This is a genomic window from Oceanicoccus sp. KOV_DT_Chl, assembly GCF_900120175.1.
Classification (GTDB): Bacteria; Pseudomonadota; Gammaproteobacteria; order Pseudomonadales; family Dasaniaceae; genus Oceanicoccus.
In genome coordinates this window covers 2501-60171 of the sequence record NZ_FQLF01000005.1, presented here as the reverse complement: position 1 = coordinate 60171, position 57671 = coordinate 2501, and the positions used below count along the sequence as shown (strand labels likewise).

Annotated in this window: 54 protein-coding genes (1 of these 54 cut by a window edge); 33 read left to right on the top strand and 21 right to left on the bottom strand. The window is 46.2% G+C overall.

Features of this window, described 5'->3' with window-relative positions; genetic code table 11:
- Positions 1 to 790, bottom strand: partial view of a hybrid sensor histidine kinase/response regulator gene (locus UNITIG_RS17610; protein ID WP_101759685.1) — the beginning only. The gene continues 2003 nt to the left of window position 1, outside the view; only the first 790 of its 2793 coding nucleotides appear in the window; its start codon is at positions 788 to 790; its stop codon lies off the left edge, out of view.
- Between the two features lie 132 nt (positions 791 to 922).
- Here UNITIG_RS17610 and UNITIG_RS17605 point away from each other — a divergent pair, with 132 nt between their 5' ends.
- Both UNITIG_RS17605 and UNITIG_RS17600 read left to right on the top strand, forming a co-directional pair.
- A complete protein-coding gene (locus UNITIG_RS17605) occupies positions 923 to 1351 on the top strand; it encodes a hypothetical protein (RefSeq protein WP_145999215.1) in 429 nt (142 codons plus the stop codon).
- Between the two features lie 90 nt (positions 1352 to 1441).
- On the top strand, positions 1442 to 2167 hold the full coding sequence (locus UNITIG_RS17600; protein ID WP_101760319.1) for a TSUP family transporter: 726 nt from the start codon (positions 1442 to 1444) through the stop codon (positions 2165 to 2167).
- A gap of 18 nt (positions 2168 to 2185) precedes the next feature.
- Here UNITIG_RS17600 and UNITIG_RS17595 read toward each other — a convergent pair whose 3' ends face one another.
- Both UNITIG_RS17595 and UNITIG_RS17590 read right to left on the bottom strand, forming a co-directional pair.
- The gene (locus UNITIG_RS17595) at positions 2186 to 2515 is read right to left on the bottom strand and encodes an MGMT family protein (protein ID WP_235015476.1); all 330 of its coding nucleotides are present in this window, start codon (positions 2513 to 2515) and stop codon (positions 2186 to 2188) included.
- 34 nt (positions 2516 to 2549) lie between these two features.
- Positions 2550 to 3311, bottom strand: a complete 762-nt coding sequence (locus UNITIG_RS17590) for an SDR family oxidoreductase (RefSeq protein WP_101759682.1) — start codon at positions 3309 to 3311, stop codon at positions 2550 to 2552.
- Between the two features lie 166 nt (positions 3312 to 3477).
- On the opposite strand from UNITIG_RS17590, the gene UNITIG_RS17585 reads away from it, so the two are divergent.
- The 6 genes from UNITIG_RS17585 (at position 3478) to UNITIG_RS17560 (ending at position 8342) form a co-directional block, all read left to right on the top strand.
- Positions 3478 to 3978, top strand: a complete 501-nt coding sequence (locus tag UNITIG_RS17585; RefSeq protein ID WP_101759681.1) for an FxsA family protein — start codon at positions 3478 to 3480, stop codon at positions 3976 to 3978.
- 183 nt (positions 3979 to 4161) lie between these two features.
- A complete protein-coding gene (locus UNITIG_RS17580) occupies positions 4162 to 4455 on the top strand; it encodes a co-chaperone GroES (RefSeq protein WP_101759680.1) in 294 nt (97 codons plus the stop codon).
- A 55-nt stretch (positions 4456 to 4510) separates the two neighbouring features.
- The gene (gene groL / locus UNITIG_RS17575) at positions 4511 to 6163 is read left to right on the top strand and encodes a chaperonin GroEL (protein WP_101759679.1); all 1653 of its coding nucleotides are present in this window, start codon (positions 4511 to 4513) and stop codon (positions 6161 to 6163) included.
- A gap of 440 nt (positions 6164 to 6603) precedes the next feature.
- Positions 6604 to 7245 carry an SDR family NAD(P)-dependent oxidoreductase gene (locus tag UNITIG_RS17570; RefSeq protein WP_101759678.1) on the top strand — a complete coding sequence of 214 codons (642 nt, stop codon included), beginning with the start codon at positions 6604 to 6606 and terminating at the stop codon, positions 7243 to 7245.
- Positions 7242 to 7487, top strand: coding sequence for an SDR family NAD(P)-dependent oxidoreductase (locus UNITIG_RS25190; protein ID WP_101759677.1), 246 nt, complete (start codon positions 7242 to 7244; stop codon positions 7485 to 7487). The genes UNITIG_RS17570 and UNITIG_RS25190 overlap by 4 nt, the downstream gene beginning before the upstream one ends.
- Before the next feature lie 33 nt (positions 7488 to 7520).
- Positions 7521 to 8342 carry a hypothetical protein gene (locus tag UNITIG_RS17560; RefSeq protein ID WP_101759676.1) on the top strand — a complete coding sequence of 274 codons (822 nt, stop codon included), beginning with the start codon at positions 7521 to 7523 and terminating at the stop codon, positions 8340 to 8342.
- Between the two features lie 81 nt (positions 8343 to 8423).
- Here the strand turns inward: UNITIG_RS17560 and UNITIG_RS17555 are convergent, their stop codons facing one another.
- Together UNITIG_RS17555 and UNITIG_RS17550 are read right to left on the bottom strand one after the other, a co-directional pair.
- Complete coding sequence (locus UNITIG_RS17555) at positions 8424 to 9998, bottom strand: UbiD family decarboxylase (RefSeq protein WP_101759675.1); 1575 nt, start codon at positions 9996 to 9998, stop codon at positions 8424 to 8426.
- A gap of 479 nt (positions 9999 to 10477) precedes the next feature.
- Complete coding sequence (locus UNITIG_RS17550; RefSeq protein ID WP_101759674.1) at positions 10478 to 11140, bottom strand: urate hydroxylase PuuD; 663 nt, start codon at positions 11138 to 11140, stop codon at positions 10478 to 10480.
- A gap of 351 nt (positions 11141 to 11491) precedes the next feature.
- On the opposite strand from UNITIG_RS17550, the gene UNITIG_RS17545 reads away from it, so the two are divergent.
- Both UNITIG_RS17545 and UNITIG_RS17540 read left to right on the top strand, forming a co-directional pair.
- Positions 11492 to 12283: a hypothetical protein gene (locus UNITIG_RS17545; protein WP_145999214.1), complete on the top strand. Its 792-nt coding sequence runs from the start codon at positions 11492 to 11494 to the stop codon at positions 12281 to 12283.
- A gap of 169 nt (positions 12284 to 12452) precedes the next feature.
- Positions 12453 to 13970 carry a fumarate hydratase gene (locus UNITIG_RS17540; protein WP_101759672.1) on the top strand — a complete coding sequence of 506 codons (1518 nt, stop codon included), beginning with the start codon at positions 12453 to 12455 and terminating at the stop codon, positions 13968 to 13970.
- 78 nt (positions 13971 to 14048) lie between these two features.
- On the opposite strand, the gene UNITIG_RS24550 is transcribed toward UNITIG_RS17540, so the two are convergent.
- From UNITIG_RS24550 to UNITIG_RS17505, 7 genes are all read right to left on the bottom strand, one after another.
- A complete protein-coding gene (locus tag UNITIG_RS24550) occupies positions 14049 to 14474 on the bottom strand; it encodes a type IV pilin protein (protein ID WP_101760318.1) in 426 nt (141 codons plus the stop codon).
- A gap of 31 nt (positions 14475 to 14505) precedes the next feature.
- The gene (locus UNITIG_RS17530; protein ID WP_159931199.1) at positions 14506 to 17925 is read right to left on the bottom strand and encodes a pilus assembly protein; all 3420 of its coding nucleotides are present in this window, start codon (positions 17923 to 17925) and stop codon (positions 14506 to 14508) included.
- A gap of 102 nt (positions 17926 to 18027) precedes the next feature.
- A complete protein-coding gene (locus tag UNITIG_RS17525; protein WP_101759670.1) occupies positions 18028 to 18525 on the bottom strand; it encodes a PilX N-terminal domain-containing pilus assembly protein in 498 nt (165 codons plus the stop codon).
- Positions 18526 to 18534: 9 nt separating this feature from the next.
- Positions 18535 to 19437, bottom strand: a complete 903-nt coding sequence (locus UNITIG_RS17520) for a PilW family protein (RefSeq protein WP_101760317.1) — start codon at positions 19435 to 19437, stop codon at positions 18535 to 18537.
- Complete coding sequence (gene pilV, locus UNITIG_RS17515) at positions 19437 to 20015, bottom strand: type IV pilus modification protein PilV (protein ID WP_159931198.1); 579 nt, start codon at positions 20013 to 20015, stop codon at positions 19437 to 19439. Before pilV ends, UNITIG_RS17520 begins: the two co-directional genes overlap by 1 nt.
- A 5-nt stretch (positions 20016 to 20020) precedes the next feature.
- Entirely contained in the window at positions 20021 to 20575 is a 555-nt protein-coding gene (locus UNITIG_RS17510; protein WP_101760316.1) for a GspH/FimT family pseudopilin, read from the bottom strand.
- Between the two features lie 152 nt (positions 20576 to 20727).
- Positions 20728 to 21243 (bottom strand): GspH/FimT family pseudopilin, encoded by a 516-nt coding sequence (locus tag UNITIG_RS17505; RefSeq protein WP_101759668.1) that lies wholly within the window; start codon positions 21241 to 21243, stop codon positions 20728 to 20730.
- Between the two features lie 181 nt (positions 21244 to 21424).
- Here UNITIG_RS17505 and UNITIG_RS25740 point away from each other — a divergent pair, with 181 nt between their 5' ends.
- Genes UNITIG_RS25740 through UNITIG_RS17485 form a run of 4 tightly spaced genes read left to right on the top strand, consistent with a single transcriptional unit; the run spans position 21425 to position 24285 of the window.
- Positions 21425 to 22147, top strand: a complete 723-nt coding sequence (locus tag UNITIG_RS25740) for a DUF1513 domain-containing protein (protein ID WP_159931197.1) — start codon at positions 21425 to 21427, stop codon at positions 22145 to 22147.
- 30 nt (positions 22148 to 22177) lie between these two features.
- Complete coding sequence (locus UNITIG_RS25735; protein ID WP_101759666.1) at positions 22178 to 22534, top strand: DUF1513 domain-containing protein; 357 nt, start codon at positions 22178 to 22180, stop codon at positions 22532 to 22534.
- 18 nt (positions 22535 to 22552) lie between these two features.
- Positions 22553 to 23989 carry an exodeoxyribonuclease I gene (gene sbcB, locus UNITIG_RS17490; protein ID WP_101759665.1) on the top strand — a complete coding sequence of 479 codons (1437 nt, stop codon included), beginning with the start codon at positions 22553 to 22555 and terminating at the stop codon, positions 23987 to 23989.
- Positions 23990 to 24000: 11 nt separating this feature from the next.
- Complete coding sequence (locus UNITIG_RS17485) at positions 24001 to 24285, top strand: GIY-YIG nuclease family protein (protein ID WP_101759664.1); 285 nt, start codon at positions 24001 to 24003, stop codon at positions 24283 to 24285.
- Here UNITIG_RS17485 and UNITIG_RS17480 read toward each other — a convergent pair.
- Both UNITIG_RS17480 and UNITIG_RS17475 read right to left on the bottom strand, forming a co-directional pair.
- Positions 24282 to 24623 carry a hypothetical protein gene (locus tag UNITIG_RS17480; protein ID WP_101759663.1) on the bottom strand — a complete coding sequence of 114 codons (342 nt, stop codon included), beginning with the start codon at positions 24621 to 24623 and terminating at the stop codon, positions 24282 to 24284. The two genes, UNITIG_RS17485 and UNITIG_RS17480, sit on opposite strands and share 4 nt — an antisense overlap.
- A gap of 8 nt (positions 24624 to 24631) precedes the next feature.
- On the bottom strand, positions 24632 to 25177 hold the full coding sequence (locus UNITIG_RS17475) for a DUF2971 domain-containing protein (protein ID WP_101759662.1): 546 nt from the start codon (positions 25175 to 25177) through the stop codon (positions 24632 to 24634).
- A gap of 272 nt (positions 25178 to 25449) precedes the next feature.
- Here UNITIG_RS17475 and UNITIG_RS17470 point away from each other — a divergent pair, with 272 nt between their 5' ends.
- The 9 genes from UNITIG_RS17470 to ispH all read left to right on the top strand — a co-directional run bounded on the left by UNITIG_RS17470 (position 25450) and on the right by ispH (position 36588).
- Positions 25450 to 27258: an ABC transporter transmembrane domain-containing protein gene (locus UNITIG_RS17470; protein ID WP_255399630.1), complete on the top strand. Its 1809-nt coding sequence runs from the start codon at positions 25450 to 25452 to the stop codon at positions 27256 to 27258.
- A gap of 74 nt (positions 27259 to 27332) precedes the next feature.
- Complete coding sequence (locus UNITIG_RS17465) at positions 27333 to 28346, top strand: aspartate carbamoyltransferase (RefSeq protein WP_101759660.1); 1014 nt, start codon at positions 27333 to 27335, stop codon at positions 28344 to 28346.
- Between the two features lie 8 nt (positions 28347 to 28354).
- Entirely contained in the window at positions 28355 to 28993 is a 639-nt protein-coding gene (locus tag UNITIG_RS17460; protein WP_101759659.1) for an NUDIX domain-containing protein, read from the top strand.
- A 118-nt stretch (positions 28994 to 29111) separates the two neighbouring features.
- Complete coding sequence (gene murJ / locus UNITIG_RS17455) at positions 29112 to 30794, top strand: murein biosynthesis integral membrane protein MurJ (protein WP_369809220.1); 1683 nt, start codon at positions 29112 to 29114, stop codon at positions 30792 to 30794.
- A 19-nt stretch (positions 30795 to 30813) separates the two neighbouring features.
- The gene (ribF, locus tag UNITIG_RS17450) at positions 30814 to 31743 is read left to right on the top strand and encodes a bifunctional riboflavin kinase/FAD synthetase (RefSeq protein WP_101759658.1); all 930 of its coding nucleotides are present in this window, start codon (positions 30814 to 30816) and stop codon (positions 31741 to 31743) included.
- Between the two features lie 43 nt (positions 31744 to 31786).
- Complete coding sequence (ileS, locus tag UNITIG_RS17445) at positions 31787 to 34606, top strand: isoleucine--tRNA ligase (RefSeq protein ID WP_101759657.1); 2820 nt, start codon at positions 31787 to 31789, stop codon at positions 34604 to 34606.
- A gap of 17 nt (positions 34607 to 34623) precedes the next feature.
- Positions 34624 to 35139 carry a signal peptidase II gene (gene lspA, locus UNITIG_RS17440; protein WP_101759656.1) on the top strand — a complete coding sequence of 172 codons (516 nt, stop codon included), beginning with the start codon at positions 34624 to 34626 and terminating at the stop codon, positions 35137 to 35139.
- A 37-nt stretch (positions 35140 to 35176) separates the two neighbouring features.
- Positions 35177 to 35620: an FKBP-type peptidyl-prolyl cis-trans isomerase gene (fkpB, locus tag UNITIG_RS17435; RefSeq protein WP_101759655.1), complete on the top strand. Its 444-nt coding sequence runs from the start codon at positions 35177 to 35179 to the stop codon at positions 35618 to 35620.
- An 8-nt stretch (positions 35621 to 35628) separates the two neighbouring features.
- Positions 35629 to 36588: a 4-hydroxy-3-methylbut-2-enyl diphosphate reductase gene (gene ispH / locus UNITIG_RS17430; RefSeq protein ID WP_101759654.1), complete on the top strand. Its 960-nt coding sequence runs from the start codon at positions 35629 to 35631 to the stop codon at positions 36586 to 36588.
- Positions 36589 to 36617: 29 nt separating this feature from the next.
- Here ispH and UNITIG_RS17425 read toward each other — a convergent pair whose 3' ends face one another.
- The 5 genes from UNITIG_RS17425 to UNITIG_RS17405 all read right to left on the bottom strand — a co-directional run bounded on the left by UNITIG_RS17425 (position 36618) and on the right by UNITIG_RS17405 (position 42499).
- Positions 36618 to 37991, bottom strand: a complete 1374-nt coding sequence (locus UNITIG_RS17425; RefSeq protein WP_101759653.1) for a sigma-54 dependent transcriptional regulator — start codon at positions 37989 to 37991, stop codon at positions 36618 to 36620.
- Positions 37992 to 38006: 15 nt separating this feature from the next.
- On the bottom strand, positions 38007 to 39632 hold the full coding sequence (locus UNITIG_RS17420) for a PAS domain-containing sensor histidine kinase (protein WP_101759652.1): 1626 nt from the start codon (positions 39630 to 39632) through the stop codon (positions 38007 to 38009).
- 132 nt (positions 39633 to 39764) lie between these two features.
- Positions 39765 to 40595, bottom strand: a complete 831-nt coding sequence (gene nadE, locus UNITIG_RS17415) for an ammonia-dependent NAD(+) synthetase (protein WP_101759651.1) — start codon at positions 40593 to 40595, stop codon at positions 39765 to 39767.
- A 95-nt stretch (positions 40596 to 40690) separates the two neighbouring features.
- Positions 40691 to 41533, bottom strand: coding sequence for a DNA ligase (locus tag UNITIG_RS17410; protein ID WP_101759650.1), 843 nt, complete (start codon positions 41531 to 41533; stop codon positions 40691 to 40693).
- An 81-nt stretch (positions 41534 to 41614) separates the two neighbouring features.
- Entirely contained in the window at positions 41615 to 42499 is an 885-nt protein-coding gene (locus UNITIG_RS17405) for an outer membrane protein assembly factor BamD (RefSeq protein ID WP_101759649.1), read from the bottom strand.
- Positions 42500 to 42647: 148 nt separating this feature from the next.
- Between UNITIG_RS17405 and rluD the strand changes: the two genes are divergently transcribed.
- The 3 genes from rluD to clpB all read left to right on the top strand — a co-directional run bounded on the left by rluD (position 42648) and on the right by clpB (position 47064).
- A complete protein-coding gene (rluD, locus tag UNITIG_RS17400; RefSeq protein ID WP_101759648.1) occupies positions 42648 to 43604 on the top strand; it encodes a 23S rRNA pseudouridine(1911/1915/1917) synthase RluD in 957 nt (318 codons plus the stop codon).
- 91 nt (positions 43605 to 43695) lie between these two features.
- Entirely contained in the window at positions 43696 to 44376 is a 681-nt protein-coding gene (gene pgeF / locus UNITIG_RS17395; protein ID WP_235015475.1) for a peptidoglycan editing factor PgeF, read from the top strand.
- 114 nt (positions 44377 to 44490) lie between these two features.
- Complete coding sequence (clpB, locus tag UNITIG_RS17390) at positions 44491 to 47064, top strand: ATP-dependent chaperone ClpB (RefSeq protein WP_101760315.1); 2574 nt, start codon at positions 44491 to 44493, stop codon at positions 47062 to 47064.
- Between the two features lie 93 nt (positions 47065 to 47157).
- Here the strand turns inward: clpB and UNITIG_RS17385 are convergent, their stop codons facing one another.
- Positions 47158 to 47598 carry a DUF4124 domain-containing protein gene (locus tag UNITIG_RS17385; protein ID WP_101759646.1) on the bottom strand — a complete coding sequence of 147 codons (441 nt, stop codon included), beginning with the start codon at positions 47596 to 47598 and terminating at the stop codon, positions 47158 to 47160.
- A 596-nt stretch (positions 47599 to 48194) separates the two neighbouring features.
- Between UNITIG_RS17385 and UNITIG_RS17380 the strand changes: the two genes are divergently transcribed.
- The 3 genes from UNITIG_RS17380 (at position 48195) to UNITIG_RS17370 (ending at position 51781) form a co-directional block, all read left to right on the top strand.
- The gene (locus UNITIG_RS17380; RefSeq protein WP_101759645.1) at positions 48195 to 49943 is read left to right on the top strand and encodes an acetolactate synthase 3 large subunit; all 1749 of its coding nucleotides are present in this window, start codon (positions 48195 to 48197) and stop codon (positions 49941 to 49943) included.
- Positions 49943 to 50434 carry an acetolactate synthase small subunit gene (ilvN, locus tag UNITIG_RS17375; protein ID WP_101759644.1) on the top strand — a complete coding sequence of 164 codons (492 nt, stop codon included), beginning with the start codon at positions 49943 to 49945 and terminating at the stop codon, positions 50432 to 50434. The genes UNITIG_RS17380 and ilvN overlap by 1 nt, the downstream gene beginning before the upstream one ends.
- 333 nt (positions 50435 to 50767) lie before the next feature.
- On the top strand, positions 50768 to 51781 hold the full coding sequence (locus UNITIG_RS17370) for a fatty acid desaturase (RefSeq protein ID WP_101759643.1): 1014 nt from the start codon (positions 50768 to 50770) through the stop codon (positions 51779 to 51781).
- A gap of 110 nt (positions 51782 to 51891) precedes the next feature.
- Here UNITIG_RS17370 and ilvC read toward each other — a convergent pair whose 3' ends face one another.
- Positions 51892 to 53367: a ketol-acid reductoisomerase gene (ilvC, locus tag UNITIG_RS17365; RefSeq protein WP_101759642.1), complete on the bottom strand. Its 1476-nt coding sequence runs from the start codon at positions 53365 to 53367 to the stop codon at positions 51892 to 51894.
- 209 nt (positions 53368 to 53576) lie between these two features.
- Here ilvC and ilvY point away from each other — a divergent pair, with 209 nt between their 5' ends.
- The 4 genes from ilvY to UNITIG_RS17345 all read left to right on the top strand — a co-directional run bounded on the left by ilvY (position 53577) and on the right by UNITIG_RS17345 (position 57077).
- The gene (gene ilvY / locus UNITIG_RS17360; RefSeq protein ID WP_101759641.1) at positions 53577 to 54482 is read left to right on the top strand and encodes an HTH-type transcriptional activator IlvY; all 906 of its coding nucleotides are present in this window, start codon (positions 53577 to 53579) and stop codon (positions 54480 to 54482) included.
- Between the two features lie 59 nt (positions 54483 to 54541).
- The gene (pssA, locus tag UNITIG_RS17355; protein ID WP_101759640.1) at positions 54542 to 55408 is read left to right on the top strand and encodes a CDP-diacylglycerol--serine O-phosphatidyltransferase; all 867 of its coding nucleotides are present in this window, start codon (positions 54542 to 54544) and stop codon (positions 55406 to 55408) included.
- 87 nt (positions 55409 to 55495) lie between these two features.
- A complete protein-coding gene (msrP, locus tag UNITIG_RS17350) occupies positions 55496 to 56476 on the top strand; it encodes a protein-methionine-sulfoxide reductase catalytic subunit MsrP (protein WP_101759639.1) in 981 nt (326 codons plus the stop codon).
- A 13-nt stretch (positions 56477 to 56489) separates the two neighbouring features.
- Positions 56490 to 57077 carry a sulfite oxidase heme-binding subunit YedZ gene (locus UNITIG_RS17345; protein WP_101759638.1) on the top strand — a complete coding sequence of 196 codons (588 nt, stop codon included), beginning with the start codon at positions 56490 to 56492 and terminating at the stop codon, positions 57075 to 57077.
- Positions 57078 to 57671 lie beyond the last annotated feature (594 nt).

Sequence of the window (57671 nt, the reverse complement as noted above, 5' to 3'; positions counted from 1 at the left end):
CGGGAATGTCGGGCCATAGAAATTGGAAAGCGTAGCCGTTCCGGCAATAGTTGTAAAATGCATTGCCTAACACCATGAAGTACAGAAACAGGTAGGATGGATCTCGATTGGTAATGTACAGCAGGAAAATCAATAAGCTAATAATACAGATGGCACCAAAATACATGCCATCACTAATTATGCTTATGTTGTCATGCTGCCAATAAGCTGTCTGGCTTTGTAACAAGATCGGTTTGGTGTAAAGGCCATCATCAAACCCCCAAATTATCGTTAACGTTTCTCCGGCCTGAATAGTTAGCGGCATTAAATAGAATCGATGGTAAATGGGGCGCTCAGAAAATGGTTTAAATACGCCAAGCTGCCAATGTTCCAGTACTGTTTTATCTTTAAGAACTATGAAGTCGCCTTTCTGTAAGCTTGCTTCACTAGCAATAATAAATAGCTCAATGGCTTTGTTACTTGGGTTGTGAATCCGGTTTTTAAACCATTGATGTCGAAAATTCAAAATATTATTTAGCGAACGATTTTTTTCACTCCCCCAATTGTTAATGCCATTAATTTCGGCAGTAATCATCGCCTCACTATCACTAAATTCCGGGCTATATGGCAGTAGCTGAGCTGTTTTGTTGAGTGATATTCTGGATTCCGCATCGATGGCTATCGCCTGGTTTGTATCTGCATGGGCGAACTGCTGGAAGATTATTGTAATAATCCAGGCGGCGCAAATGGCGACCCAAAGGTTGGATAATCTTTTCAAGATGAAGGCGTTAACTGGCATCCAATTTCTCATCTGAGTTGCTGGTTATTTTGCTATTTAAGCGTGTGGTGGTTAAATTGATTGCCAACTCCTGATTGTTGGGTTCTTATTTCTGCCGTCACAATCCACAATACAACGTTATTTGTTTATCTTGAGTTCACTATTATGTTAAGACTATTCGCATTATTTCATTTTATGCTATTAATGGTAAGTTGTAATACAGATCCCGCAGAACAGCAAATATTACAGAATATTGAGCTTATGGAGTCCGCAGTAGAAAGCAAGGATGCAAGTGATGTGCTTGATCATTTGGCCGAGGGATTTGTGGCCAATGAAGCCATGGATAAAAAACAGGTAGAGGCGCTAATGCGGGGGTATTTTTTTCGATACCCGGCTATTGAATTAGTGAGTTCCAATATCAACGTTGAGCTGAACCCGAATGACCCCAATCGTGCAGTAATGGCTGCGAACTTAATCGTGGCTGGCGGAAACACTGGTTTGTTACCCGATCGGGCGAGTGGCTATAAACTTGAAGGAGAGTGGCAAATTGAGCGGGGTGAGTGGCGATTGATCAGGCTTACATGGGATAGGTAGAACGCACTTTAATTGATTACTCGAGTTTTCACGCGGGTTTAATTAATAGGGTTAGGGGTTGCCATCAACTTTTCAATAGAGGTTCAGTTGTTGTTATTGGCCACAGGCTTTGTCGGTGGTTTTATCAATGCTATCGCTGGTGGTGGTGGCCTGATTGGTTTGCCTGTGATGTTGTGGCTGGGAATTCCGCCGTTAAATGCGTTGGCTACTAATAAGTTTCAAGCTGTGTTTGGCACACTTTCCTCTAGCGCCAATTTTTTTCGCCAAGGATTTATCGAGGTAAAGTTGTTATTGCCGGTTATGCTGTGTGCGATGCTGGCCAGTGTGGCGGGTACCTTGCTATTGTTACAGCTCAGTAATGCGTTGTTAATGCAGATCATTCCTTTCTTGTTAATTGCCTTGGCTTTATTTACCTGGTTCTCTCCGCGCTTGAATGATGAGGATCATCCGCCGTTATTAAACTACCGCCATTTTGTATGGGTGGCGGGTGGTATTATTGGTTTTTATGGCGGTTTTTTTGGTCCTGGCATTGGTGCTATTGCCCTATTAACGTTTTCGATGCTGCATGGTTATAACTTACGCAGTGCAGGCGCTAATGCCAAGTTAGTGATAGTCACGGCTAACAGTACTTCGGTGATTATTTTTTTAATGGCTGATGAGGTGTTGTTACGTATTGGTTTGATGATGGCGGTTGCGCAAATGATCGGCGCTTATTTTGGTTCTAATTTGGCAATTAAAAAGGGGGCGGCAGTCATAAAGCCCTTGTTGGTGTTTACTACAATGGCGATTGCAGTGAAATTATTATTGGATTGGTAGTTTCCATTGTAGGTAGATTTACCAGTAACAATGTTGTTTAGCGATAACTTCACCATTAAATGAAATGCCTTCAGCAAGGAGCCGCTGCTTTTGGTGTTGATAGGCATCGCTCAATTGAGGGAAGGATATTTTTCGTTGCGCGTTGACTACCCTGTGCCAGGGCAGCTTGCTGTCGTCGGGTAGCTGTCGTAATACGTTACCGACTAATCTGGCGGCTTTAGGCAATCCGGCTTGAGCAGCGACTTGACCGTAGCTTGCAACATAGCCAGCAGGTATTTGGCTTACCACTTGCCAGATTCGTTGTTGATTATTCATTGATTTCGGAAGGGACGTTCTAGCAAAACGCATCAGCTACCACCCAGTGATAGCTGATGCCTGAGGATTAGATTCGCAAGCCGCCGTCCATCTCAATGACACGGCCCGTGAAGTAATCATTTTCAAAAATATAAGCACACGTATGGCCAATTTCTTCAGGCGTACCTAGACGCTTTAAGGGAATACCTGCGGTCATTTTTTCTAATGCTTCCGGCTTCATGCTGGCAACCATATCCGTACCGATGAACCCCGGTGCAATAGCTGCCGAGCGAATACCGTAGCGCGCTAATTCTTTGGCCCAGGTAACGGCCATTGCGGCAACGCCGGCTTTGGCTGCGGAATAATTAGATTGCCCCATATTGCCCGCTTTGGAGATACTGGAAATATTGATAATGACGCCTTCAGTTCCCAGCTTGATCATCCGTTCAGCGGCTTCCCGGCCGCAGAGGAACACACCAGTCAAATTGACATCGATGACCGCCTGCCATTCAGCAAGACTCATCTTTTTAACGATTTCACCGTCTTTGGCTTTTATCAACATGCCGTCGCGTAAAATCCCTGCGTTGTTAATAACACCGTGGAGGTTGCCATAGTCAGCAACAATTTGGTCAAAGGTTGCAATGACGTCATCTTCTTTGGCGACGTTGGCAATGTAGCCTTTGCCTTCGCCACCAGCGGCTTTACATAATGCCGCGGTCTCTTCGAGTTTTTCCTGATTTAGATCTATCAGTGCCAGTTTGGCACCTTTGGCTGCGAGTACAACTGCCATTGAGCGGCCTAAGCCTTGGCCGCCGCCAGTGATTGCGATTACTTTACCGTTTAAATCCATGGGGTGAATTACCTCTGAAAAATGCTGTCATTGTCAGTTTTTTAAAGGCGCGCATTATTACAGCAATAGGCGTTTTTGCCAAACCCGGCCTTGACGGTAATAAATTGCTTGTTGAAATTTCACCATTAGCCCTCATAGTAGAGATACATACTTAAAGGTTGTGGGCATGCGCTATTTTTTCCTATTGTTTATCACTGTTCCCATTTTGGAAATGTGGGTTCTGATTGAAGTCGGTTCCCGAATTGGCGCACTGAATACCATAGCGTTGGTGTTCTTGACTGCTATTGCCGGTTTGGCGTTGTTGCGGCAGCAGGGCCTGGATACTTTACTTCGTGTTAATCAGAAAATGCAGCAAGGTCAGCTCCCCGCTGAAGAAATCCTCTCTGGTTTGATGTTGGCTATTGGTGGTGCGCTGTTGCTCACCCCTGGGTTCGTGACGGATTTACTGGGTTTTGCTTGTTTGTTGCCGCCTACCCGCAAGTTAATGGTGGTGGCATTAGTCAAACGTGGCATATTGATGGCTACCCAGCAAGGTGCCGGTTTTCAGCGCCCCGCCGGCAGCGGGACTACCTCAGACCAGCCATTTACTGCCAGAAAGCATTTTAGCGACTCCTCCTCACGGCTTTCAGGCGATGTGCTGGATGGCGAGTATCGTCGAGATGATTAAGTAACCTGTTGTTTTTATTGTACAAATTATTGTTTTTAGCACTCTTTTGTATTGAGTGCTAAAAAAACTCTGTTGCACCCTTGATATACCTTTTTCCTACCCCCATATACCGTTGCATCCCGGGTTGTTCCGGATATTTTAACAATTCATAACCATTAACTTAGATTTTGGAGAACGACCAAAATGAACATTCGTCCCTTATACGATCGCGTTGTCGTACGTCGCAATGAAGAGGAAGCTACCTCGGCAGGCGGCATCGTGTTAACTAGCTCAGCTAAAGAAGTGCAGAACCGTGGTGAAATTGTTGCCGTAGGTGATGGTGCTGTACTTGAAAGCGGTGAATTACGTGCTTTGCAAGTTAAAGTAGGTGATAAGGTTATCTTCGCTCAGCACATGCACGGTGCAATCACTATTGAAGAAGACGGCGCTGACTACATCATCATGTCAGAAAGAGACATCGCTGGCGTTATTGCATAAGCGCAATAACGACCTCGGCAATTTCAATCTTACTTATTATAGTTAAAGGAAAAAGATCATGGCTAAGCAAGTAAAATTTGGTGACGAAGCTCGCCAAAAAATGCTATCCGGCGTTAACATTCTGGCTAACGCAGTTAAAACTACTCTGGGACCTAAAGGTCGTAATGTTGTACTGGATAAAGCGTTCGGTGCACCTACTGTGACTAAAGATGGCGTATCAGTAGCTAAAGAAATCGAGCTGGAAGACAAGCTTGAGAACATGGGCGCGCAGATGGTTAAAGCCGTTGCGTCAAGAGCATCTGATGATGCCGGTGATGGTACTACTACTGCTACAGTATTAGCTCAGGCAATCGTTAACGAAGGTCTGAAATCAGTGGCTGCTGGTATGAACCCAATGGATCTTAAGCGCGGTATTGATCAAGCGGTTACTGCGGCTGTTGCTGAAGTTCAGAAGATGTCTACGCCATGTGCTGACGGTAAAGCGATTGCACAGGTCGGTAGTATTTCTGCTAATAGCGATGTGCAAGTAGGTGACATCATTGCTGAAGCAATGGAAAAAGTAGGCAAAGAAGGCGTTATCACTGTTGAGGAAGGTAATGGTCTGGAAAATGAATTAGACGTCGTAGAAGGTATGCAGTTTGACCGTGGTTACCTGTCGCCTTACTTCATTACCAATTCAGAAAATATGTCGGTTGAGCAAGAGTCGCCATACATCCTTTTAGTCGACAAAAAGATTTCCAATATCCGCGAATTACTTCCTGTACTAGAGCAAGTTGCTAAAGCGGGTCGTCCTTTAGTGATCGTTGCTGAAGATGTTGAAGGCGAAGCGTTAGCCACATTAGTCGTTAACAATATGCGCGGTATTGTTAAAGTGTCAGCGTGTAAAGCACCTGGTTTTGGTGATCGTCGCAAAGCGATGTTAGAAGATATCGCTATTCTGACTGGCGGTACTGTGATTTCTGAAGAGGTTGGTTTAGAGCTAGAAAACACTACTCTTGAACACTTGGGTACTGCCAAGCGCTTCACTATGGATAAAGACAACTCTGTGATCGTTGATGGTGCGGGTAATGCTGCTGCTATTCAGGATCGTGTTGCCGCTATCCGTGTGCAGATCGAAAACACGACTTCTGACTACGACCGTGAAAAATTACAAGAGCGTGTTGCTAAATTGGCTGGCGGTGTTGCAGTCATCAAAGTTGGCGCTGCTACTGAAGTAGAAATGAAAGAGAAGAAAGCCCGTGTTGAAGATGCCTTGCATGCAACTCGTGCGGCAGTAGAAGAGGGTGTGGTACCTGGTGGTGGTGTGGCATTGGTTCGCGCGCTACAAGCCATTGAAAACTTGACCGGTGCTAATGAAGACCAGACTGTTGGTATCAACCTGGCCCGTCGCGCAATGTCTGCGCCACTGCGTCAAATCGTTGATAACGCTGGTGAAGAGTCGTCAGTGGTCTTGGATAAGGTAATGCAGGGCGAGGGTAACTTCGGTTACAACGCCGGTACTGGTGAGTATGGCGATATGATTGCTATGGGTATCCTTGACCCAGCTAAAGTAACGCGTACTGCGCTACAGGCTGCAGGCTCCATTGCCGGTCTGATGATTACTACTGAAGTAATGATTGCTGATATACCCGTAGATGCGGGTGCTGCACCAGCAATGCCTGATATGGGCGGTATGGGCGGTATGGGCGGTATGGGCGGTATGATGTAAGGCGTAAGCTTTATGTTAGCTGCCTGAGTTTTGTTACTCAGCACAATAAAAAGCCCTGACAGTAATGTCGGGGCTTTTTTTTAGGCCCAGATACGGGGTATGAGTGACTTCAATAGATCTAGCCCTTACTGAATTGTACAGTAGGTAAATATTTGGACGAAAAAAACGGTAATGGCCGGTAGGAATAGCGCAGGCAATATTAGTTTACAGTCTCGTTTAACTATTGAGCATCCACGCGAAGGGGCGGCACACTGTACCCGCACAACATATTGCTTATCTTAAAAGACTATTGGAGCTGTGCCGTCTTGAGGTGGCAGTCGCTGATATACCTGCCTAACAGATCCGGCTAGGTAGATGATACGTAATACGAAGAGTTTTCGAAGAATAATTATCGGATTTGTTCGACATACATCGGCATATCCCCGGCAAGGACTACTGTTATGTATAACACGTTAAAATGCACTTTTCGCAGCCTGATATCGCCCGTGATATTCGTTTCCATTCTGATCGGGTCGTTGCTTCCTGTGGGTAGTCACGCAGGCCTTCACTTAAGTAAAGAGCCACTTAAAAGCAAGCTACCTCCCGCCAAAGTTATCCCCGCTGATGCAGAGTATATCCCTACGGTGTTGGTCACTGGGTCAAACCGGGGTATTGGTTTAGAGCTTGTTAAACAGTTTGCTGCCAATGGCTGGAATGTTATCGCCACTGCCCGTAAGCCACAAAAGGCGATAGCGCTGAATAAACTCGCAAAAGGCAACGACAAGTTTACTGTCGTTCAACTTGATGTGACCAATGCCGATTCTATCGCTGCCATGGCCAAGATACTTCAAGGCCAGCCGATTGATGTATTGTTGAATAATGCAGGTGTCTATGGCAATAAAGAGAAACAAAACATCGATGTACTTGATGCAAGTGAATTTGAACTTGTCATCAATGTTAACGCGCTTGGACCATTGAAAGTCTCTCAGGCACTTCTACCTAATATCAGAGCCGGTCAACAAAAAAAGATTCTCGCTATGGGGAGCGGATTAGGTTCCATGGCTATTGGTGGTCGTCGAGGGGGAGTTACTGGTATAAAATGAGTAAGTCAGCACTCCATATGGGGATGCTAGTGCTGCGCTCTGAGCTTAAGGACGAAGGCATTATTGTTCAATTAATCGCGCCAGGTATTGTACAAACCGACCTGCTTAGAGCTTCCACCGACAAAGATATAGGTATCCCCGCTGACGCCAGCGCTGAAGGCCTGCTGCGGGTAGTTGATAGTATTAATATGGAAACCAGAAATAAAATGATTAACTACAATGGTGCAACCTTGCCCTGGTAAGCACACTGATCGAAAAACAATGGCCGAAAAATAATGATCCAAAAACGTAGTGTATTAATAACCGTTCTGGCCCTGGTGTCTATTTTTTTGGGCCAGGCGCTATCACGCACGATAAATAGACTGATTGTCGAATTGATGAATGATTCGATGCTGATTGGGTTTATCCTTGTGGGGATTGCGGGGGTTATTTTATTGGCAACCCGGATTAATACCCCCGGCATCAAAGGGACTTTGATTGGGTTTATTGCCGGCTTATTGATTTGGCGCGGTTTTGTTGACGGCCCTATGCGCGTATTCGCTGAGATATTTTCGATGGGGGCAATCGATTTTGGCGGTTTCCCTTTAAGCGGGCGCTATGCTTTATTGATGTCGACCTTGCCGGTGATGCTAGCCATGCTAGTGCTCTATGGTTTGTTAAGTCAGGAAACCCGCTGTAACTTTATGCGCTTTACTCTACGTTGCCTTCGTTGGTCGCCGGGCAAACCCACTCCGGATATGCCGCGCAGTGTTGCAAGAATTACAGCCGTTGAAACGGTCTTTGTGCAATGGGGTATATTTCTGCTGTTTTTGTTTTTGGGAGGAGCCCTTAGTAATCCCTTTTATATTGCCATGCTGGTTTGGTTGGTTTATCTCCTCTATAAGTTACTCAAACTCAGCCAGGTAGATTATGCCTTCCGTTATGCGATTCCAGTGTGTGTCATTCTCTTTTCACTGGTTGAGGTGGGCGCGTTCTTTGGTTTGTATCCGGAGCCCTGGCAGAACCCCGGTGAATACCCGATTACTATTGTTGTAATGTCCATAGCCTTTTTTGGCTGCTTGTTTCAGTTAGTGAAAATGCAGGAAGCTGAGACGTAAAACTAATAGAGAGATAAAAGAGAGTAAAAAGGCTACAAAGTAGCCTTTTTTTTGATATTGAATTTATCAGCCGGACTTTTTTTAGCCCCAACTGGTTTGGAATAAAATATCAGCATACTTCTTGTCGATTCTCTCGAATATACCTGGCGATCCTTCTTTCAAATTAGTTCTGTTCTTTTCAGGGAAGTTTTCAACACCTCCTTCTTCCGGGTATTGTATCGTCGCATCAATAACCGCTTTCACATTGGTTTTTTGGTCCAGTGAACCTGGGTCAAGAATCAATGCATTGTAAATATCGATGTCAGTAGCTGTATCCATGCGCCAACGAGTAGCCATGGCAGCAAGTACTTCGGATCTATGGTAAATATCAACATCGTCATCGACAACCACAATAATTTTTAGGATAGGTGCGACTTTCATTAAAAACTTAGCCATCCTCATAGCCTGACCCGGTTTGGTTTTCTTGATGCTGATCCAATACGTCCCTAAAGCCCCAGGAACAGCAGAGATGTCTGTAACGTACTTAAAGAAACGTTGCAAATCTGCCAATATGTAGCCGCTGTCAGGGGCTGTCAAAATGCCACCGGCAACGGACGTAAAGGAGTTAACTACCCATGGGTCTTTTCTATGCGTAATTGAGGTGATACGCATGCTGTAGTTCTCCTCTTTGAATTCACCGGTATAACCAAACAGCTCATGGTAAGGGCCTTCAGGACCCATCTCATCAAAAATGACTTCACCTTCGATGATGATCTCGGCATGTGCTGGTACCAAATGTGGTGTGGTTTCCCCTTTAATGACTTCTATTGCCTTGCCACCAAGACCGCCGGCGATAGCGTATTCATCGATTGGGTCATCAGTCCGTTTAATAGGAATCTGTCCCCCGGAAATTGTCCAGGTTAACGGATCTTGACCCATTGCTAACGCTATAGGAACGCTTTTTTCGCCGCGTTTTTGGGCGGCCTGGAACATTTTCCACCCGGTTTGACCGGGTTCGGAGTTAATCATCAATCGGTCTTTGCCCTTCAACTGGCAACGGTAAATGGCCAGGTTATAGCCCAGTTCCGGGTCAGAGGTGATAACTGTCGCGGTATTGATATAACGGCCAGCATCGGCCGGGTTGCCCTGGATAAATTGGAACTTGGTGATATCAATATCGTCGCCGGTTAAGACCACTTCTTTACAAGGAGCTTGTTCGCGGCTGACTACTTTAGGTGGAATTTCGGGAAATTTAAATTTGTTCTCCCGGTACAGTTTCATGCAATGCTCACGGGCTTTTTTGAAAGAGCGAATGGGGCAGTCTGGATCTGGCTCTATGCCCAAAGCAATACAATTGGTATGGCCATTGGCGGTATGGTTGGCTATTAACTTGCCGTTGATCCACTCACCGTCAATTTTTACCTTCTCAGCAGCGACACAGGGCGTGTGTGGCACGCCAAATTGATCTACCAAGCGATAAAGCAAGCCCGGAAATTCATAGCTTGAACTATCGTACTTGCCCATATTCACCACAAGATTACGGTCTTCCAAAGCGGCGTAGTAATCCCTGAGGCTTTTATAGGGGCCAAGCTTTGAATTCCCAGCCCCCGGGCGATGATTACCCGCTAGTGGAGTGCAGGCGCTTAAGGCCGAAGCACTCGCTGCCAGGACTGGCAAAGCTAAACTTTTGGAAATGAAACCTCGACGAGACTCGTCCGCGTTGGGGCAGGTTTAGAGCTTTGCTTAGTCATTTAACATCCTTAATCAAATTTATAGTTTATCCCTCTTTTACGCTAGAAATTAAAGACGAGATTAATTCGAACAAGAATATTAGTGTAAAGAGTTGTATGTTTTTTGATAAGCCATGGATACAGTGTTATTGATTATTAACTGTTTTTGAAGTCGACTATGAAAAGTTTTGCCTTTAATGTTTGTATTCAAAAAACAATGCTTACTCAGTTTGTTAGCCTTTCTCCGATCTAACTCAGCAACAAACCTGCTTGTGCATACCAATGACACATAAAAAAAACCGCCACCCTTTGGGGGAGCGGTTTTTTTATGTGGGTCTCAATATTTGAACGAGAATGTAAACTGATTTTGCTTACACTATCCCGCCGGTATTGACCGGTTATTTTTGTTAGAGCTTGCAGTAGGTCTTATACAAATTGTAATAGACCTAAACACACTACAGTTAATGCAATTGAGCAATGGATAACACCTTTTACAGAGGCCATTGGTCCGATTTTTCCGAAGATGGCATTTGCTTCCAGAATTAAAATAAGCGCCAGTACTGCCATCAGGCCGGTGGTGGGGTCCATTGAAGGTAGTGTCGCGTGATCCACAATATTGCCAGCTGCGCCGCTGCCGTGAGAGGAGCCGATCATGCCTAAAGCCATTGGTAACGAAAATAAGGTATTAGTACGTGAAGCTAATAGCGCTTTTGGACCAGCGACACTAGCATCACCTTCGACAATACCGGTAACGATTTTTTGGTTTGGCCAGATGATTAACCACACATTCAGGAACATGAAGATACCCATCAAAGCGCCCATGGTGATGTAGCCATCTATACCCCAGGTTTTACGGATAAGTAGCAGTAGCACAACGCCGGTAATAAATGTAAACATGGCGCCCCAGCGGAACCACCACAAGGCGCGTGGTGCCAGCTTTTTAGTAGCATCGGATTTAGCGCCGGCTTCAGCTTCTTTGAAGTACTCACCCTGGATAAAGTTGAAGTAGTACAGCAGGCCAATCCAGGTAATGCCAAAGATTACGTGTAGCCAGCGGAATAGAATGTCGAGACTGATAAAGTTTTCCATGAGTTCACCCTTGTGGAGTTTTACGGTTTATTGTTATTCAGTAGTTACTGATCAAATCCTGCAGCTGAAGCTGGCAAGTAGCGTGAAATGCCGTCAACTTCTTTACGTGGGATGTCAGTAAGCTACTGAAATTGTACTAATTATATAGGCTATTTGTTGGCAAATGGAAACCTAATTACTAAATCTTAGTCTTTTAGTCGGATAAAGCCTTCGGGTTGCTAAAAATTTGCTATGTTTATAGCCATATCGCGTAACGCTTGCTCTGTTTGGTAGTGTTAAGCCAATCTGACCATGCAATAATTAACATGGTTCAAGCTCATTAATAATTGTTTTAAAAAACGTGTGAAAAATATGTCTCAGAAAGATAACGACTCCATGCATCAAGGCCCCAAAATTACTCCCGCCCACGATGAAATTGCCTCCTTTGCCCGGACTAAAGCTAAAGGGTCTCTAGTCGCCAGTTTAGGTGAGGTTCCTGACGTGGAAGGAGGCGCTGCATCTGCCGGGGTGAAAACAATGTTAGCCCTTGTGGTGCTCGCTCTATTGGCTACGGCGGCATGGGCCGGCTATTTACACCAGCAATTGCAAGCGGCTGATCGCTCATTACAAGACTATGAACTCAGGATTACTGACCTTGAGCGGCAGTTGAGTGTGACTGACGAAAGCATGAGCGAGTCTAGTGTGGCGATGAAGGTTAAAATTCGGGAGTTAGACTCAGAAATTCGCAAGTTGTGGGATAATGTCTGGAAAAAAAGTAAGGAACAGTTTGCGCAACAAGGCCAATTACTTAAGCAGCAGCAGGAAAGTATTACTGCCAATCAGCTGTTTATTAAATCTACCAAAGATCAATTTTCTAAAAATGAAACTGTTGTGGCCAGCTTAAGTAAGCAGTTGAAAGCCGCTGAACAGTTACAAGTGAGGGTTGCGGCGAATCAAAAGGCCTTGAGCGATATCAATGGCACAGTGGAATCTACAGCAGATAAGGCTAATCGACTCAATAACGAGATATTGAAATTGGAACGTCGGGTGAAAGAAACCGAGGGCTGGCTGGAGTCTATCAATGGTTTCCGTCGTCAGGTCAACAGTGATATCACTGTATTGAAGCAAAGTGTGGGTCAGTTACAGGGCTCACCAGTTAATTAATGCACCATTTCACTCTCGGGCTGCTTGGCAGGCTGCGTGGCAGCCCGTTGGGTCATTTCTGAATAACAATAGATTGGAACGCGGTCATTGCGCTTGAATCGTGTATAATCTTCGCCGTTTTTTTATACCTTTACCCATACCGCTTTCTAGCTAAAGGAGCACTCTTGCGATGACAGTAATCCGCCAAGACGATTTGATTGAAAGTGTAGCCGATGCGCTGCAGTTTATTTCTTACTACCATCCAGTTGATTTTATTCAGGCGATGGATAAGGCCTATCAGCGAGAACAAAACCCGGCGGCTAAAGATGCCTTGGCACAAATACTGATCAATTCGCGTATGTGCGCTGAAGGTCATCGTCCCATTTGTCAGGATACCGGGATTGTGACGGTCTTCCTTAAAGTGGGCATGAATGTGCAGTGGCAAGCTGATATGTCAGTCACCGATATGTGTAACGAAGGTATCCGTCGCGCCTACATGAACCCGGATAATGTATTACGTGCTTCAATTCTTGATGATCCGGATGGTGCCCGCAGCAATACCAAAGACAATACGCCGGGTGTCATTCACTACGAAATTGTTGCTGGCGATACCGTAGAAGTCCATGTGGCTGCCAAAGGCGGCGGCAGTGAAGCCAAATCTAAGTTTGCCATGCTAAATCCTTCGGATTCGGTGGTTGATTGGGTATTGAATATGGTGCCGCAGATGGGTGCGGGTTGGTGTCCGCCGGGTATGTTGGGTATTGGTATTGGTGGTACGGCAGAAAAGGCGATGTTGTTAGCCAAAGAAGCGTTGCTAGAGCCCATTGATATTTATGAATTGCGTCAGCGCGGGGCGAGTAATCGCGCTGAGGAGTTGCGTTTAGAGTTGCATGAGAAAGTAAATAAGCTGGGTATTGGCGCTCAGGGCTTGGGTGGTTTGACCACGGTAATGGATGTCAAAGTAAAAGATTATCCGACCCATGCTGCTAATAAGGCTGTGGCGATAATTCCGAATTGTGCGGCCACGCGTCACACCCATTTTACTTTGGACGGATCCGGGGCTGCAAAACTGACGCCACCAAAGCTGGAAGATTGGCCTGAAGTGACTCGCGAAGCGGGACCGAATGTAAAGCGTGTTAATCTGAATACGGTAACCAAGGATGATGTTAAAACCTGGTTGCCCGGTGACACGTTATTACTCAGTGGGAAAATGTTGACTGGCCGTGATGCCGCCCATAAGAAAATGGTCGATATGATTGCCAATGGTGAGGAGTTGCCAGTTTCCATGGCTGGCCGGTTTATATATTACGTCGGTCCAGTGGATCCGATTGGCGATGAAGTGGTTGGCCCAGCCGGACCAACAACGGCTACCAGGATGGATAAATTTACCCGTACGATGTTAGAGAAAACCGGTTTGCTAGGGATGATTGGTAAGGCTGAGCGTGGACCGATCGCCATTGAGGCGATTAAGGATTATGAATCGGTTTATTTGATGGCAGTGGGTGGCGCAGCTTATTTGGTGGCGCAGGCAATAAAGTCATCAACTGTGGTTGGTTTTCCAGAGTTGGGAATGGAGGCTATCTACGAATTTGATTTGGAGGATATGCCAGTGACAGTGGCGGTGGATTACCTTGGTGAGTCGGTGCATAAAACCGGGCCACAGATATGGGCCGCTAAAATTGAAGAGCAGGCGATAGAAGTTATTTAATTCCTGGCCTTTAAAGTGCCATAAAAAAAGCCGCTGTAGCATTTTTCTACAGCGGCTTTTTTGTGAGTGGGGCTGGGTTTATTTCCAGCCGCCGGTTTTGGTTGAGCGGGTGTTGAGTGTGATTACGCCATTATTGCCTGTACCGTCATCATCTTTGGCCTGGGATTTAGTACTCACAGGTGTCGCAATTAAATTGACGCATTGTGTGATAGTGCCACTCGCACAAAGATCTGCCTCAACTGTGTATAGGCCATCTGGTGACTCTGGCGTTGCTGAAGAATATCCCAGTAACTGTAAATCAGTTACGTAGGTGCCGTTATCGGCTTTGTATTCTTCTTGGGCAAACCTGAGCATCGTCAGCATAGAAAATGCATCCTGTCGATTGGCCCGGATAGTATAGGTTTGATATCTGGGGATAGCGATAGAAAACAGAATCCCCAGTATCGCGACTACTACCATTAGTTCTACTAAAGTGAACCCTTTTTGTTTGTCATTTTGGGGCATTAGTTTTCTCTCCAGTAAGTTCTATGCAGTTTTAAATCGATATCGTCATCAACGCACTCTGTTCCAATACACGCGATGAGGTCGTTTTTAGTGGTTGATTCAGGCGTTTCGTCTGGTCCACAGCTGTCGCCACAATCAGAGGTTGAAAAAATAATGGCGGGCTCGGGGGGATACCACCATGTTCAAGTTCCTGAAACAGACGGTTGTTGGAAAGCACACTTTGACCGCTAAGCACATCCAGGAAGTAGTAACGGCCGTTGCCTGTTTTACCGTCACAGCTCAGGGAAGCATCCGGTAGGAACGTTGAAAACAGTAACTGATTGTCGAAGGTGACGGTTTTGGTCAGCATTTTTTCACCCAGACTGGAGTCAAGCGCTAAAGCCCAGCCACTAGAGTTTACCGGCGTCGAAACAATACCATTTGTTAAGGAGGCCGTTGCTAAATGGTTAAGGCCGATTGGATCTGACCCCATATAGGTGTAGTCCGTTGGTACATTAAACGCGTGTGAGTCATAAATCATAAATAGGTAGTCATTAACGTCCTTATTTAAAGGGTGTGCTCTCCACCCGGAACCTATGGCAATTGAAAGGTAGGCGCTAACGCCTCTTTCGCGCTGGTAGGAGACATCAGGGGCATTATAAAAACGTCTTAGCTCTGAGCCCGTTCCGCCCAATTCTGCAATGACGCCGCCTGTGGCAAAATCATTGGCGGAGTTGGCTTCAATGTCAAAGTCGAAACGCCAGAGTGAGCCCAGTACATCAACGGCAAACAAGAAGTCGATGTAACCATCACCAGTAATATCGGCAGGAGTGACGTTGGCCGGAAAGCTGTTTGTCATGTCTGTAGAATTAATGGTATGGCCAGTTTTACCCGCACTCCAGAGTAGTTCGCCGGTGGTTGCGTCAACCATGAAAATGGCATTACCTTCATCGTCGCTGCTGTCTGGTGCAGTGTCATGCTTGGTGTCATAGCCGCCACCAAAAAACAGCACTTCACGGTCACAGGCATGAGAGTCATCAGCTGGAGGAGTGCAGCCCCAGGTTTTAATAGTGGCACGCTGTGGAACTGACCAGGTTTGGCCAAGATCATCAAAACCGCTAGTACCATTAGTTCCGCCGCCACCAGTTACTTGCCAAAGCAGTTTAGGGACACTTCGGTTACTCACATCCAGTGCGTATAGTGTTTTACCCCCGCGACGCATTCCTTGATAAATATAAACATGCTCATCGGTTTCTACGATACCGGCAGCGGTTACTATACTGCCGTTTTTATTATCATCGTGTCTCCATACCGCCATTGGCGAATCAAGGCCGTAGACTTTGTCACTAAATGTGCCTGAATTTTGATAATAAGTAGTCAGGTTAGGAAGTAATTCTTTGGGTATATAACTAAAAATTTCGCTGCCATCATCAGCATCAATGGCATGGAAAAAACCCATATTAGAGGCGGCAAATAAAGTGTCGTCAAATTCATCATTGTCCGCATCAATAGTTCGGTAGGTAACTACTGTAGGTTGGTTGTGAACAAAATCTGCAAGAAAATGGTTGGACACTGTTTCGCCAACTGCGCCACCGCGAGCGAAATCAACAACGTTGGTGGCTATCGCTTCGGTAGTGGCGTCACTAGCACCTAGACCTAAATCTACGGTGGTAACGACTGTGCTTGACGTGATAGGTGTTGGAAGTTGAGTTGTCAGTGATACGCCGCCAGTACTAGGAAGCGTCGGAGCCGAGCCCATATACGTCAAAATGTTTCTAGAGGCAGGCGCTGCAAATTCATAGGCAAAGCCCCCTAGCGAGATCTGAGAGCCGTCTGGTTCAATATCGTTGTCGTCGCCATCGATATCATAGTCAACGCCGGGTGCCCAGTTGGTTTGGGTGGTCCAGTAGCTGAGAGCCGAGTTTTTAAAGTAGCCAGTGTTGGTGTCAACGGCTTCAGCGTTATTTGCATCAACCAGCTTGCCATTCTTTAATTTATATTTCTTGATATTACCTGTCCAACGAGGCGTGCTGGCTGGTTGAAATAACGCAAAATATAATTCATCCCGATGCTGTAGACCGTTGTAAGCATTCACCGCAACAGCAGGTGCTACGAAAGTATCTTTTTCAAACTCGGTTTGTTTGAAAAGCTCTTTTAAAGCCAATAATAATTCAGCAGCACTATCTGCTTGTTTATATTCACCGCCACCATTTCTAGCAGTATCTATTAATAGGTCTTCATCGGTAGCAGCGCCAAAGCCGACGGTATGAACGGTCATGGGCTGGGTTAGATCCAGAGATGAATGGTCGCGTTCATCCGCGCCGTCGTAGTGGATCATGCCTGCTAATTCATCGAGACAGTTTCCGCTACAGGTTCCACCAAAGTGATTTTGGATATCAGCATTGCTGCCACCATCCGAAGTAGGAGCACCATCAGTCAGTAGAATCAGGTAACTTTTCTGGCACTCGTAATCAATAGGGGAGTTATAAGTCGAGCCTGAACTGTACGCAGCTGATGGGGTGTTGGTACCGCTGTTGTTACCCCAGTCAGCGTGCAATCCACGCATATACCGGTAACCTTCCCACAGCACTTCAGACAGCGGGGTGCTGTCATCGAACTCATAAAGCGCGTCAACGGAATTACGCAAGGTAAGCTGGTTGGCATTGCTGGCATCAGTGGTGTCTTCAGCAAGCAGTGACTCCTGAAAGATATAGCCGCCGGAACCACTATTAAAGCGCATCAAGGATAAGTTGATATCGTAATTCTGATCAATCAGATCTCTAACCACTTGTTGCAGTGCGGTGTAGCGATAATAATTTTGTAAATAGTTATGGTAGTTGGCGCTTACCGCATAAAGGCTAACATCAGCGCTACCATCGGTATAACGCGAATCGTAAGTGATGTAATCTTTCTCATCCTGGCAATCGACTCTGGCACCATTCTCTTCAGGTACAAAACCACAGCTGGCATCGCCATAGAAACACATTTGAGCCGAAGTTCTGCTGTTGACGGATGCGCTATCCCACGTTCCGCCAGTTTCATAGACATATTTAGTGGTTGACGTTTCATAGGGTGTAGTGTCGTTTAGCGTGCTGGTGTTACAGGTAAATTGGGTTCTGTGCACTTTATTAAAATAAATGTACTGGTCAGCGAAGGTGTTGGGTTTTGAATACAAGTAAACATAATCGCTATCGCCAGCCCCGCCACTGTAATTGACTTCGCTGGGATAGGTTGTATTTGAATTGAAATTGTTTCGTTCTTCTTCAGATGAAGTGCCGTTGTTGGCGTCGACAGGAAGACCCATACTACCCGAGGTATCCATGATAAAAAGGACATTAGGTCTTATTTCATAATCCTCCAGAGCGGATTGCTCCAGATAAACTTCGGTATCGTCAGCCCATGTTGTGGCAGAGGCAAGCAGCATAAAAATGGCTGCTGTTACTTTCGAACCTGTTGATGTGAATGTATTCATCATTTACTCCTTGCCAGGTATTTCCCGTATTCAAAAAAGTGAATAGGGGTGGCTGGTATCTATGTCGGTAAAATTTCTATTCAGTCGTTTACGTTTTAGGCGCTATACGTGTAAGGCCTTGGGTTTGATCTGATTTGGAACTGTTGCCGGGAATTTCTGTGACCATGTTAATTTCATAGTCTTTGCCGATATAATTTCCCAAGCTGTAACGGGTGGTGGCACAGAGTCGCCGGAAAAAACTATAAATGCATATTGATCATAGGCATCGGTGCTGTCACCGGTAAGCATCTCGTTATCTGCTATGGAAATACCTACACTTTTTGTAGTAATCCCTTTGGTGGCGTTAAACGTTGTTGTTGACGCTGTGACTGTGGAAAGCCTGGCGGGACGATTAAGGTCTAATTGTTGTGCCCGGATTTCATTGAGCGATCGTTGGTATTGATTTTGCTGGTGTAAGCTATTACTTGCCATTTGTGACTGCAATTGGGAGGAGTCGATAGAAGCAACACCAATTAATGTCATTACCAGTAATAAAATTAAACTGACAATTAAAATCGCCCCTTGGGAGTGGGTATAGCTATGCGTTAATGACTTTTGCATGACAGGTTCCTAAAACTCAGAGTTATTAAATTGAACGGTGGCGGTATAAATTCTGCGTGGCTGGCCATCAGTAACCGTTAACAGATCGCCATCCAGTAATCGATATTGCCGTTGTTTGTTTTCTGCAGTGCCAGCAACCATACCATTGCTTACTAATAAGGAGATTCTGGCGGATTTAACCTGAGACCAAAGATTGACATCGGGAGTTGGGTCAGGATTGTCAATAAACACTTTTTGAGCAGGAATATACATGGTGACACTGTCTGGCTGAGAAGTATCACCCGCGACGCCGTAAAGTACTTGCATGTGATCAATGCCGTCCACCAGCGGTTGAGGGGCGTCATCTAACCACGCTCCTGCAGTGGTATCCCAACCCTGACAATAGAGGCTGCTGATGCCATCGTTATCGAGATCTTCAACGGTATATACATTGGCGATAATATTTTCAGTGGCTGTTATTGCTGTGCCCAAGCAGGTTTCTTGCTGTGTGGTAATGGTGTCGTCGGTACCAGGGCGTGGATTATCACCCGGCGGATCATATTCTACGGAAAGACGGTCACTGCCATCAGCGAGGAGATTGGTATCGGGTTGTGATGCCCCAACGGTGTAGTTATTGCTGGCGCAAGGTGATATGCCCGTGCAATCAATTAAGAAAAAGTCTGGTACCTTACCGTCCCCTGCACTGGGCATGCGGGCACCTGCCATACGTACATCCTGCATCAAGATATCCATCGCCATGCGTCCATTTTCCTGAATGCGTGAGATATCATCATTTAGCTCATAGGTTTGGCGGGTGCTAACAACAAACTGCAGTGCGGCTGACATCATCGCTGCAGCGATAGCAATAGATACCATTAATTCAATTAATGACAAGCCTTGCTGGCGCTGGAAGGTGGTTTTTGGATTGTTCATTATGGATACACCGGCATTGAAATGGTTCGAGTTTGCTGCACTGTCGCATCAAAATTACTGGAGGCCTGATCAACTTGAGTTTGCTGAGAGATGGACTCTGATATCCAGGACACGGAAACCGTATAGTTAGAGTCTTTCACAGTAGTGCCACAGCTGTTACAGGTGATTGACAGTGATTGTAGGTCCAGCGACTCGGTCGCATTCGCTAAAACACCGGTGCCAGCTGATTGGCCGCAAAAACTGTCCCACACATCATAGGCGGCCATTTCGTTAGCTGTGCAGTTAGTCGCCGCAGCGCCGGCGCTATTGTCAGCGCAGCGCTTGGTTGGAGCAGCACAATCAGCTGGAGTGAAAGCCGCTTTTACATAACTATTGCCATCGGCATCAGGATTGGCTCTTATCCGTTCAGTGAGCTCGGTGACTACCCAGATAACCTGCGACCGGGTACCGGTATCAAGCCCGTTTTTCACAGATACTGACTGTAGTGCCGATAAGCCCAGCAACCCAACGGCCATAACGAACATGGTTACCACGACTTCAATGAGTGCGAATCCATTTGATTGTGTTTTTATCAACATAAAATTTATCCTGCAGGTGTGCATTGAGTGGGTTTATCCGCAGCGGCTATGATATTGCTGGATACTCGGCCTACTCGGCTGACACTAATTAATTGACCTTCTATAGCGCTGTTAACATCAGAGTCACAAACAGCTATTTGGACAGGGTCATCATCTAACCTGCCGTTAGCATCAAAGGTGACCCAGTTATTAGCGGCGGTATTGGATCGAATGGTTATTAGTGCATCGTCTACGCTAAAGTCATTCAGATAGGTATCATTAACGGTGTCTCTCGCCTGATTTCCTTCGCCGCCAACATCGATATAGACCGTCCATCCCTCAGACCAGTCTTTAGCGGTGCTACTTTTTCTCTCAATAGTCACCACCGCGTTGTTGTTAATCGCTGCAGAGCGAGCTTGGCTTAAACTTTTATAGAGTACCCGGGCCTGGCTGCTTACCGCATTCCTTTCAATAGTGGCTGTCAGGAATGGCAGGCCGGCACCCATAATAATGGCAAAGACAACTAATACTGCCATCAGCTCTATGAGGTTAAACCCTTGTTGATCTTTTACTGTTGCCATTAGTCGTTGTCATCCGGTCGTTGGATTAGCGAAATTGATTACCTATCTAGCTAGGTTGGATACTAGGTGGAGTTTCTGTCAATGACGAGTACCTCTGGACGGACGGATTAATCGGTCGGATAAATGGTCGTTTTTAACTTGGAACCCAGCGTTTATAGGCTTCTTAGTGATGTGCGACCGTTTAAACTAATCACCACTTTCTTGTTCAGCGCACTGTGAGCTTCTTCACAAAATCTAAAGTGGCCTGCGGTGCCGTTGGCTGCACCCGAGGGTTTAAATTGTAAATATTGGCGTTTAGCACTGGCGTTCCAGGTGAGGCAGGGAGTGCTCTCTGGCATTTCCAGTACCATATGGAGATCTTCATTCTTATCAACAGTTTCACTTTTATTGTGATCAGTGAACACAATAATGGTTTTATTCCAGTTGCCACCACACTGACGTTGATCAAGGCTCGGACATACTGTCAGATAGCGGTTTTCTTTTACCGCTAAAGTTCGTGCATACGTTGTTAGGTGGAAGAGGGTATTAAAGACTGTGCTTTCAGTTTGGTATTGTAACCATTTACTCATGGGGCCGGTGCCAACTGTTACCAGAATAATGCTGATAGATAGCGTGGAAATTAATTCGATTAATGTTAAACCAGTATTAAAATAAGGTGAGGTGTTCATAGGGCAGTTCCTTCTGCGTTATGTAAGTCGGGCCAGTCAAATCCTTTGACCGGGTCACTTTACCATTGAAGTTGTTCAGGATGATAGTTAGCTGTGTATTTTAAGTGTTCGGTGCACTTGGGTTTTACCTGCGGGCTAATTCGCCTAGACTTGGTTAAACTCTTTGATGAAAGTATTAGTAATGTCACCTTTATCTCGCCGTAATTTTTTACTGTCATCTATGGCCGCTCTGGTGGCTGCGTGTGCTGAAGACAATCCAGCGCTCCGACCTGCGGTGACTAATCTTATATTGGGCGGTGGTCAGTATAAATTGACAGTGGATGGTGATACTAAATTTGTATTGTCCATTGTAGATATAACAAACAAAGATCGACATTTGTCTACAATGGGTTTCTTGCCCCATGGTATCCATCGGAACCCCACAGACTTTAATCGTTTGGCGATATTTGAGAAAAAGGGGCCCAACGCTTGTGAGTATGATTTAGGTACCAGGCAGATCGTTCGAGCCATCCCGCAGGTTGATAATCAGTATTTTTATGGGCATGGTGCTTATTCTTTGGATGGTAAAACGTTATTTTCCACTGAAACGGAATTGGATGGCTTTAATGGTCTGATTGGTGTTCGTAGCAGTAGCGATTTGGCTTATATCGGTGAGTTTCCGTCCTATGGTAAGGAGCCGCATGAGTGTAAGTTAATTGATGGTGGTAAAACTTTAGTAGTCACGAATGGCGGTGGTGATACTCAGGGTGATGCTCCTTCGGTTGCTTATATCGACATTAATTCACAACAATTGATTGAAAAAGTTCAGCTGACTCGAGCAGAGCTTAATACTGGCCATCTGGCGATTTGGTTATTGTTTCGGCGCCACGAGTGGGGCTTGGTACAGATAGCTTGGGTGGCGTGAGTATTCGTCCAAAGGGGAGAGCTCTTGTCTATGACAGAGCCCCCAGCTATCACAGCGCGAATGCAGGGAGAGGCTTTAAGTGTCGCCATTCATAGTGCTAATGGTATTGCAGCGGTCACTCATCCCGATGGTGGTATGGTGACTTTTTGGACTATTGCCGGTCGAAAATTACTGAAAGTGATAGACTTGCCATCGCCTAGAGGCGTGGAGTTGACCGTCGATCAGCAGTATTTTCTGGTGAGCTATGGGCTTGAGGCTAATGTAGTGCAGGTGTCAGTTGATGACCTGGAGATTGATAAAGCCTCTACTATTTTTAAATCCTATATTACCGGGTCACATATTTACAACTGGTCCAGAGCAATGAGTGAGCTTTATTATCCCGCATAACATTAGAATAAAAACATTATGACTAATTTAACTTTTTACTGGCATGATTATGAAACTTTTGGTGCTGATCCCTCTAAAGATCGTCCCTCTCAATTTGCCGGGATTCGAACCGATACCGATTTTAATATTATTGGTGAGCCGCTAGTCATTTTTTGTAAGCCTGCCGCTGATGTTTTACCGCACCCACAGGCCTGTTTGATTACTGGTATAACGCCACAGCAAGCCTTGGATCAGGGCGTCTGTGAAGCTGAGTTTATTCGCCAGATACATGCGGAACTGGCGATGCCGGGTACTTGTGCCGTGGGTTATAACAGTATTCGTTTTGATGATGAAGTGAGTCGTTATACGTTGTATCGCAATTTTTACGACCCTTACGCGCGTGAGTGGCAAAATGGCAATTCACGCTGGGATATTATTGACATGGTGCGGGTGTGTTGTGCATTGCGCCCAGAAGGCATTAATTGGCCGCAACATGAAGACGGCAGTCCCAGCTTTAAGCTGGAGCATTTGACGCAGGCTAATGGCATTGCGCATGAAGCGGCCCATGATGCGTTGTCTGATGTGCACGCTACCATTGCTTTAGCAAAACTCATTAAACAGAAACAGCCAAAGTTATTTAATTATGTTTTTCAGTTGCGTAATAAGCGCGAGGTTGCGGCGTTGTTAAATGTGGCCGAGCAAAAGCCGGTGCTGCATACTTCCGCTATGTTTCCGGCGTCACGTTTTTGTACCACTTTAGTCATGCCCTTGGCGATGCATCCGACGAATAAAAATGGCGTGATTGTTTATGATTTACAGGCAAATCCAGAGTCATTAATTAGTTTAAGTGCTGAGCAGATTGCAGAACGTTTATATACACCGGCAGCAGAGTTACCTGAAGGTGTTGAACGTATTCCTCTCAAAACGATACATACTAATCGTGCGCCGGTGGTTGCCACTTCGCAGTTATTAGATGAGGCAGTTGCGGCACGTATCCAATTGGATTTACCGCAAGCGCGTCAGCATTATAAACAATTGAAACAAGCGCAAGGCTTGACCGCCAAATTAGCCAAGGTATTTGCGCAACAGGATTTTCCAGTACGCACTGACCCGGATTTGATGCTTTATAGTGGCGGTTTTTTTGGCCAAGATGATAAGAGCGTGATGGCGCAAATACGAAGTTCGTCACCACAGGAATTGATGGAAAATAGTTTTTGTTTTGAGGATGGCCGTTTAGCTGAAATGTTGTTTCGATATCGTGCGCGCAATTACCCCGAATACTTATCACCGGATGAACAGTTGCTATGGCAAGAGCAGTGCTATCAACGATTAACTGATCCAGACGGTGGCGCCAGTATAGCGATGGAGGCTTTTTTGGAAATGGTTCATGGTCTGCTTGAAGATGAAGCAACTTCAGCTCGTGATCAGGCAATTTTAGAGCAGTTGCTGGATTATAGTGATCAGTTGCTAGCTTAGATGGTGTGACAATGTCATCGGCACAGTGGTGGGTATATATCATTGAAACCTATTCGGGCAAACTTTATACCGGTATTACTACGGATATAGAGCGTCGTTTTGGTGAGCATCTAGCGGTGAATTCCAGGGTGGCAAAGGGAAAAAAAGGCGCGAAATTTTTTCGTACTGATCCGGCTAGGGTCGTTGTATATCGTGAAGGTTGTATTGATCGCAGTGCAGCGAGTAGCCGGGAGGCGGCAATAAAAAAATTATCTCGACTGCAAAAAAAACAACTGATTGAGTTGTCCTTGGACTAGCGAGTAGCTACTTGCACAAAATCAATTTCGTAACGGCCTGGCAGGTTTTGCGCCTGATATACTTTAGTGTTTTTATATTTTTCCTTCACCAGTGCGATGACTGCATCCCGGTCCTGTCGACTGGTAGACATACCTAAATACACGGCTTTTAATTCAGGGGTTGAAAACTTTTTGTTGGTATACCACAGACTGTCGTCCCCTTCTGCGGTGTCAGTAATAAAGCAGCGCCATTCTTTTTCTACGCTTTGGGTTTTGTCTTTGCTCAGCATTTTGTCAATAAAGTCATCAGCGCTGGGTGCGTTTTCTTTGCCATAAGTAACGGCGACTTGTTGTTTCAAGCTGGTAACTAAGGGGGGGTGGTGCTGTAGGTGACTTTGCGTGGTTGGGTTAACGAGGTATCGTCGCCGGCACTAAAGCGCAGGGCAATACCCGCATGGTTGTCGGCATAGCTGCGCCAGCTGTAGATGTTGGCTGGCTTGTCGCTAAAGCAGCAGATACGCAGCGTGCGCGCATAGCGCTGCCATTCAGCAAGATATTTGTCTATAGATTCTTGTTGTTGATTGGCGATTTGGCTTAATAGTTGATTGAGTACCTGCTCGGCCTCTTCTTCAGACGCGAAACGTTCTTCCTCACGCCAGCGAGCCACAGCGGCAACCAGGCGGTTATTTTTGCCAGTGGGGTCTGAAGGCGCAAACAGCATGTTAATCGCTTCTTTAATCATGCCGGCGAGTAACTTTTCGGGGGTAAAGTCAGGTCGTGATAGGTGGCTTAGTTCAAAGGGGTCATTAAATAAGTGCGGGGCACTCCAGCGCAGCGACTGGCTATTTAAAATTTTTAAACCGGTTTCAGCGCTACAGAACTTTACCAGTGATGCGATTTCGTCTATTGCCACAATGTTATTCCAGACCCTGTGTTGCGATATTGATGTTGAGAAGGATATTAAGCCATCATTAATACTTAGCCTAATTCCTGTAAAATTCAATTACTTAGCGATGATTAGTGCGTATTTAAGCCGTGCCGGTGAAAAAATGAACAGATAGTTGCTGGTTGGCTTGATGAGAGGAGGGAAACGCTAAATCCAGGGGCAAATCGCTCTTTTACCGAGCGTCCATAGCGGTGATAATAGCCGCCAATTTAAACCGCACTATCAATAAGAGAAAGCCATTGTCTAATCCCGAGACAGATCAACGCCCTATCAGCAAGGATATTAAAGTCCTCTCAGCTATGTTCGGGCTGTTAAAACCCTACCGTCTACATGTTTTAGGTGCTCTTTTTGCGCTGACCTTTACTGCTGGCATCACTTTATCAATGGGGCAGGGGTTGCGGATGATGATCGACCAGGGCTTTGGGGCAGGGGCTGCCGAGGGCTTGGATCAGACCATCATCATTTTTATGGGGATGGTACTGTTATTGGCGATTGGTACTTTCGCTCGTTTTTATCTGGTGTCCTGGATTGGTGAGCGAGTCAGTGCTGATTTGCGCCAGCAGGTGTATAGCCGTGTTATTGAACTGCATCCCGGCTTTTTTGAGACTAATCTTAGCGGCGAAATCCAGTCTCGTATTACCACCGACACTACGCTATTGCAGACAGTCATTGGTTCGTCGGTATCGATGGCGCTGCGTAATGTATTGATCTTTATCGGCGGGATTGTGTTATTGCTCATTACTAACCCCAAGTTGACGGCGATAGTGTTGCTGAGTGTGCCGCTGGTGATTATGCCAATCATTATTTTTGGTCGGCATGTGCGCAAGTTGTCTCGCAGCTCGCAGGATAAGGTGGCCGTGTTCGGTGGCTTTGTGGGCGAGTCATTGAAAAACATAAAAATAGTTCAGGCGTTTAATCATCAGCAGCGCGATACCGATACCTTTAATGCACAAGTTGAAGTCGCTTTTGATGTGGCCTTGAATCGGATCAAACACCGTGCATGGTTAACGGCGATTGTTATTGCGCTGGTATTTGGCGCTATCGCGTATATGTTATGGGTGGGTGGCCATGACGTTATTGCCGGTAGAATTTCTGCTGGTGAGTTAGCGGCATTTATTTTTTACGCGATGATGGTGGCGATGTCCGTCGGCGTTATTTCAGAGGTCTATAGCGATCTGCAGCGGGCAGCCGGTGCTACTGAGCGGTTGTTAGAATTAATGCATGCGGATAATCTGATTACTGCTCCTGAGCAACCCCGGCAGCTAACCCAGCCCGTTAGTGGTCAGCTGCAATTTGAAAATATTAGTTTTTACTATCCTTCCCGCACTGAGGTAGCAGCTATTTCCGAACTTAGCTTGACGCTGCAAGCGGGCACTAGTTTGGCTTTGGTGGGGAGTTCCGGTGCTGGTAAGTCGACCATCGTTGATTTGCTTTTGCGTTTTTATGATGTGCAGCAAGGCCGTATTACACTCGACGGCGTTGATATAAAACAGCTTGACCCAAAAGCATTGCGTGAGCATATCGCCATCGTTCCCCAGCAGCCGGTGCTGTTTAGCGGTACAGTGTTTGAGAATATTCGCTACGGCCGTCCCGATGCTTCAGATCAGGAAGTGAAGGACGCCGCCATCGCAGCCTATGCCGATGAGTTTATTCAAAAATTGCCAAAGGGTTATGACAGTTTTGTTGGCGAGTCGGGAGTGCGACTATCTGGTGGTCAACGCCAGCGGATAGCGATTGCGCGGGCAGTGTTGAAAAACCCTAAAGTGCTGTTGTTAGATGAAGCGACCAGTGCGCTGGATGCAGAGAGTGAATATAAAGTGCAACAGGCTTTGGAGCACTTGATGCAGGATAGAACATCTATTGTGATTGCACATCGCTTGGCCACAGTCATTAATGTCGACAAAATTGCGGTGTTGGATCATGGCAAGCTGGTTGATACCGGCAGCCATCAACAGTTAATAAAAAGCTCATCACTTTATGCGCGCTGGGCTAGCTTGCAGTTTGGCGAGGTAGAGGAAGTTGCTTCAGTCATTGACAAGGTGAGTTAAAAGCCCAGATATGACTATGTAGAATTGTGATAAAAATTAAATAATATCAGCGTTTTTATAAAGAGGATAAAAGTTTGAAGTTCACCGGCAGCCATATCTTATCCATCGGCCAATTTGAGCGGGCTGATATTGATCATATTTTTAGGGTGGCTGACTTTATGGCGCCTTTTGCCCATCGAAAGCGCGTTACCAGAGTGCTGGATGGCGCTATCCTTGGTTCGATGTTTTTCGAACCCAGTACCCGAACCCGGGTCAGTTTTGGTAGCGCGTTTAATTTACTCGGGGGGGATGTTCGGGAAACGATTGGGTTTGAGTCGTCGGCGATAGCCAAAGGCGAATCGCTGTACGATACCGCCAGAGTGTTAAGCGGCTATAGTGATGTCATCGTTATGCGTCACCCGCAAGAAGGTTCTGTGTCCGAGTTTGCTGAAGCCAGCCGGGTACCAGTCATAAATGGCGGTGATGGCGCTAATGAACACCCCAGTCAAGCGTTGCTGGATTTATACACTATTAAAAAAGAATTACGCCATCACGGTCGGGAGCTGGATAACCTGCGCATCGCACTGATTGGTGATTTAAAATATGGCAGAACGGTACACTCGCTGTGCAAGCTATTAACGCTTTACAAAAATGTGAGTGTAACGTTGATTTCACCGCAAGAGCTACAAATGCCTGGCGAAATTGTTGAGCAAATGCGTGTAGCTGGCCACACCGTGGTGGAGTCGGATTTAATGGAGGGCAGTATTGGTCACGTTGATATTGCGTATTCCACCCGTATTCAGGAAGAGCGTTTTGCTACTAAGGACGAAGCCAATTTATACCGTGGCCGCTACCGATTAAACCAGGCAATTTATACCCGTTTTTGTGAGCCGAATACAGTGATTATGCACCCTTTGCCCCGTGACTCCCGCGAAGGCGCTAATGAGTTGGATAATGATCTTAATGATAATCCTAACTTGGCTATTTTTAGGCAGGCGGATAATGGGGTGTTAGTCCGAATGGCGTTGTTTGCGTTGATTCTGGATGTCGAAGATCAAGTTGATAAATATGCTAGCGATGTCAATTGGTATACTGGCAGTCGTTTTTAAGGAGGGTTATGGATAATTTCTCACGCAAGGATGTAGCCGTACTCGCCGATGAATCGGTCTATGACGGTTTTTTTCAAATCCGCACATTGAACTTGCGTCATCGACTTTTTCAGGGTGGCTGGAGCCAGCCTTTAAATCGTGAGTTAATCCATCGGCATGATGCAGTAGGTGTGTTGCTGTTTGACCCGGTACTTGATGCCGTGGCTTTGGTTGAGCAGTTTCGGGTGGGGGTGTTGGGTAGTTCCATTGCGGAGCAGGAATCTATCTCGCCCTGGTTGCTGGAATTGGTGGCCGGCTTAATCGAGCATCAAGATGCACCACAGGATGTGGCCGTTAGAGAGTCGGAAGAAGAAGCCGGAGTGATTGTTCAGCAGCTGGAGCCAATTGGTCAATATTATTCCAGCCCCGGTGGCAGCAATGAATATTTCTACTTATTTGTTGGCCGTGCGGACTTATCTGCAGCTGGCGGTGTGCATGGATTGGAGGCCGAAGGTGAAGATATTCGAGTGCATGTATTAAGTATTGAACATTTATGGCAAAAGTTGGAGCGGGGGCGGCTGATCAATGCCCACACGTTGATTGCTGCGCAGTGGTTAAAACTGAATTATCAGCAGTTGAAAACCCGTTGGGCTGAGGTGGCGCCCTAATCTATAACGGACCGCCGAATAATAATTAATAGCTGCTAGACTATTAGCCATATCGGCAACAATTAAGCCCTTTGATAAATCAGATTTTCCTATCACCCTAAAATGCCAGAGACCTATTTTGTCGCAACCTGATTCCAACCCCGCATCGTCGCAATCACCAGCGCCGGCTGGCAGTTTACTAAGGTCAAGCCTATTGGTGGGCATGATGACAATGCTGTCTCGGGTGTTAGGTTTAGTAAGGGATGTGGTTATTGCGCATTTTGTCGGGGCAACGGCAGCAGCAGATGCCTTCTTCGTAGCCTTTAAAATTCCTAATTTTATGCGCCGTTTATTTGCGGAAGGGGCTTTTTCCCAAGCCTTTGTGCCGGTGTTGTCTGAATACCGGGAGCAGCGCAGCTTTGCTGCCGTGCAAGATCTGGTGAATCGAGTAGCAGGCGCGCTAGGAGGTAGTTTATTACTGGTTACAGGCGTTGCTGTGCTGTGTGCGCCATGGATTGCAGTTGTGTTTGCGCCGGGATTTTACTTGGCTGAAGACCCTTTACGTTATCAGCTAACCTCGGAGATGATCCGTGTTACTTTTCCCTATTTATTACTCATTTCGCTGACCGGTTTTTGTGGCGCGGTGCTGAATAGTTATGGTCGTTTTGCCGTGCCTGCATTTACCCCGGTATTGTTAAACGTATGTTTGATCAGTGCCGCGGTATTGGCTGCGCCGTACTTTGATGAGCCAGCGTTTGCATTGGCATGGGGAGTATTAGCAGCAGGGCTTTTGCAGCTGACCTTTCAGCTTCCCTTCATGCATGGTTTACGTTTGTCGCCGCGACCTGTTTGGGATTGGCAGGATGAGGGCGTCAGGCGAGTATTAACGCTGATGGTACCCGCTATTTTTGGTGTGTCCGTCAGCCAGATCAACTTATTGTTAGATACGGTGCTGGCGTCTTTTTTACCGCAAGGCAGTGTGTCATGGCTGTATTACTCCGATCGTCTGGTTGAACTGCCTTTAGGCGTTTTTGCGATTGCCATCAGCACGGTGATTTTACCGAGTTTATCGAGGCAACAGGCAAACCGTTCAGCAGAGGAATTTAGCGCCACGTTGGATTGGGCCATCCGCATGGTGTTGTTAATTGCGGTTCCGGCAGCTGTCGCACTGTTTATTCTTGCAGAGCCTATTTTAATGACCCTGTTCCAGTACGGAAAGCTGACCGCTCGTGATGTGAGTATGGCGAGTTTCAGTTTACAGGCTTATTCAGTTGGTTTACTGGCCTTTATGTTGATTAAGGTGTTGGCGCCAGGCTATTTCTCCCGGCAAGATACTAAAACACCCGTAAAAATAGGCATCATCGCAATGATTGCTAATATGGTACTGAATATTGCTTTCGTGGTTCCGTTACATTTTTACTGGCAGTTAGGGCATGTGGGACTGGCATTGGCGACCTCGCTTTCCGCGTTTTTGAATGCGGGACTTCTTTACCGTGGCTTACGCAGGCAAGAGGTCTATACGCCCCTGCCAGAATTTATGACGACAGTATTGCGTTTGTTGGCAGCAGCAGCAGCGATGGCAGCGGTGTTGGTTTGGTTTTTACCTGAGCACGCTCTTTGGCTGGAGTGGCTGTGGTGGCAGCGCGGGTCAATATACTTTGGGTTTGTTTGGCGGGTGCCGCTGCCTACTTTGCGACATTGTTGTTACTGGGCACGAAAATCAAACATTTCAGGCCAGTTCATTTCCCTGAAGACACTAATTCAAGTAGCAACACGGGCAGCACAAGCCATTGATTTAGTTTATAATCACGCGCTATTTTAGCTGCCTTATTTGAGAGTTCATGGAGTTAATTCGCGGCCTGCATAATTTGCGCCCTCGCCATCAGGGGTGTGTCACCACTATTGGTGCTTTTGATGGTGTCCACCATGGGCATCAGGCGGTTTTGCGGCAGCTGATCGAGCAGGGTAAGGCGCTGGCACTACCGACAGTAGTAGTGGTATTTGAGCCCTTGCCCAGAGAGTACTTCGCTCCCAAGCAAGCGCCGGCAAGGTTGATGAGCTTCCGTGAAAAGTTTAAAGCCTTTGAGCAGCTTGGTATCGATCGTGTTTTGCGGATACCGTTTACTCCCGGTTTCCGGGAAATGGGCGCAAAGGAATTTATCCATAAGGTTTTTGTGGATGGTTTAGCCGCCAAGCACATTATTGTCGGTGATGATTTACGCTTTGGTCGCGACCGTGGTGGAAACTTCGACTTGCTAAAGCGTGAAGGCGCTATGTACGGGTTTGATGTTGTGCCAACCTCGACACTGGCTATTCACGGTGAGCGGGTTAGTAGTACACGGATTCGTAAAGCGTTGGAAGAGGCGAATTTTGACTTGGCTGAGGAGTTGCTTGGCAAGCCATTCAGTATTACCGGTCGGGTGATAGTGGGGCAGCAGCTGGGCAGGCAGTTGGATGCGCCGACGGCCAATTTACAATTACACCGTTTGCGGGCGCCTTTATCCGGAGTGTATGCCGTTGAAGTGAAAATCGACAAGCAGTTGCAAGGCGGTGTCGCTAATATTGGTACCCGACCCACTGTTGATGATAGTTTAACGGCTATTTTGGAAGTTCATTTGCTGGATTTTAATCAAGACATTTACGGTAAAACGATTGAAGTTATTTTTCGGAAAAAAATTCGCAATGAACAAAAGTTCGATTCGATCGAACAGTTAAAACAGCAAATCCATCAGGATATTGCCACTGGCCGAGAGTACTTGCAGGCCAGCTAGATTGATAACGCATTTATAAAGACTTTGGAACTGTAGAACCAAAATGACTGATTACAAACCAACACTAAATTTACCCAAAACAGCTTTCCCGATGAAGGCCAATTTGGCGCAGCGCGAACCTCAGACGTTAAAGCAATGGCAGCAGAGTAATCTCTACGGCAAGATTCGTGAAGCATCCAAAGGGCGGCCCCAATTTATTTTGCATGATGGCCCTCCGTATGCCAACGGTGATATTCATATCGGTCATGCCGTCAATAAAATCATTAAAGACATGATAGTGAAATCAAAAACCATGAATGGATTTGATGCCCCCTATATCCCGGGCTGGGATTGCCACGGCTTGCCTATTGAGTTGAATGTAGAAAAGAAGGTAGGCAAGGCTGGTGTTAAAGTTGAACCGTCGGTTTTTCGCAGCAAATGCCGTGAATATGCGCAGAAGCAAGTGAATGGGCAGAAGAAAGATTTTATTCGCTTGGGTGTGTTGGGTGATTGGGATAACCCCTATCTGACTATGAGCTTTAAAAATGAGGCGGATATTATTCGTTCTTTGGGCAAAATTGCTGACAATGGTCATTTGCAGAAAGGCTTTAAACCCGTGCACTGGTGCATGGATTGCGGTTCGGCTTTGGCTGAAGCCGAGGTTGAATACAAAGATAAAAACTCACCGGCAATTGACGTCGCTTATGAAGCGGTAGATGCTTCAGTAATACTTTCTGCTTGTGGTGTTAGTGACCCCATAGAGGGTGGTGTCGCCATTGCCATCTGGACTACCACGCCATGGACCTTACCGGCCAGCATGGCGGTTAGTGTTAATCCAGAGCTGGAATATGTACTGGTTGCGTTTGATAGTGATGGAGTGAAGCGCAATGTGATTTTCGCCGAGGCTTTGGTCCCAACAGTGATGGCGCGCTTAGGTGTTGAGAATTATAGCGTGATAGGTCGCTGCCAAGGTGAAGTGTTAGAGCTTGTGGCGTTGCAGCATCCATTTTATGACCGCCATGTACCCGTAGTGTTAGGCGATCACGTAACTACTGATGCTGGTACTGGTGCAGTACACACCGCGCCTGGTCACGGTGTTGACGATTTTAATGTCGGTCAGCGCTATGGTCTTGAGGTGTATAACCCTGTGGGCTCCAATGGTGTGTATCTGCCCGATACTGAAATTTTTGCTGGTCAGCATGTACTTAAAGCCAATGCGGTAGTGATTGAATTGCTGGCAGAGAAAAAACGCCTGTTGCACCACGTTGAGTTTAACCATAGCTACCCGCATTGCTGGCGACACAAAACCCCGATTATTTTTCGGGCTACGCCGCAGTGGTTTATTTCCATGCAACAAAATGGATTGCTGGAAAAAGCCTTGCAAGAAGTCGATAAAGTTGCGTGGAAACCATCATGGGGGCGCGCTCGAATTGATTCAATGATTAATAACCGCCCTGACTGGTGTGTCTCGCGGCAGCGTACTTGGGGAGTGCCTATTGCCTTGTTTATTCATAAGCAAACGGCTGAACTACATCCGGATTCGCAACAGCTAGTTGAAAAAGTAGCGCTGTTAGTTGAGCAAAAAGGGATTGATGCATGGTTTGAACTAGATGCTGCTGAGTTATTAGACGCTGATGCGGAGAACTACGAAAAAGTAACTGACACTTTAGATGTGTGGTTTGATTCCGGTGTAACCCATGCTTCGGTATTAGGTGATCGAGAAGAATTACGGTTTCCCGCCGATTTATATATGGAAGGATCAGATCAACATCGCGGCTGGTTTCAGTCATCGTTGCTAACCTCGGTTGCGATGAATGGCCGTGCGCCATACAAAGAAGTATTAACCCATGGTTTTACCATCGATGCTGATGGTCGCAAAATGTCAAAGTCCATTGGTAATACCATCGCGCCGCAAACGGTGATGAATACGCTGGGAGCGGATATTCTTCGTTTATGGGTAGCTGCAACGGACTACCGTAATGAAATGACGGTAAGTGATGAAAACTTTAATCGCACCGCAGACTCCTATCGACGCATCCGTAATACTGCTCGTTTTTTATTATCCAATATGAGTGGCTTTGAGCCTGAAAAGCATCTGGTGCCTGCTGAAAACATGTTGCACCTGGACCGTTGGGTTGTCGATGCGGCGGCTCGCTTGCAACAGGATATTATTGCCGCCTATGAAGCTTATCAGTTTCATGTCATCTACCAGAAGTTACATAATTTTTGTGTGGTTGAGTTGGGTGGTTTTTATCTTGATGTCATTAAAGATCGTCAGTACACCACCCACGAAGATTGCCTGGCTAGACGCTCAGCGCAATCCGCTTTGTATCATATTATTCGGGCGTTGGTACGGTGGATTGCGCCTATCACCAGTTTTACCGCAGATGAACTATGGCAGCATATTCCTGGAGAAAAAGAAGAGTCGGTATTTTTGGCGCAGTGGTACCAAGGTCTTGCAACATTGCCTGCAGAAAGTGAATTCAATGCCGCTTACTGGCAAACGGTGATGGCAGTGAAAACTGCTGTCAATAAAGAGCTGGAAAGTAAGCGGGGTCAGGGGGTGATTGGTGGCTCCCTGGAGGCCGAGGTCATACTGTACTGCAATACTGATTTGACCGAACTGTTGCAGCGTTTGGATAACGAATTGCGCTTTGCTTTGATCACGTCAACTGCGGTGGTTAAACCTTTGGCTGAATCAATAGATGCAGTTGCCACTGAGGTAGATGGCTTGGAAATAGCTGTTAAACAAAGTGAGCATGCCAAGTGTGCACGTTGCTGGCATCATCGTGAAGATGTGGGCGCTAACGCAGCGCATGAAGAATTGTGTGAGCGCTGTGTTGATAATGTTGAAGGCGCTGGTGAGCAGCGTTTTTACGCGTAGCTCTGCGGATTATTGTGATGTCATTAAATCGACAGGCTGTGGGCTGGTTATTGATCGCAATGTTTATTGTTGCGCTTGATCAATGGACTAAATACTTGGCCAGTACGCAATTGAATTACGGTATACCCGTAGAGATTTTGCCGGTATTTAATCTCACATTGCAACATAACACGGGAGCAGCCTTTAGCTTTTTAGCGGATGCAGGGGGCTGGCAGCGTTGGTTTTTTACTGCTGTTTCCTCACTGGTGAGTATTGTGTTATTCGTTTGGTTATGTCGTTTGCCGCGTAAGCAGCCAGTATTGGCGGCTAGTTTGTCATTTATCCTTGCTGGGGCTGTGGGAAACTTATGGGATCGAGTGGCTTTGGGTTATGTAGTGGATTTTATTTCGGTGCATTACCAAGGGTCTTTTTTTCCGGCATTTAATATTGCTGATTCGGCGATCACCCTCGGTGCGGCTTTTATGATATTGGATATGTTTATGAATCCTGACAATCACCAGTCTGATAAAAGTAATGCCGAGTCAAAATCGTAACAAATGTTAAAAATTTATAGCTTGAGTTAACTGAACTATGATCACCTCTGACGTAATTTCTGAAGCCAGTCGAGTCACCCTGAATTTTTCTCTAAAGCTGGAAGATGGCTCTGTGATTGACTCCAATTTTGATAAAAAAGCCGTTAGTTTTGCAATGGGTGACGGCAGCTTGCTGGCTGGGTTTGAAAAAAAGTTACTCGGTTTATCCGCTGGGCAGCAGCAACAGTTTTCAGTATTGCCGGAGGAAGGCTTTGGTCAGCCAAATCCAAATAATATCCAGAGGTTTGGGCGCAAAGATTTTGCTGAAGACATGGAATTGGTCGAAGGTATGGTTATTTCTTTTGCTGATGCTGCGCAGTCTGAATTACCAGGCGTGGTAAAATCCGTCATTGGTGATGAAGTTGTGGTTGATTTTAATCACCCGCTAGCAGGTAAAATCATTCAATTTGAAGTAAGTATTGTTGCGGTTGAGCAGGGTTGAGTTTGGTAATGAGTAAATCAAATAGCCTACAAATAAAATTAGCCAATCCGCGTGGTTTCTGTGCCGGTGTTGATCGCGCTATTGAAATTGTCAATCGAGCGCTGGAAGTGTTTGGTGCGCCTATTTATGTGCGGCACGAGGTGGTCCACAATAAATTTGTGGTGGATGATTTACGTAATCGCGGGGCTATTTTTGTCGATGAGTTGGATGAGATCCCTGATGATAAGATTGTCATATTTAGTGCGCACGGTGTGTCACTAGCCGTACAGGAAGAAGCTAAGCGACGCAGTTTAAAAGTCTTTGATGCAACCTGCCCGTTGGTAACAAAAGTCCATATGGAAGTCGCCAAATTTTCATTGGATGGTAATGAGTGTGTATTGATTGGGCACAAGGGGCATCCTGAAGTTGAAGGTACCATGGGGCAGTATGATCACTCTGGTGGTGGTGAGATTTACTTAATCGAAGATTGTGAACAGGTTGCTCGCTTGCAGGTAAAAAACCCTAAGACACTCACGTATGTTACCCAAACAACATTGTCGATGGATGATACGGCGCAAGTTATTGACGCTCTCAGAGCCAAGTTTCCCACCATCCAGGGGCCGCGAAAAGATGATATTTGTTACGCCACCCAAAATCGTCAAGATGCGGTTAAACAATTAGCGGCAGAGTGTGATTTGCTATTAGTGGTGGGTTCGCCAAATAGTTCTAATTCTAATCGTCTGAGCGAGTTGGCTGCTAGAATGGGAACAGAATCTTATTTGATTGATTCCGCGAGTGATATTCAGCCAGCGTGGTTAAATAATAAAACTATTGTTGGTATTACAGCCGGGGCGTCAGCTCCAGAAGTGCTGGTTAGGCAAGTGATTGATGGATTATGTGAATTAGGCGCTCAGCCACCAGAGGAAATGAGAGGTCGGGCTGAGAACATTACTTTTTCCTTGCCGAAGGAGTTGAGGATTATAGGTTGAGTTGTAATTATTTCTGCTGCCTGAAATAGTTAATCATCAATGCTCAGTTTTTTTAGTCTATGGCGCATTTGTCGAAATGAAATGCCGAGTAGCTCCGCCGCCGCTGTTTTGTTCCAGCGGGTTTGTTCCAAGGCTAATAAAATAGCTTCTTTTTCAAGGTTTTCTAAATACTTATCTAAATTGCCAAAAGCTAACTCAATGTCGGTATGTCCGCTTTTAACAGTCGAATTGCTGTTATTAGTTGTGGGATCCGGCTGTGGGGTGCTGAGCTGTAAATCTTCCGCTTGAATGGTATTTCCTTCACATAATGTAAAAGCACGTTCTAACGTATTTTCCAACTCCCTAACATTTCCAGGGAAAGGGTAGTTGTTTAAGGCTTGAATAGCTTCAGGGCTTAGTAATGGTTTTTCTAATTGCCACTCTTTTGCTAGCTGCGCCAATGAGAAATCAGCCAGCAGGGTAATGTCCTGCTGGCGGTTTCGAAGAGGGGGGACTTTTAACTCAATTACATTGATACGGTAAAAAAGATCGTTGCGAAAACGTTCTTTGTCTACTTCGTTAGCTAGATCTTTATGGGTTGCGCTAAGTATACGTACATCAATGGCTACTTCATCATTAGATCCGACTTTACGAATAGCTTTTTCCTGAATAGCACGTAATAGTTTGACTTGCATCGGTAAAGGTAAGTCAGCAACTTCGTCCAAGAATAAAGTACCTCCCTGCGCTGCTTCAAATAACCCCTTTTTGTTTTCCAGTGCACCGGTAAAGCTGCCTTTGACATGGCCGAAGAATTCACTCTCCATTAATTCGGAAGGAATGGCACCGCAATTTACCGGAATGAACGGGTGACTTCCTCTGGGACCATTAGCATGGATTAGTCTGGCAACGACTTCTTTGCCGCTACCAGATTCACCGCTGATATAAACTGGAGCTTGGCTACGAGCCAGTTTACTAATTTGGCTGCGCAAAGATTGAATAGAAGGAGCGTTGCCTAACAGTTGTACTTGTCCGCTAGTGGCCACTTGCTCAGTAGTGTCGGTGAGTTTTAATGCGGCATCAATTAAGCTGCGTAAGCGCTCAAGATCAATGGGTTTATTAACAAAATCAAAGGCGCCAGCCTTAAGTGCAGCGATGGCTAATTCAGTATTACCAAATGCTGTGATCATTGCTACCGGTGTTTGTTGGCAGTGTTGCTGGATGTAGTGGATGACATCCAGTCCTTCACCGTCTGGCAGTTTCATATCGGTCAAACATAAGTCATAGTGCTGTTGCTTAAGGAGTAATATTGCGCTGCTGACGTTATCGGCACTATCGGTAACCATCCCCATTCTCGATAGAGTGATTTCTAATAATTCACGAATGTCTGGTTCATCATCAATAATTAATACGCGGTTTTTACTCATGCAATGGTGAATCCTTTACTCTGTCAGTAATCGTCGGTCAGGGTGTGGGAAGCTGATACGGAAGCAGCTCTTGCCTTGTTCATTAGTTAAATAGTCTAAACGTGCCTGGTTAGCTTCACAAAGTTCGCGCGAAATATAAAGACCCAAGCCGCTACCTTTGGCTTCGGTAGTATAAAAGGGCTCGAATAATTTTTCCTTGCTGTTGCTATCGATTCCCGGACCATCATCAATGATATCCAGTTGTGGGAAGTTAGTATCGGTCGTACTGTGAATGTGTAGCTGCACTGTGGCTTTTCCGGTTTGTTGCAGGCTATAACGTAATCCATTTTGGACTAGGTTAGTGACTACTTGTGATAGTTGGCTACAATCTATCGTGGCTGCACAGTCTTTTTCTCCCGTTAATTTGATCAGGTGTTCACCGGGTTCGCTACTTTCAAACTCACTAATAAACTGCGTCAACCACTGGTCGAGTATCACGCGCTCTGGGTTGGGTGCGCTACGTCGAGATAGTTGTAGTACATTTTCGATGACTTTATTCATTCGTTTGGAGTGATTTTGAATAATATCGCTAAGTCGTTTGTCGGCGTCGGCTAATTGTTCGGATTCAGCCAGTAATTGTGCAGCGTGACTAATGGCACCTAGTGGGTTACGTATCTCGTGCGCGATACTCGCAGTCAGTCTTCCCAAAGAAGCTAATTTTATTTGCTGGGCTTGCTGGGCAATACGTCGGTTGTCTTCAATAAATACCAAGGTATCGTTATCGTTTGAACTTTGTAAGTTAAAGGCTGAAAAGCTTGCATGCAGTTCTGGTCCGGTATCGAGCATTTGTAGTCCCGGGCTGCGATAGTAATTGTTCGCTTGCCATTGTTTAAAGTGCACCATTAATTGCGGTGGTAGATGTTTTTTGGAGGCAGATATTTTTTCAAGGTCAGGGATGGCCAAGAGTTCGCTAGCTGCGGCATTCGCAAGTTGGATGATGCCTTCTTCATTGATTACCAAAATTCCGGTACGCATACGCTGCACAATATTTTGGTTGAGAGACTGTAGCCGGCTAACATCTTCGCTACGTTGTTCTGCTAGTAATTGGGCACCGCGTATACGGTTGGCGAGATTTTGAATCAATAGCGAAGTGATAAATAAAATCATGCCCAGCATACCTGCGGGCAAGAAGCTGGCGATATCGAGGCTGCCAGCGTTTACCAGTCGCGCGGTGTCACCGATAATGGCGATGCTGGCTATAGCGGCGATTAATGCCGCTAGTTGTTTTGATAGCATTATGCTTGCAGCTGCGATGATAACAACAAGCAAAATTCCTATGCCACTGCCGACGCCATTACTGGTGTCAGCTATAAGTGTAATAGCAGCGATATCGACAAAGAAGTGGGCAAATAATTGCTGGTTAGTTAAAGGCGTTCGTTTTGGCAGGATGACTATCAGGCCAATTATATTTAGTAATAAATATAGCGTAGTCACGAAGACAAATAGGGCAGGGTTGAGGCCGCCAACTAAAATTTTATCAGTCGCCAATAAAAAAGTACTTAATAAGGCAATGCACAGAATGGCGCGATAAGAGGTATAGATTTTTAGCAGCGCCAGGTTTTGTTGCTGGTCACCATCTAGCGTAATTTCTGGGCTTGACATAGTCTAAGTAACTCGAATTTTCAGCATCTGTTTGGCTTATTTTTTCGTTAAAAATTATCTATACAGAGCATTTAGACTGTAGTGTAGATTAATTTTATTGATGCCGTTAACAATTAAGCTGCAGCTATCTGATTAATCGTAGATAGTGGGTATTGGCAAGCGTTTATGCTGGGTTTTAGCATAAATTGATTCAATATGAGCCGCTACTGCAGGTGCAACGGTCTTACCTTCCAGATAATCATCTAATTGATCATAACTGACGCCTAGTGCATCTTCATCGGCTTTCTGTGGGCTAAGTGACTCCAGGTCGGCAGTGGGCGTTTTTTCGACTAGTTGCTGCGGTGCGCCCAACGTTTTTGCCACCAATCTGACTTGCCGTTTGCTGAGACCAAAAAGCGGGGCTAAATCACAGGCACCATCCCCCCATTTGGTGAAAAACCCGGTAATATTTTCAGCAGAGTGATCAGTGCCTAATACTAAGCCGCCTAGCATACCGGCAATATCGTATTGTAATACCATGCGGGTACGTGCTTTAACATTACCTTTCGAAAAATCACTAACGGCATCCTGACTTTGCAGGTTCTGTTCGGCTAACGCATTTAGTACTTCAGTGTGAATGCCATCAGCACCGGGTTTTACATTGACGGTAATTTGTCTGGAGGGTTGTATAAAAGCAAGAGACGTTTGAGCATCTTCTTCATCTTGCTGGACATCATAGGGCAGGCGCACGGCAATAAATTGGTAGTCATTGCTGTCATGCTGCTGGTTTAATTGCTCCACTGCTAATTGTGCGAGCCTGCCAGTGGTTGAGGAGTCGATGCCGCCACTGATACCGAGTATCAGGTTTTTAGCACCGCTATTGGTGAGTGTGGTTTTGATAAATTCTATGCGTCGCTGAATTTCAAACGCTGGATCGATCTGCGGTAGTACCTGCATTTCTTTTAAAATGGCTGCTCTATCCATTAGTAACGTCTCAATTTGTGGTTAAACTTTCAGGTATTTTATGCTTTTTTTTGATGTTGTGTAAAAGTTAATTGCTAATAGCGGTGCTGAGCAAGTCACCATCCTTGGTCTGATCGAATGCGTAAAAAACTGGCATGGCGTGGTATACCTTTGTTAGTTTTGCCATAATATTTAAAACTGATAACAGTACCGACTGGAGGAGGAACGCGCCGTTGTTGGTTGCTGAAACCCGTCCCTAAATAAAATTGCAGTCCCGATGGCAGTTCAACCAGTAGCGAACCCATCATACCTAGATATTTGCCCTGCCCTGCCTTGTGGCCGATGACTACCGCCTCGGCATCCTGATAGGGTTTTAATTTCAGTAAATCTTGTGAGCGACCTGAGCGGTAACGTGCCTTACCACGGTGCAGCATGAGACCTTCGGCGCCGGCGTCACAGTATTGCTGGAGTTGCAGTTGTAATTGTTGGTTGCTGCTGACTTTCCATTGTGGTGCTGCGATTATCCATGATGGTGCATGCGTTAATAACGCTTGCAGTTGTTCCAGGCGCACGTCAAAAGAGTCGTTTATCGCGGGCATATCGAAGATCATATAAGTAATGGTTTGCCACTCTTCGTTGACTGCTTGTTGTTTGCGAACGGTAGAAACGGTTTGTTGAAATTTATTTCGGCCAGCCCATAGCTCACCGTCCAATGATTGTGAAGGCAGCGCTTGGGTAAACCATTCGGGCGCATGAATTTTGTTGCCCTGTCGCGTCAGCAGTTGGCTGCCATCCCAATAGGCTCGAATACCGTCATATTTTTCACTGACCCAATACTGTTCCAGCTTGATGTCTTGATGATAGTTTCCAGCAAGCAATAACGCGGGCTGATCAGCTGCGTGTAGGAATAATGGGAACAAGCAATAGATGATGAATAAGAGAAAGTAGTTCAGGTTCATTTGACCTTCCTTGGCAAGTTTGTGAGGAGGTGGATCTTTTACTCGCTACCCACATCCTGTTGGTAGCGATTTTTCTAGCTATTAGCGAATCAGATATTCCGCGCGGTTATCAAATTTAGGTGGCGCGCTATGGTCAAATATACCCAGCGTTGCGACATTCACCCAGGAGCGTTTGGATTCGGCAAGGGTAAATTTGTCGATGAACTGCCCGTTTTTATCCAGCGAGGGGTGTTTGGGATAGTTGCTGTGCAAAACAGTGAGTGATTTTTCAGCTAATTCATCCAGCCCTAGTAATTTGTAAGCTTGCACCATGACAGCTAAGGCATCCGGTATAGCAGGAGTTTGTGGAAAGTTTTCTACAACGTACCGGCCCCGATTGGCTGCTGCGAGATAAGCGCCGCGCTTGAAATAATAGTTGGCGACATTAATTTCATAGCGGGCCAGGCGTGCACGCAGATAAGTCATTCGTGCTTTAGCATCTGCGGCATAGGGGCTATCGGGAAAGCGGTAGAGCAACTGGCGGAAATCTTCGAAAGACTGTAGCGCTGCACCGGGGTCCCGTTGCGTCATGTCGGTAGGTAAGAAACGGTCTAAAAAGCCTTCACCATCAATATAGTTTGATAGCCCTTTCATATAGAAAGCATAATCAACATTAGGGTGCTGCGGGTGCAAACGCACAAACCGGTCGGCGGCTGCGATCGCCGCTTCGGGTTCAAAGCTACGGTAATAGGCGAAGATAATTTCCAATTGCGCTTGTTCAGCATAAGGGCCGAATGGGTAGCGGGCCTCAAGTAATTGCAGATTTCTTACTGCGGACTGAAAACTTTCATCTTTCAGGTTTTCTTGAGCTTGTTGATACAGCTCTTTTTCGGTCATGTCTTGAGGGCGATCATCGTCAGATGAGCAGCCCATCAGCCCTATTGTGAATAATAGAGTGATAAAAAGGGCTCTAGCAGTGATGTTCATTAAACGGTTTCCAAGCATTCATATACAATAGCCCGTTTGTGACAGGCAAAAGGTGCAGGCGGCTATTTAACCACAGCCATGCTTGCGTAGCTAGAATTTAGACGCTGTTGCGTGATGGTGTCAGTGATTATATGGGGAATTATTGCCAATGGCAGAAACAATAGAGTTAGCCGCTGAAGTACCTGAGACCTGTTCCGGCAATCGTTTGGATCAGGTTGCGGCGCAGTTATTTCCTGATTACTCACGGGCTAGATTGCAATTGTGGATTAAAAGTGGCGAGTTAACCGTCGATGGCGCAGTGAAAAAGCCAAGGGATAAGTTGCTGTCAGGCGAACAACTGGTATTGCGGGCTGAAGTTGAAAATGAAGAGCGATGGCTGGCTGAAGATATTGCGCTAGAAGTGATCTACGAAGATGATGCGTTATTGGTTATAAACAAGCCGGTAGGGCTAGTGGTGCATCCCGCTGCTGGTCATGCCAGTGGCACCTTGCTAAATGCACTATTGGCCCATGCGCCGGACTTAGCCAGTGTTCCTCGAGCTGGTATTGTGCACCGCCTGGATAAAGATACCAGCGGTCTAATGGTGGTGGCCAAAACGCTGCAGGCACAGAATCATCTGGTTAATCAATTACAGGCGCGCACAGTGAGCCGTGAGTATGAAGCGGTGGTATTTGGGACTATGACCGGTGGTGGCAGTGTCACCGCAGATATTGGTCGTCACCCCAAGCAGCGCCAAAAAATGGCGGTGGTCAAACTGGGAGGTAAAGAAGCCATTACTCATTATCGTCTGCTACAACGTTTTACCAGCCATTGTCATATCCGCTGCATGTTGGAAACCGGTCGTACCCATCAAATCAGGGTACATATGGCGCATATCAAACATCCTTTAGTCGGTGATCAGTTGTATGCGGGTAGGCCCAGAATACCGAAAGGCGCCAGTGAAGAGCTGTTAAGCGGCTTGCGGGATTTTGGTCGGCAAGCCTTGCATGCCAGGCGCTTATCGTTAATTCATCCGGTAAGCAATGAAGACGTCAGTTGGGAAGTACCTTTGGCTGACGATATGGTGGAGCTACTGGCGCTGCTGGAGCGAGAAGACCATGCATGAACACGATTAGTTTAGCGCCTGAAAGTTTTATTACGCCAGAGTGGCCGCGCCGCCCTCCGTTATTGCATTAACGACTAGCCGGCTAGGTGGCGTGAGCGCCCCACCGTTTGATCAGTTTAATCTTGCCCGGCATGTGGGTGATAAGTCGTCGCTAGTGGCAGCTAATCGAAAGAAGCTTTTACAGCATTGTGGGGGGTTGGAGCAGATCCAGTGGCTGAATCAAGTGCATGGTATCGATGTGGTTATAGCCGCTGTGGACGGGGATAAAACTGCCGATGCCAGCTTTACCCGGCAAGCGGGGCTGGCTTGTGCAGTAATGACTGCGGATTGTTTACCGGTGCTTTTTTGTGATACATCTGGCCAGCAAGTAGCGGCGGCGCATGCGGGTTGGCGGGGGTTGGTGGCTGGGGTACTGGAAGAAACGTTGGCGACCTTTACCCAGTCTCGTGAACATATACTGGCCTGGCTGGGGCCAGCGATAGGGCCACAGCATTTTGAGGTAGGTGCGGAGGTGAGGGCGCAGTTCCTTGATGCGGCTGCTATGCTAAGCCTCGCTGAACAAGCGTTTACCGTTAATCCTGACAAATCCAATCATTATTACGCCGACCTTTATCAGTTGGCCCGTTTAAGGTTGGAGGCTGCAGGGATGAAACATATTTATGGTGGGCAATACTGTAGCTATAAAGATCAACAACAGTTTTATTCTTATCGACGTGATGGTGCGACGGGTCGTATGGCTACGCTGATTTACAAATTAGCTGCACAGCAATAACCCTGATTTATATCAATATTTACAACTTGAAATACACTTATTTGGCCTCATCTAATGCTTATCAAATAGTTGGCGGTGATGAGCCGTCATTTACTGGGTAGTGAGGTAGTGCCAATGCGTATGGATCGTTTGACTAATCAGTTACAAATCGCTTTGTCTGATGCACAGTCTTTGGCTTTGGGTAAAGATCATAATTTTATTGATGTGGTACATTTGCTATCAGCTTTGCTTGAACAAAAAAGCAATTCGGTGCGGCCGTTATTAGTCCAGGCCGGGGTCAATGTCGCGACACTTTCCAAAGCTATTCAGCAAGAGTTGTCCCAACTTCCTACGGTCACCGGTAGCGATGGTGATGTGCATATGTCCAATGATTTGGGGCGAGTACTGAATCTGGCGGACAAAATATCACAGCAAAATAATGATGCTTATGTGTCGTCAGAAATCGTCATTCAGGCGATGCTGGATGCAAATACTATCGCCAGCAAATTATTGCTAGCAGCAGGTCTTAATAAACAAAATTTGATGGCGGCGATAGCTTCCGTTCGCGGTGGCGATTCGGTGAATGATCCTGCCGCTGAGGAAAATCGTCAGGCGCTGGATAAATACACCGTTGATTTAACCGCGCGAGCTGAAGAGGGTAAATTAGATCCGGTTATTGGCCGTGATGATGAAATTCGTCGCACGATTCAGGTATTGCAACGCCGCACTAAAAACAACCCGGTTTTAATTGGTGAGCCAGGTGTTGGTAAGACCGCTATTGTAGAAGGTTTGGCGCAGCGCATTATTAATGGAGAGGTACCGGAAGGTTTAAAAGACAAGCGTGTGCTGTCGCTGGATTTAGGCTCACTGTTAGCTGGCGCAAAATTTCGTGGTGAATTTGAAGAACGTTTAAAAGCTGTGCTGAATGAATTGGCCAAGCATGAAGGTCGTATCATTTTATTTATCGACGAGTTACATACCATGGTGGGAGCTGGCAAGTCCGATGGCGCTATGGATGCCGGTAATATGCTTAAGCCTGCACTGGCGCGTGGTGAATTACACTGTGTGGGTGCTACAACACTGGATGAATATCGCAAGTATTTGGAAAAAGATGCCGCGCTCGAACGTCGATTTCAAAAAGTATTGGTCGATGAGCCAAATGAAGAAGATACCATTGCTATTTTGCGTGGATTAAAAGAGCGTTATGAAGTGCATCATGGTGTGGATATCACTGATTCCGCTATTATTGCAGCAGCAAAATTGTCCCAGCGTTATATCACTGACCGTCAGTTACCGGATAAAGCCATCGATTTGATTGATGAAGCGGGTAGCCGCATTCGGATGGAAATTGATTCCAAGCCGGAAGATATGGATCGTTTGGAGCGGCGTTTAATTCAGCTAAAAATTCAGCGCGAAGCGGTTAAAAAAGACACCGATGCCGCGGCTAAAAAGCAGGTTGAGATTCTGAGCGCCGATATTGAAAAAGCGGAAAGGGAATTTGCTGACCTGGAAGAAATATGGAAAGCGGAAAAAGCGGCTTTACAGGGTTCGCAACAAATTAAAAGTGATTTGGAACAGGCACGTCTGGATTTGGAGTCGGCAAGACGTGCGAGTGATCTTACCAAAATGTCTGAACTGCAATACGGTGTTATTCCCGAGTTGGAAAAAACTCTGGATATGGCGGGGCAGGCAGAAATGATGGAAATGACACTGTTGCGCAATAAGGTAACCGAAGAAGAAGTTGCGGAAGTTGTCTCTCGCTGGACCGGTATCCCTGTGTCAAAAATGCTTGAGGGTGAGCGCGATAAGTTATTAAAGATGGAACAGGCCTTAAGTGAAAGGGTTATCGGGCAGAGTGAAGCGGTGGTGTCTGTGTCCAATGCCGTGCGCCGTTCCCGAGCGGGTTTATCTGATCCAAATCGCCCTAATGGTTCCTTCCTGTTTTTGGGGCCAACCGGTGTCGGTAAAACGGAGTTATGCAAAGCGCTGGCGATGTTTTTATTTGATAGTACTGATGCGATGGTGCGCATTGATATGTCTGAGTTTATGGAAAAACATTCGGTCGCACGATTGATCGGCGCACCTCCAGGTTATGTTGGTTATGAAGAGGGTGGCTATCTAACGGAGGCGGTACGTCGGCGCCCATATTCGGTGTTATTACTGGATGAGATCGAAAAGGCTCATGCTGATGTATTTAATGTTCTGTTGCAGGTACTGGATGATGGTCGTTTAACCGATGGCCAAGGGCGCACGGTAGATTTTCGCAATACGGTTATTGTGATGACTTCGAATCTGGGCTCGGATTTGATCCAGCAATTGTCGAGTGAAAGTAATTATGAAGCGATGAAAGCATCAGTCATGGAGGTCGTTGGTGGGCACTTTAGACCGGAGTTTATTAACCGCATCGATGAGACAGTGGTATTTCATCCGCTGGGTCAGCAGCAAATCCGGGGTATTGCAGATATACAAATTGATTATCTGCGGCAGCGTTTACAGGACCGTGATTTAAAGCTGGATATTAGCGATGCAGTAATGGATAAGTTAGCGACGATGGGGTTCGATCCGGTATATGGTGCAAGGCCGCTTAAGCGTGCGATACAGCAATATTTGGAAAACCCTTTGGCGCAGGCAATATTACAAGGGCGCTTTGTTGCTGGTGATGTCATCCACAGTGGGTTGAGTGCTGATGGAGAAATACAATTCAGCTAGTACTGGATTAGTGAGTCTTATTTAGAAGCTAACAAAGCCCGAATCATTCGGGCTTTTTTTGATAGCTGGCTACTGCTGGGAACGGAATGTTTGCTAGCAGTTAATCTTGATAAATTTACGTGCGTTCTCGCGCTGGCCTTCTTTTTCCTCTTCTGTCAGGAAGCGCTTACTGCCATCGGGTTCGGTGATACGGATACGAGCGCCTTCCAGCGCCTTCAGGTTGGCTTGGGCTTGCTTGCATAAAACCGGGTCTTTGTCAGGCATCACTTCCAGTTTGCTGGGCTCAGCACCCTGATTGGCGGCTGTTTCCGCTGTTTCAGTCTTTTTTTCAGTGGTAGATGACTTGCCTTGCGAGCTGGCTCCGGTGTATTTAATAAATTCTGCCTCGACACCTTCCGGGGGGTAATCAGAGTATTGCACCGTGCCATCAGCGTCGGTCCAGCGATAAAGGCCGTTAGGGGCTGCCTGCAAAGAGAGGGCTGCCAGCAGACACAGGGTGGTTACTAAAAATAGCAAATGTTGAGTTAAGCTCATGGTGAACGTAATTCCTAAATCATCAATAAAGTTGGTTCAGCCACAATTATGGCAAAGAACCTCATTTTAGAAAGGGATAAGAGTAAGATTTGCGGGTTAACACGTAAAAATTTTAACAATGTGAAGATTTTGAAGCCAAATAGTTGACATTGTGTGATCTTCATTCAGAATTGCACTCCTCGAAAGTTGATGGCCGATAGGAGTTACTTACCGGTAACTGTTATCAGCGTCGAGCCTTTGCTTACCGGCACTGGCTACGGGACGCTCCCTTCACTCTGCAGACACACGACCTGTGTTGCGAGAATGCCGCCAAGGCAGTTTTGCTTCTTCTACACTAGAGGTAAAGCGGTTTGGCAATGACAGTAGCCACTGTCTATGGCGTTATCGCCTGGTGTGTTCCCAGTCTAGGGAGACACTGGTTTTGGTTGTGAGGTTTGCATCCTCCTGACATGGTATTGCTTTTAGCGTCCACAGTTTCTGCTGTCGGGCTGAAAGTACCGTACTGGGTCGTTGCATCTCATATTTTTTATACTGATTAGGCTTGTGAATGATCCCTAATGGGCATTCATTGGTTCTTTTACTAGAGGTATGACTCGGTGGAAATGTTATCTGGCGGCGAAATGGTCGCCCAGTCTTTGGAAGATGAGGGTGTTGAGTTTATCTTCGGTTACCCGGGCGGCTCGGTTTTACATATTTATGATGCGTTGTTTCAACGCAGTAAAATCCCCCACATTTTAGTACGGCATGAACAGGCGGCGACGCACGCGGCTGATGCTTATGCTCGCGCGACTGGCAAGCCGGGAGTGGTATTAGTCACCTCAGGGCCTGGAGCGACCAATGCCATTACTGGCATCGCGACCGCTTATATGGACTCTATTCCGATGGTGGTGATTTCTGGTCAAGTGCAAAGTCATTTGATTGGTGGGGATGCCTTTCAGGAAACCGATATGGTGGGGATTTCTCGTCCTATCGTCAAACACAGCTTTTTAGTCAAGAAGGCAGCTGATATACCTGAGACTATCAAGACCGCTTTCTATCTGGCATCAACTGGACGCCCAGGGCCTGTGGTTATTGATATTCCTAAGGATATTACTAATCCGGTTGAGAAGTTCGAGTACCAGTATCCAGAGAAAATTAAGCTGCGCTCTTATACCCCTGCGACCCGTGGTCACTCAGGACAAATTAAGAAGGCTATACAGTTGTTGCTTGGGGCTAAGCGTCCGGTAATTTACACCGGTGGTGGTGTGGTGCAGGGTAATGCCAGTGGCTTGTTGACTGAGTTAGCTCGTGAGTTGAACTTCCCCGTGACCAATACATTGATGGGGCTTGGAGGCTATCCAGCTACTGATCGCCAGTTTATTGGCATGCTGGGGATGCACGGCTTTTATGAGGCCAACAACGCGATGCATCACTCCGATGTGATTTTAGCGGCTGGCGTGCGTTTTGATGATCGCGTTACCAACACAATCAGCAAATTTTGTCCTACGGCGAAAATTATCCATATCGATATTGATCCGGCGTCGATTTCAAAGACGGTTACAGCAGATATTCCTATCGTAGGGCCTTTAGACAGTGTGTTGAAAGATATGCTGCAGCAGTTGCGCGACATGCGTGCAGATGAGCCAGCTCTACCTGATGCGGAGGCGTTGGCGAATTGGTGGGCACAGATTGATGAGTGGCGTGCTGCTCAGGGGCTTTGGACGGCACCGCGCTATGATACCCAATCTGGCTTGATCAAACCGCAGCAGGTTATTGAGTCCTTGTATCGGGCAACCAAGGGGGAGGCTTATGTCACTTCTGATGTAGGTCAACACCAAATGTTTGCGGCCCAATTCTATCGCTTCGATAAACCACGTCGCTGGATCAATTCAGGTGGTCTGGGCACCATGGGCTTTGGTCTACCTGCTGCGATGGGAGTCAAATTGGCCTTCCCTGATAGCGATGTTGCCTGTGTCACAGGCGAAGGTAGTATCCAGATGAATATTCAGGAGTTATCGACCTGTACCCAATATGGGGCCCCAATCAAGATCATCAACCTGAACAATGGTTATCTGGGGATGGTGAAGCAGTGGCAGGATATGCAGTATGCAGGGCGTTATTCCGAGAGTGTCTATGAAGAGTCGCTACCCGATTTTATTAAGTTGGCGGAAGCTTATGGGCACGTAGGGATGCGCGTCGATAAATTGGAAGATTTGGATGCCGCGATGGATGAGGCCTTTAAATTAAAGGATCGGCTGGTCTTTTTGGATGTCTACGTCGATCGTCATGAACATGTTTACCCGATGCAAATAGCACCCAACGGCTCTATGCGCGATATGTGGTTGAGTAAAACGGAGCGAACATAATGCGGCATATTATTTCGGTATTATTGGAGAATGAGCCTGGCGCGTTAAGTCGGGTAGTGGGTTTGTTTTCCCAGCGTGGTTACAATATTGAGAGCCTCAATGTTGCGCCGACTGAGGATGTGACTCTATCCAGGCTGACATTAACCACCTTAGGTGATGATCAGACGATTGAGCAGATAACCAAGCACTTGAATCGTTTAATCGATGTGGTGAAACTGGTTGATTTGTCAGAAGGTGCACATATTGAGCGCGAGCTGATGTTAGTAAAAGTACGTGCGACCGGTGCTCAACGAGCAGAAATAAAGCGCTGCACGGATATTTTTCGTGGCCAGATTATTGATGTGGGCCCGACGGTGTACACCATTCAGATTTGTGGCACTTCCGATAAACTGGATGCGTTTCTGGAGTCAGTAGGAGATGCGGCTATTATGGAAGTCGTGCGAAGCGGGGTGTCGGGTATTTCACGTGGTGAAAAGGTACTAAGCGTTTAGGCAGCCGCTGGCTTCACTGGTAGTGAATAAATAGGGCTGCATAATTCCACCCGCTTGGAATTTGCGGCCCTTTTTGTTGACCGCTCTGTCGAAACTTCCAAACTATCCCTGCTTTGAGTAGGCTTCAGCTTTGATGGTATGAGGTGCTATAAGCTTGTGTGGGGGGTATCGTGCAGCCTAAATTAAAGAAAATGCCTATTTATCCACTGGATATGAGGATTTGGTTCCTTTGGTCAAAATTTAATTAACTTTCACTGTGTCGCTAGGTGGGTATTTTGCTAGAATGCACGCCGTTTTTTATAATTCATAGCTTACTTTTCAGGAATGGATCTTATGCGATTGAACGACCCTGCTGTATCGCTTAGCGTAGATCAGCGTATTCAACACATTATTAACACTATTAAAGCCGAAGAGCAGCGTCTGCGGAATAAATACAGCATTCTTCAATATCAGGACTGGATTGGTTTTGGCATTATGTTGGTATCGCTAGTGGGGATGATCGCTGGTGGTTATCTGTATTATGCCGGTACTATTTCAGCATGGCTGTGTATCGTTTCCGGGGCAATTTTTGCTTCACTGTCCCATGAGTTGGAGCACGACTTAATACATCGCCAATATTTCCGTAAGAACAAGTTAATGCACAACTTGATGATGTTGGTGGTGTGGCTTATGCGCCCCAATACTGTCAACCCATGGTATCGACGCAATATGCATTTTTTGCATCATAAAACCTCAGGCACAAAAAAGGATTTGGAAGAGCGTTTAGTGGGTAACGGTATTGCTTACGGCTTTACACGCTTTCTTGTGATGTTTGATGGTTTGTTGGGGATGATTGCCCGTCGTACTGCATTGAAAAATGACATAGAAAATTTTTCGGTGCGTGGTATTTTGCATGCAGCATTCCCGCTAGCGATTTTGTATTTTGGTTGCTGGTATATATTTTTACTATTCCATGGCTTTGATTTTATTTGGGGCGCCGAGACCGTCTATCCCCACTGGTTTTTGTTGTGTATGCAGATCATTGATTTGTTGGTGGTGGCTTTGGTAGCTCCCAACTTTATTCGCTCTGGGTCGCTAAATTTTGTGACCTCCGCCATGCATTATTATGGCGGTGTTAATAATTTAATTCAGCAAACCCAAATTCTAAAGCCATGGTTTTTTGCACCATTGCATTTATTCTGTTTTAACTTTGGTAGCACCCATGCTATTCATCATTTCGTCGTTGGTCAGCCGTTTTATATTCGGCAAATGGTTGCTAGGGCTGCGCATAAAGTGATGCAGGAGCACGGGGTTAGAATGAATGATTTGAGTACGTTTTTTACCGCCAACCGATATCATTCTGCATAGTTCAGGTTTAAGAATTTTTAATAAAGTCTAACCATTAAAAAAGGGGCTGATCGCAAGATCAGCCCCTTTTTACTTTGGCTGGCGACTAGTCTTCTAGTCGCCGTAAGTGATTAAACAATTTTCTGCATCGCTGTCATGTAACCACGTAGCTTGGTGCCAATCACTTCAACCGGGTGATTGCGAAGCTCGGCATTGATCGCAACTAACTCCTGATTGTCCACGCCGTTATCTTTAAGGTCTAAGCCTTTACCGATAACGTCAGTGCTGATTTTGCTCATAAAGTCTTTTAGCAAGGGTTTACAGGCATGATCAAACAGGTAGCAACCGTATTCGGCAGTATCAGAAATAACGACATTCATTTCGTACAGCTTTTTGCGGGCTATGGTGTTGGCAATCAATGGTGTTTCATGCAGTGATTCGTAGTAGGCAGACTCTTCTTTAATGCCCGCGGCAACCATGGTTTCAAAGGCTAATTCAACACCGGCTTTAACCATAGCTACCATTAAAATACCATGGTCATAGTATTCCTGTTCGCTAATGTCCATAGCGCCATTGTCTGCTTTTTCAAAATTGGTTTCTGCGGTGGCTGCACGCCAGCCCAATAGATTTTTATCGTCAGCGGCCCAATCTTCCATCATGGTTTTGGAAAAGTGACCAGACATAATGTCGTCTTGATGTTTTTCATATAAAGGACGCATGATGTCTTTGAGTTCTTCGGCGAGATCATAAGCTTTTACTTTGGCGGGGTTGGACAAGCGATCCATCATGTTGGTGATGCCGCCCATTTTCAGGCCTTCAGTGACTGTTTCCCAGCCGTATTGAATCAGCTTTGATGCGTAGCCAGCGTCAATACCTTGCTCAACCATTTTGTCAAAACACAGGATTGAACCGGTTTGCAGCATGCCGCAAAGAATGGTTTGCTCGCCCATTAAGTCAGACTTTACTTCGGCAATCGGTGATGATTCCAATACCCCGGCACGATCACCGCCGGTACCGCTGGCTAGTGCCTTGGCGATTTCAAGGCCGTCACCGTTTGGATCGTTTTCACGGTGTACTGCAATCAGGGTAGGAACGCCAAAGCCGCGTACGTATTCGGCACGTACTTCTGAGCCAGGGCATTTTGGACAGCACATAACGACAGTGATGTCGTCGCGAATTTGCATGCCTTCTTCAACCAGGTTAAAGCCGTGGGCGTAATCTAAAGTTGCGCCTTTTTTCATTAGAGGCATGATAGTAGTGACGACGTCAGTGTGCTGTTTGTCAGGCGTTAGGTTCATCACGATGTCGGCTTGCGGAATTAACTCTTCATAAGTGCCAACAGCAAAGCCATTTTCAGTGGCGTTTTTCCAGGATTGACGTTTTTCTTCAATTGCCACTGCGCGCAGTGTATAAGACACATCAAGGCCTGAATCACGTAGGTTTAAACCTTGGTTTAAACCCTGGGCGCCACAGCCGACGATCACGATTTTTTTGCCTTTAATATAATCGCAACCATTAGCGAATTCTTCGCGATCCATAAAGCGACATTTGGCAAGTTCTTCCAGCTGCAGGCGCAGGGGAAGGGTGTTGAAATAATTCTGACCCATGATGATTCTCCACTGATGTTGTCACAACCCCCGTAGCCGGAGGTTAAAAAATAGTGGCGGGACTATATAGAAAAATAGCTGTTGCGTAAAATGATATATTTGCGATACTTTGTTGCGATAATTGCAATAAGGATTGCGGTTATCCTATTATACAAAGTCGAGCGACAGATCTTCAGCTCTGTCCCTCCTACAAAATTTTTTGAGTGGTTATGGATACCAAAGACTTACAGTTGTTTCTCAATTTGTCAGAAACCCTGCATTTCGGCCAGACCGGTGAAGCAATGCATTTAAGTGCTTCTGCGGTGAGTCGTACCATTCGTAGAATGGAAGATGAGGTGGGGCAGCGTTTATTGGAGCGAGATAACCGTACGGTCCGTTTAACGGAAATCGGCCGACAGTTTCAGGGTTATGCGCGGCAGGCGCTGGGGCAGTGGCAGTCGTTTCATCAGTCAGTGAAGCGTGAAACTGAAGGGTTGAAAGGTGAGATTAGCGTGTTTTGCTCTGTAACAGCGACTTATAGTGTGCTGTTGGGCGTACTGGAGTCTTTTCGTTTGCGCTATCCAGATATAGAAATTAAGTTGCGTACCGGCGACCAGGCGGATGCAATCGGGCATTTATTAGCGGGTGATGACGATATTGCGATTGCCGCCCGGCCTGACAAGCTATCGAGCCGTCTCCAATTTCAGACACTAACCCATTCGCCCTTGCAGTTTATTTACCCAAGAATGCATTGTGCGGTGGAAAGCCAATTGCGTCGCTATTTAGATGCCAACAGCCCAATCCCCTGGCAGGCGATACCTTTTATAGTGTCTGAACGGGGTTTGGCGCGGACGCGGTTGGATCACTGGTTTCGAGGGCGGGGTATCAAGCCAGATATTTACGCTCAGGTTAGCGGGCATGAGGCGATCGTCAGCATGGTCGGTTTGGGGTTTGGGGTTGGCGTGGTACCGGAATTGGTGCTCGCCAACAGTCCTCTAAAAGATAAAGTAGAGGTAATAGATGTGCAGCCACCACTGACCCCGTTCGCGATTGGGTTGGCCGCGTCGGCGCAGCGTTTGGAAAACCCTTTGGTTAAAGCCTTTTGGGATTGCGCAAAAGCGTCGTACCGGAACTGATTTTACTTTATCATTGGCATCCCTGCCGGTTTAAGCCTAGGCGATTTGAAAGAACTGATATGAGCGATAAACAGAACGAGTCTACTCCTCCATTGCGCGATGTTTCCTCCGAGAAAAAGGAATCATCATCTAATGTATCTGATACAGCCGCCGCTTTAGAGTCATTAATTTTGATAGATGAGCATGAAGAAGAAGAGTCTATCGATGGTAAAACGGTTCGGCGTAGAGGTATTTATTTATTACCTAATTTATTTACTACGGCAGCATTGTTTTCTGGTTTCTATGCCGTAGTGTCCAGTATGCACGGTAAATTTGAAGTAGCAGCGATCGCTATTTTTGTTGCGATGATTCTTGATGGGCTTGATGGTCGAGTAGCGCGTTTAACTAACACCCAAAGTAAGTTTGGTGCTGAGTATGATAGCTTGGCGGATATGGTCTCTTTCGGGATGGCTCCAGCGCTGGTGATGTTTAGCTGGGCATTGGTGGAATTGGGTAAGTTTGGTTGGGCCTGTGCTTTTATTTACGTTGCTTGTGCGGCGTTGCGTTTGGCGCGTTTTAACACGCAAATTGATACTGCAGATAAAAACTTTTTCTCTGGCTTGGCGAGTCCTGCGGCCGCAGCGGTGGTTGCGGGTGTGGTTTGGGTTTGTCATGACGCCGGCTGGGTGGGCGCGGAGCTGCCGATTGAAATGGCGGTGTTGGCAGGTTTGATAACCGGTGGGGCAGGTTTTTTGATGATTTTAAATGTGCCTTACCACAGTTTTAAGGGGCTGGATTTACGTGGACGAGTTCCATTTGTGGTGATGATTCTGGTCGTTCTGCTGTTTGGTTTAGTGATGTTGGATCCTGCCCGGATTTTATTAGCGGTGTTTCTGATTTATGCCTTGTCTGGCCCGGCTACTGCATTGTGGACTAAGCTGCGCTAAGTTTTAGTCATCGGTTGGGAATTATTCAGCGTAAAACTGCTCTGACTACTAAGGCCTGCTTAAGGGCAATAATATAAGGAGTTACCGGTGTTGATTCTAAAGCCAGCAGATATCCCTTCCTCAGAGATTACACCAGAATCTATTTATCTTAATCGCCGCCAGTTTATGGGCCGTTCCTTGTTGGCAGCCTCAGTGCTGACTATTGGCAAGCAAGCTTTGGCTGAAACAGATATGGCCTTGCGTGATTTGTCGTTTAAGCCTGTGACCAAAGATAAGGCTAGTGGATATTATACAGATGAAACTTTAACGCCTTACGAAGATGTTGCCCGTTATAACAACTTTTATGAGTTTGGTACGGGTAAAGGTGATCCGGCTAAATATGCCCATGAATTAACTACTGACCCTTGGTCTATCAAAGTAGAGGGTCACGTTGAAAAGCCTGGCGAGTATGCCCTTGAAGATATTCTTGCCAAGCTGGATATTGAAGAGCGGGTCTATCGCTTGCGCTGTGTAGAAGCGTGGTCAATGGTTATTCCCTGGGTGGGTTTTTCTTTAGCCAGTATGATTCAGCAATTTCAGCCGACTGCTAAAGCGAAATATGTTCAATTTGAAACGCTTTACCGGCCAAAAGAAATGCGCGGCCAACGTTCTCGGACTAGTAGTATCGATTGGCCTTATGTTGAAGGCTTGCGGATGGATGAAGCCATGAATCCGCTGAGCTTTATGGCCACGGGTTTATATGGCAAGCAGCTACCTAACCAAAACGGCGCTCCCTTGCGATTGGTGGTACCTTGGAAATACGGGTTTAAAAGTATCAAGTCGATAGTGAAAATCCGGTTTGTCGAACGCGAGCCTGCCACAACCTGGAATATGCTGCAGGCTAGTGAGTATGGATTCTACGCCAATGTAAACCCGGATGTAGATCACCCGCGCTGGAGTCAGAAATCAGAACGTCGCTTACCTTCAACACTTTTTAGCCCGAATCGAATCCTGACTGAGCCTTTTAATGGTTACGGGGAACAGGTTGCCTCTTTGTACAAAGGGATGGATTTAAGCAAATTTTATTAGTTGGAAATTTTGCATGGCCGTGACTAAATCGCTGTTATTTGTAATTCTGTTACTGCCTATCACTAGTCTTGTGTATCAAGCCTCAGCGGGGTTATTAGGTCCGGATGCAGGAAAAGAGCTGGTTCTGGAAACCGGTGAGTGGGCGCTACGTCTCCTATTGCTGACACTGGCTATTACCCCATTAAGACAGCTTCTCAAAAAACCAAGACTAGTGAGTTATCGGCGAATGCTGGGTTTGTTTGTCTGGTTCTACGCTTCTTTGCACTTACTTGCCGTGCTGACCTATATATTAGGCTGGAGTTGGGCAATATTTATTGAAGAGTTTACGGAGCGTCCTTATATGACATTGGGTATTCTTGCCTGGTGTTTGCTGGTGCCACTGGGGCTGACATCCAATCGCTGGGCGCAGCGGAAATTAGGTTCACGCTGGAAAACGCTTCATCAATTAGTCTATTTGATTGGTATCCTCGCCTGCGCGCATTTTGTCTGGCTGGTGCGCTCTGACTTTGGCGAGGCGTTGATTTATAGTGTGGTGCTCGCGCTGTTATTGGCTTCTCGTTTTTTTAAACTTCCCGCTTTGTTGCCAATACTAAAACGCTAATATTAACTTGATTGCTCTTCTATCAACTTGATCATTTTTTTAAGTGGGATTAGCCCTTTAGTTCTGTCGCGGCCAGCAGCTTTAATTGTGCTGATTATGAGGTGGCTCTATTGGTGTTTATACGTACTAAAACCTTCGTTTTTTGAGCAAATAACAAGCGAATGTTGGTGCTTTTAAATCTTTTGTAAAAATTCTACAGATTGTCGTTGACAGTCTTAAACTTGGCCGTATAATGCGCGCTCTCTTGTCGAGGTACCGTTGTAAAACAGTTCGGGCAAGAGCGGCAATAAAGTTCCTAAATAGTTAAAATTCTTAGATTTTTTCGATTTAGTTGTTGCCAAGGTGAATAGGTTCTGTATAATTCGCCTCCCTTGTCAGAGCAAGCGTAGCGCTTCGCTGGCAAGATACGGTAAAACCCGAGCGGTTTACCAAGCTCTTTAACAGATTGGATCAAGTAATTCGTGTGGGCGCTTACGTGTTGATGATGATGTAAATTATTATCAGGAACATAAGTGGCTCATCGAATCATGCAAATGAAAAGATAGAAACTAATTCCTGAGCCGAGATTTTGGATCATGAAGCGAGGTAATCGCG

What these genes read in the sequence shown, in the direction of transcription:
- UNITIG_RS17605 (WP_145999215.1), top strand. Translation starts at nt 923, where the DNA reads ATGTTAAGACTATTCGCATTATTTCATTTTATGCTATTAATGGTAAGT.
- UNITIG_RS17595 (WP_235015476.1), bottom strand. Translation starts at nt 2,515, where the DNA reads ATGCGTTTTGCTAGAACGTCCCTTCCGAAATCAATGAATAATCAACAA.
- UNITIG_RS17590 (WP_101759682.1), bottom strand. Translation starts at nt 3,311, where the DNA reads ATGGATTTAAACGGTAAAGTAATCGCAATCACTGGCGGCGGCCAAGGC.
- UNITIG_RS17585 (WP_101759681.1), top strand. Translation starts at nt 3,478, where the DNA reads ATGCGCTATTTTTTCCTATTGTTTATCACTGTTCCCATTTTGGAAATG.
- UNITIG_RS17580 (WP_101759680.1), top strand. Translation starts at nt 4,162, where the DNA reads ATGAACATTCGTCCCTTATACGATCGCGTTGTCGTACGTCGCAATGAA.
- UNITIG_RS17570 (WP_101759678.1), top strand. Translation starts at nt 6,604, where the DNA reads ATGTATAACACGTTAAAATGCACTTTTCGCAGCCTGATATCGCCCGTG.
- UNITIG_RS25190 (WP_101759677.1), top strand. Translation starts at nt 7,242, where the DNA reads ATGAGTAAGTCAGCACTCCATATGGGGATGCTAGTGCTGCGCTCTGAG.
- UNITIG_RS17560 (WP_101759676.1), top strand. Translation starts at nt 7,521, where the DNA reads ATGATCCAAAAACGTAGTGTATTAATAACCGTTCTGGCCCTGGTGTCT.
- UNITIG_RS17550 (WP_101759674.1), bottom strand. Translation starts at nt 11,140, where the DNA reads ATGGAAAACTTTATCAGTCTCGACATTCTATTCCGCTGGCTACACGTA.
- UNITIG_RS17545 (WP_145999214.1), top strand. Translation starts at nt 11,492, where the DNA reads ATGTCTCAGAAAGATAACGACTCCATGCATCAAGGCCCCAAAATTACT.
- UNITIG_RS17540 (WP_101759672.1), top strand. Translation starts at nt 12,453, where the DNA reads ATGACAGTAATCCGCCAAGACGATTTGATTGAAAGTGTAGCCGATGCG.
- UNITIG_RS24550 (WP_101760318.1), bottom strand. Translation starts at nt 14,474, where the DNA reads ATGCCCCAAAATGACAAACAAAAAGGGTTCACTTTAGTAGAACTAATG.
- UNITIG_RS17530 (WP_159931199.1), bottom strand. Translation starts at nt 17,925, where the DNA reads ATGAATACATTCACATCAACAGGTTCGAAAGTAACAGCAGCCATTTTT.
- UNITIG_RS17525 (WP_101759670.1), bottom strand. Translation starts at nt 18,525, where the DNA reads ATGCAAAAGTCATTAACGCATAGCTATACCCACTCCCAAGGGGCGATT.
- UNITIG_RS17520 (WP_101760317.1), bottom strand. Translation starts at nt 19,437, where the DNA reads ATGAACAATCCAAAAACCACCTTCCAGCGCCAGCAAGGCTTGTCATTA.
- pilV (WP_159931198.1), bottom strand. Translation starts at nt 20,015, where the DNA reads ATGTTGATAAAAACACAATCAAATGGATTCGCACTCATTGAAGTCGTG.
- UNITIG_RS17510 (WP_101760316.1), bottom strand. Translation starts at nt 20,575, where the DNA reads ATGGCAACAGTAAAAGATCAACAAGGGTTTAACCTCATAGAGCTGATG.
- UNITIG_RS17505 (WP_101759668.1), bottom strand. Translation starts at nt 21,243, where the DNA reads ATGAACACCTCACCTTATTTTAATACTGGTTTAACATTAATCGAATTA.
- UNITIG_RS25740 (WP_159931197.1), top strand. Translation starts at nt 21,425, where the DNA reads ATGTCACCTTTATCTCGCCGTAATTTTTTACTGTCATCTATGGCCGCT.
- UNITIG_RS25735 (WP_101759666.1), top strand. Translation starts at nt 22,178, where the DNA reads ATGACAGAGCCCCCAGCTATCACAGCGCGAATGCAGGGAGAGGCTTTA.
- sbcB (WP_101759665.1), top strand. Translation starts at nt 22,553, where the DNA reads ATGACTAATTTAACTTTTTACTGGCATGATTATGAAACTTTTGGTGCT.
- UNITIG_RS17485 (WP_101759664.1), top strand. Translation starts at nt 24,001, where the DNA reads ATGTCATCGGCACAGTGGTGGGTATATATCATTGAAACCTATTCGGGC.
- UNITIG_RS17460 (WP_101759659.1), top strand. Translation starts at nt 28,355, where the DNA reads ATGGATAATTTCTCACGCAAGGATGTAGCCGTACTCGCCGATGAATCG.
- ribF (WP_101759658.1), top strand. Translation starts at nt 30,814, where the DNA reads ATGGAGTTAATTCGCGGCCTGCATAATTTGCGCCCTCGCCATCAGGGG.
- ileS (WP_101759657.1), top strand. Translation starts at nt 31,787, where the DNA reads ATGACTGATTACAAACCAACACTAAATTTACCCAAAACAGCTTTCCCG.
- lspA (WP_101759656.1), top strand. Translation starts at nt 34,624, where the DNA reads ATGTCATTAAATCGACAGGCTGTGGGCTGGTTATTGATCGCAATGTTT.
- fkpB (WP_101759655.1), top strand. Translation starts at nt 35,177, where the DNA reads ATGATCACCTCTGACGTAATTTCTGAAGCCAGTCGAGTCACCCTGAAT.
- ispH (WP_101759654.1), top strand. Translation starts at nt 35,629, where the DNA reads ATGAGTAAATCAAATAGCCTACAAATAAAATTAGCCAATCCGCGTGGT.
- UNITIG_RS17425 (WP_101759653.1), bottom strand. Translation starts at nt 37,991, where the DNA reads ATGAGTAAAAACCGCGTATTAATTATTGATGATGAACCAGACATTCGT.
- UNITIG_RS17420 (WP_101759652.1), bottom strand. Translation starts at nt 39,632, where the DNA reads ATGTCAAGCCCAGAAATTACGCTAGATGGTGACCAGCAACAAAACCTG.
- nadE (WP_101759651.1), bottom strand. Translation starts at nt 40,595, where the DNA reads ATGGATAGAGCAGCCATTTTAAAAGAAATGCAGGTACTACCGCAGATC.
- UNITIG_RS17410 (WP_101759650.1), bottom strand. Translation starts at nt 41,533, where the DNA reads ATGAACCTGAACTACTTTCTCTTATTCATCATCTATTGCTTGTTCCCA.
- UNITIG_RS17405 (WP_101759649.1), bottom strand. Translation starts at nt 42,499, where the DNA reads ATGAACATCACTGCTAGAGCCCTTTTTATCACTCTATTATTCACAATA.
- rluD (WP_101759648.1), top strand. Translation starts at nt 42,648, where the DNA reads ATGGCAGAAACAATAGAGTTAGCCGCTGAAGTACCTGAGACCTGTTCC.
- clpB (WP_101760315.1), top strand. Translation starts at nt 44,491, where the DNA reads ATGCGTATGGATCGTTTGACTAATCAGTTACAAATCGCTTTGTCTGAT.
- UNITIG_RS17385 (WP_101759646.1), bottom strand. Translation starts at nt 47,598, where the DNA reads ATGAGCTTAACTCAACATTTGCTATTTTTAGTAACCACCCTGTGTCTG.
- ilvN (WP_101759644.1), top strand. Translation starts at nt 49,943, where the DNA reads ATGCGGCATATTATTTCGGTATTATTGGAGAATGAGCCTGGCGCGTTA.
- UNITIG_RS17370 (WP_101759643.1), top strand. Translation starts at nt 50,768, where the DNA reads ATGCGATTGAACGACCCTGCTGTATCGCTTAGCGTAGATCAGCGTATT.
- ilvC (WP_101759642.1), bottom strand. Translation starts at nt 53,367, where the DNA reads ATGGGTCAGAATTATTTCAACACCCTTCCCCTGCGCCTGCAGCTGGAA.
- ilvY (WP_101759641.1), top strand. Translation starts at nt 53,577, where the DNA reads ATGGATACCAAAGACTTACAGTTGTTTCTCAATTTGTCAGAAACCCTG.
- pssA (WP_101759640.1), top strand. Translation starts at nt 54,542, where the DNA reads ATGAGCGATAAACAGAACGAGTCTACTCCTCCATTGCGCGATGTTTCC.
- UNITIG_RS17345 (WP_101759638.1), top strand. Translation starts at nt 56,490, where the DNA reads ATGGCCGTGACTAAATCGCTGTTATTTGTAATTCTGTTACTGCCTATC.